At 39.2% G+C, this 57,671-nt stretch carries 48 protein-coding genes (1 of these 48 running past the window's edge); 19 read left to right on the top strand and 29 right to left on the bottom strand.

Going from position 1 to position 57,671, the window contains the following annotated elements:
* On the top strand, nucleotides 1-327 hold the end of the coding sequence (nadC, locus tag ACE1B6_RS16810) for a carboxylating nicotinate-nucleotide diphosphorylase (RefSeq protein WP_413258404.1). 555 nt of this gene lie to the left of the window's left edge; the window shows 327 of its 882 coding nt (coding positions 556-882); its start codon lies beyond the left edge, outside the window; the stop codon is at nucleotides 325-327.
* A gap of 34 nt (nucleotides 328-361) precedes the next feature.
* Nucleotides 362-2,119, top strand: a complete 1,758-nt coding sequence (gene argS / locus ACE1B6_RS16805) for an arginine--tRNA ligase (RefSeq protein ID WP_413258403.1) — start codon at nucleotides 362-364, stop codon at nucleotides 2,117-2,119.
* Between the two features lie 54 nt (nucleotides 2,120-2,173).
* Here argS and def read toward each other — a convergent pair whose 3' ends face one another.
* Complete coding sequence (gene def, locus ACE1B6_RS16800) at nucleotides 2,174-2,698, bottom strand: peptide deformylase (protein WP_413258402.1); 525 nt, start codon at nucleotides 2,696-2,698, stop codon at nucleotides 2,174-2,176.
* 59 nt (nucleotides 2,699-2,757) lie between these two features.
* Nucleotides 2,758-3,963 carry an HhoA/HhoB/HtrA family serine endopeptidase gene (locus ACE1B6_RS16795; RefSeq protein WP_413258401.1) on the bottom strand — a complete coding sequence of 402 codons (1,206 nt, stop codon included), beginning with the start codon at nucleotides 3,961-3,963 and terminating at the stop codon, nucleotides 2,758-2,760.
* A 136-nt stretch (nucleotides 3,964-4,099) separates the two neighbouring features.
* On the opposite strand from ACE1B6_RS16795, the gene dnaA reads away from it, so the two are divergent.
* Nucleotides 4,100-5,470: a chromosomal replication initiator protein DnaA gene (dnaA, locus tag ACE1B6_RS16790; RefSeq protein WP_413258400.1), complete on the top strand. Its 1,371-nt coding sequence runs from the start codon at nucleotides 4,100-4,102 to the stop codon at nucleotides 5,468-5,470.
* Between the two features lie 350 nt (nucleotides 5,471-5,820).
* Nucleotides 5,821-5,946, top strand: coding sequence for a hypothetical protein (locus ACE1B6_RS16785; RefSeq protein ID WP_413258399.1), 126 nt, complete (start codon nucleotides 5,821-5,823; stop codon nucleotides 5,944-5,946).
* On the opposite strand, the gene ACE1B6_RS16780 is transcribed toward ACE1B6_RS16785, so the two are convergent.
* The 4 genes from ACE1B6_RS16780 to ACE1B6_RS16765 all read right to left on the bottom strand — a co-directional run bounded on the left by ACE1B6_RS16780 (nucleotide 5,921) and on the right by ACE1B6_RS16765 (nucleotide 11,304).
* A complete protein-coding gene (locus tag ACE1B6_RS16780) occupies nucleotides 5,921-9,178 on the bottom strand; it encodes a CHAT domain-containing protein (protein WP_413258398.1) in 3,258 nt (1,085 codons plus the stop codon). The genes ACE1B6_RS16785 and ACE1B6_RS16780 overlap by 26 nt on opposite strands.
* 208 nt (nucleotides 9,179-9,386) lie before the next feature.
* Nucleotides 9,387-9,773: a type II toxin-antitoxin system death-on-curing family toxin gene (locus tag ACE1B6_RS16775; RefSeq protein ID WP_413258397.1), complete on the bottom strand. Its 387-nt coding sequence runs from the start codon at nucleotides 9,771-9,773 to the stop codon at nucleotides 9,387-9,389.
* On the bottom strand, nucleotides 9,770-9,994 hold the full coding sequence (locus ACE1B6_RS16770) for a hypothetical protein (RefSeq protein WP_413258396.1): 225 nt from the start codon (nucleotides 9,992-9,994) through the stop codon (nucleotides 9,770-9,772). Before ACE1B6_RS16770 ends, ACE1B6_RS16775 begins: the two co-directional genes overlap by 4 nt.
* A gap of 116 nt (nucleotides 9,995-10,110) precedes the next feature.
* Entirely contained in the window at nucleotides 10,111-11,304 is a 1,194-nt protein-coding gene (locus ACE1B6_RS16765; protein ID WP_413258395.1) for a caspase family protein, read from the bottom strand.
* A gap of 403 nt (nucleotides 11,305-11,707) precedes the next feature.
* Between ACE1B6_RS16765 and dnaN the strand changes: the two genes are divergently transcribed.
* The 4 genes from dnaN (at nucleotide 11,708) to sppA (ending at nucleotide 16,618) form a co-directional block, all read left to right on the top strand.
* A complete protein-coding gene (gene dnaN, locus ACE1B6_RS16760) occupies nucleotides 11,708-12,874 on the top strand; it encodes a DNA polymerase III subunit beta (protein ID WP_413258394.1) in 1,167 nt (388 codons plus the stop codon).
* Between the two features lie 203 nt (nucleotides 12,875-13,077).
* Nucleotides 13,078-13,614: a bifunctional pyr operon transcriptional regulator/uracil phosphoribosyltransferase PyrR gene (gene pyrR, locus ACE1B6_RS16755; protein WP_413258393.1), complete on the top strand. Its 537-nt coding sequence runs from the start codon at nucleotides 13,078-13,080 to the stop codon at nucleotides 13,612-13,614.
* Between the two features lie 80 nt (nucleotides 13,615-13,694).
* Nucleotides 13,695-14,723: a type 2 isopentenyl-diphosphate Delta-isomerase gene (gene fni / locus ACE1B6_RS16750; protein WP_413258392.1), complete on the top strand. Its 1,029-nt coding sequence runs from the start codon at nucleotides 13,695-13,697 to the stop codon at nucleotides 14,721-14,723.
* 62 nt (nucleotides 14,724-14,785) lie between these two features.
* Nucleotides 14,786-16,618 carry a signal peptide peptidase SppA gene (sppA, locus tag ACE1B6_RS16745; protein ID WP_413258406.1) on the top strand — a complete coding sequence of 611 codons (1,833 nt, stop codon included), beginning with the start codon at nucleotides 14,786-14,788 and terminating at the stop codon, nucleotides 16,616-16,618.
* 53 nt (nucleotides 16,619-16,671) lie between these two features.
* On the opposite strand, the gene ACE1B6_RS16740 is transcribed toward sppA, so the two are convergent.
* Entirely contained in the window at nucleotides 16,672-17,364 is a 693-nt protein-coding gene (locus ACE1B6_RS16740; protein WP_413258391.1) for a helix-turn-helix transcriptional regulator, read from the bottom strand.
* A 108-nt stretch (nucleotides 17,365-17,472) separates the two neighbouring features.
* Between ACE1B6_RS16740 and ACE1B6_RS16735 the strand changes: the two genes are divergently transcribed.
* Complete coding sequence (locus tag ACE1B6_RS16735; RefSeq protein WP_413258390.1) at nucleotides 17,473-17,736, top strand: hypothetical protein; 264 nt, start codon at nucleotides 17,473-17,475, stop codon at nucleotides 17,734-17,736.
* Nucleotides 17,737-17,738: 2 nt separating this feature from the next.
* On the opposite strand, the gene ACE1B6_RS16730 is transcribed toward ACE1B6_RS16735, so the two are convergent.
* On the bottom strand, nucleotides 17,739-18,362 hold the full coding sequence (locus tag ACE1B6_RS16730) for a GDYXXLXY domain-containing protein (protein WP_413258389.1): 624 nt from the start codon (nucleotides 18,360-18,362) through the stop codon (nucleotides 17,739-17,741).
* A 51-nt stretch (nucleotides 18,363-18,413) separates the two neighbouring features.
* The gene (locus ACE1B6_RS16725; RefSeq protein WP_413258388.1) at nucleotides 18,414-19,790 is read right to left on the bottom strand and encodes a DUF2157 domain-containing protein; all 1,377 of its coding nucleotides are present in this window, start codon (nucleotides 19,788-19,790) and stop codon (nucleotides 18,414-18,416) included.
* 207 nt (nucleotides 19,791-19,997) lie between these two features.
* On the opposite strand from ACE1B6_RS16725, the gene ACE1B6_RS16720 reads away from it, so the two are divergent.
* Complete coding sequence (locus tag ACE1B6_RS16720; protein WP_413258387.1) at nucleotides 19,998-20,963, top strand: RsmB/NOP family class I SAM-dependent RNA methyltransferase; 966 nt, start codon at nucleotides 19,998-20,000, stop codon at nucleotides 20,961-20,963.
* Here the strand turns inward: ACE1B6_RS16720 and ACE1B6_RS16715 are convergent, their stop codons facing one another.
* On the bottom strand, nucleotides 20,964-22,592 hold the full coding sequence (locus tag ACE1B6_RS16715; RefSeq protein WP_413258386.1) for a mechanosensitive ion channel family protein: 1,629 nt from the start codon (nucleotides 22,590-22,592) through the stop codon (nucleotides 20,964-20,966).
* A 566-nt stretch (nucleotides 22,593-23,158) separates the two neighbouring features.
* Here ACE1B6_RS16715 and ACE1B6_RS16710 point away from each other — a divergent pair.
* From ACE1B6_RS16710 to ACE1B6_RS16695, 4 genes are all read left to right on the top strand, one after another.
* Nucleotides 23,159-24,358, top strand: a complete 1,200-nt coding sequence (locus ACE1B6_RS16710) for a DUF2252 domain-containing protein (protein WP_413258385.1) — start codon at nucleotides 23,159-23,161, stop codon at nucleotides 24,356-24,358.
* 80 nt (nucleotides 24,359-24,438) lie between these two features.
* Nucleotides 24,439-24,684 (top strand): HNH endonuclease, encoded by a 246-nt coding sequence (locus ACE1B6_RS16705; RefSeq protein WP_413258384.1) that lies wholly within the window; start codon nucleotides 24,439-24,441, stop codon nucleotides 24,682-24,684.
* Nucleotides 24,685-24,806: 122 nt separating this feature from the next.
* Nucleotides 24,807-25,682, top strand: a complete 876-nt coding sequence (phnD, locus tag ACE1B6_RS16700; RefSeq protein ID WP_413258383.1) for a phosphate/phosphite/phosphonate ABC transporter substrate-binding protein — start codon at nucleotides 24,807-24,809, stop codon at nucleotides 25,680-25,682.
* Between the two features lie 237 nt (nucleotides 25,683-25,919).
* A complete protein-coding gene (locus ACE1B6_RS16695; protein ID WP_413258382.1) occupies nucleotides 25,920-27,821 on the top strand; it encodes a sensor histidine kinase in 1,902 nt (633 codons plus the stop codon).
* Here ACE1B6_RS16695 and ACE1B6_RS16690 read toward each other — a convergent pair.
* From ACE1B6_RS16690 to ACE1B6_RS16660, 7 genes are all read right to left on the bottom strand, one after another.
* Entirely contained in the window at nucleotides 27,784-29,691 is a 1,908-nt protein-coding gene (locus ACE1B6_RS16690) for a sensor histidine kinase (protein WP_413258381.1), read from the bottom strand. The two genes, ACE1B6_RS16695 and ACE1B6_RS16690, sit on opposite strands and share 38 nt — an antisense overlap.
* Before the next feature lie 60 nt (nucleotides 29,692-29,751).
* Nucleotides 29,752-31,998, bottom strand: coding sequence for an EAL domain-containing protein (locus tag ACE1B6_RS16685; RefSeq protein ID WP_413258380.1), 2,247 nt, complete (start codon nucleotides 31,996-31,998; stop codon nucleotides 29,752-29,754).
* Between the two features lie 493 nt (nucleotides 31,999-32,491).
* Entirely contained in the window at nucleotides 32,492-34,120 is a 1,629-nt protein-coding gene (locus ACE1B6_RS16680) for an MFS transporter (RefSeq protein WP_413258379.1), read from the bottom strand.
* Between the two features lie 160 nt (nucleotides 34,121-34,280).
* Nucleotides 34,281-34,643 (bottom strand): phage holin family protein, encoded by a 363-nt coding sequence (locus ACE1B6_RS16675; protein ID WP_413258378.1) that lies wholly within the window; start codon nucleotides 34,641-34,643, stop codon nucleotides 34,281-34,283.
* A 73-nt stretch (nucleotides 34,644-34,716) separates the two neighbouring features.
* Nucleotides 34,717-35,241, bottom strand: coding sequence for a hypothetical protein (locus ACE1B6_RS16670; RefSeq protein WP_413258377.1), 525 nt, complete (start codon nucleotides 35,239-35,241; stop codon nucleotides 34,717-34,719).
* A 244-nt stretch (nucleotides 35,242-35,485) separates the two neighbouring features.
* Nucleotides 35,486-37,549 (bottom strand): CHASE domain-containing protein, encoded by a 2,064-nt coding sequence (locus ACE1B6_RS16665; RefSeq protein ID WP_413258376.1) that lies wholly within the window; start codon nucleotides 37,547-37,549, stop codon nucleotides 35,486-35,488.
* Between the two features lie 276 nt (nucleotides 37,550-37,825).
* Nucleotides 37,826-38,806 (bottom strand): aldo/keto reductase, encoded by a 981-nt coding sequence (locus ACE1B6_RS16660; RefSeq protein ID WP_413258375.1) that lies wholly within the window; start codon nucleotides 38,804-38,806, stop codon nucleotides 37,826-37,828.
* Between the two features lie 126 nt (nucleotides 38,807-38,932).
* Here ACE1B6_RS16660 and ACE1B6_RS16655 point away from each other — a divergent pair, with 126 nt between their 5' ends.
* Both ACE1B6_RS16655 and ACE1B6_RS16650 read left to right on the top strand, forming a co-directional pair.
* Entirely contained in the window at nucleotides 38,933-39,535 is a 603-nt protein-coding gene (locus tag ACE1B6_RS16655) for a 2OG-Fe(II) oxygenase (protein WP_413258374.1), read from the top strand.
* A gap of 91 nt (nucleotides 39,536-39,626) precedes the next feature.
* Complete coding sequence (locus ACE1B6_RS16650; protein ID WP_413258373.1) at nucleotides 39,627-40,136, top strand: hypothetical protein; 510 nt, start codon at nucleotides 39,627-39,629, stop codon at nucleotides 40,134-40,136.
* A 58-nt stretch (nucleotides 40,137-40,194) separates the two neighbouring features.
* Here ACE1B6_RS16650 and ACE1B6_RS16645 read toward each other — a convergent pair whose 3' ends face one another.
* From ACE1B6_RS16645 to ACE1B6_RS16590, 12 genes are all read right to left on the bottom strand, one after another.
* On the bottom strand, nucleotides 40,195-40,548 hold the full coding sequence (locus ACE1B6_RS16645; protein ID WP_413258372.1) for a hypothetical protein: 354 nt from the start codon (nucleotides 40,546-40,548) through the stop codon (nucleotides 40,195-40,197).
* A complete protein-coding gene (locus ACE1B6_RS16640; protein WP_413258371.1) occupies nucleotides 40,548-41,066 on the bottom strand; it encodes an N-acetyltransferase in 519 nt (172 codons plus the stop codon). The genes ACE1B6_RS16645 and ACE1B6_RS16640 overlap by 1 nt, the downstream gene beginning before the upstream one ends.
* The gene (locus ACE1B6_RS16635; protein ID WP_413258370.1) at nucleotides 41,041-41,346 is read right to left on the bottom strand and encodes a type II toxin-antitoxin system TacA family antitoxin; all 306 of its coding nucleotides are present in this window, start codon (nucleotides 41,344-41,346) and stop codon (nucleotides 41,041-41,043) included. The genes ACE1B6_RS16640 and ACE1B6_RS16635 overlap by 26 nt, the downstream gene beginning before the upstream one ends.
* A gap of 25 nt (nucleotides 41,347-41,371) precedes the next feature.
* Entirely contained in the window at nucleotides 41,372-42,079 is a 708-nt protein-coding gene (locus ACE1B6_RS16630) for an HAD family hydrolase (RefSeq protein WP_413258369.1), read from the bottom strand.
* 48 nt (nucleotides 42,080-42,127) lie between these two features.
* On the bottom strand, nucleotides 42,128-42,403 hold the full coding sequence (locus tag ACE1B6_RS16625) for a hypothetical protein (RefSeq protein ID WP_413258368.1): 276 nt from the start codon (nucleotides 42,401-42,403) through the stop codon (nucleotides 42,128-42,130).
* A 93-nt stretch (nucleotides 42,404-42,496) separates the two neighbouring features.
* Nucleotides 42,497-42,946 (bottom strand): response regulator, encoded by a 450-nt coding sequence (locus ACE1B6_RS16620; RefSeq protein WP_413258367.1) that lies wholly within the window; start codon nucleotides 42,944-42,946, stop codon nucleotides 42,497-42,499.
* A gap of 38 nt (nucleotides 42,947-42,984) precedes the next feature.
* On the bottom strand, nucleotides 42,985-45,267 hold the full coding sequence (locus tag ACE1B6_RS16615; RefSeq protein WP_413258366.1) for an ATP-binding protein: 2,283 nt from the start codon (nucleotides 45,265-45,267) through the stop codon (nucleotides 42,985-42,987).
* A 24-nt stretch (nucleotides 45,268-45,291) separates the two neighbouring features.
* Nucleotides 45,292-47,820 (bottom strand): ATP-binding protein, encoded by a 2,529-nt coding sequence (locus ACE1B6_RS16610; RefSeq protein WP_413258365.1) that lies wholly within the window; start codon nucleotides 47,818-47,820, stop codon nucleotides 45,292-45,294.
* Between the two features lie 126 nt (nucleotides 47,821-47,946).
* Nucleotides 47,947-49,542 carry a photosynthetic/respiratory NAD(P)H-quinone oxidoreductase subunit D1 gene (gene ndhD1 / locus ACE1B6_RS16605; protein ID WP_413258364.1) on the bottom strand — a complete coding sequence of 532 codons (1,596 nt, stop codon included), beginning with the start codon at nucleotides 49,540-49,542 and terminating at the stop codon, nucleotides 47,947-47,949.
* Nucleotides 49,543-49,910: 368 nt separating this feature from the next.
* The gene (locus ACE1B6_RS16600) at nucleotides 49,911-51,998 is read right to left on the bottom strand and encodes an NAD(P)H-quinone oxidoreductase subunit 5 (RefSeq protein ID WP_413258363.1); all 2,088 of its coding nucleotides are present in this window, start codon (nucleotides 51,996-51,998) and stop codon (nucleotides 49,911-49,913) included.
* Nucleotides 51,999-52,318: 320 nt separating this feature from the next.
* Nucleotides 52,319-52,699 (bottom strand): thioredoxin family protein, encoded by a 381-nt coding sequence (locus ACE1B6_RS16595; RefSeq protein ID WP_413258362.1) that lies wholly within the window; start codon nucleotides 52,697-52,699, stop codon nucleotides 52,319-52,321.
* 304 nt (nucleotides 52,700-53,003) lie between these two features.
* Nucleotides 53,004-53,765 (bottom strand): NnrU family protein, encoded by a 762-nt coding sequence (locus tag ACE1B6_RS16590; RefSeq protein ID WP_459563044.1) that lies wholly within the window; start codon nucleotides 53,763-53,765, stop codon nucleotides 53,004-53,006.
* A 157-nt stretch (nucleotides 53,766-53,922) separates the two neighbouring features.
* Here ACE1B6_RS16590 and ACE1B6_RS16585 point away from each other — a divergent pair, with 157 nt between their 5' ends.
* Genes ACE1B6_RS16585 through ACE1B6_RS16575 form a run of 3 tightly spaced genes read left to right on the top strand, consistent with a single transcriptional unit; the run spans nucleotide 53,923 to nucleotide 57,479 of the window.
* Nucleotides 53,923-54,948, top strand: a complete 1,026-nt coding sequence (locus ACE1B6_RS16585) for a LysR family transcriptional regulator (RefSeq protein ID WP_413258361.1) — start codon at nucleotides 53,923-53,925, stop codon at nucleotides 54,946-54,948.
* A gap of 45 nt (nucleotides 54,949-54,993) precedes the next feature.
* On the top strand, nucleotides 54,994-56,397 hold the full coding sequence (locus ACE1B6_RS16580) for a protein kinase domain-containing protein (protein WP_413258360.1): 1,404 nt from the start codon (nucleotides 54,994-54,996) through the stop codon (nucleotides 56,395-56,397).
* A 38-nt stretch (nucleotides 56,398-56,435) separates the two neighbouring features.
* A complete protein-coding gene (locus ACE1B6_RS16575; protein ID WP_413258359.1) occupies nucleotides 56,436-57,479 on the top strand; it encodes a PstS family phosphate ABC transporter substrate-binding protein in 1,044 nt (347 codons plus the stop codon).
* The last annotated feature ends 192 nt before the right edge of the window (nucleotides 57,480-57,671 follow it).

The following is a 57,671-nucleotide window of genomic DNA, read 5'->3' as shown; positions in this document are numbered from 1 at the left end:
GCGATCGCCCGGATTCGAGCGCAAATGCCCTATCCTTTAACAATAGAAGTGGAAACGGAAAATATTAATCAAGTCAAAGAAGCTTTAGAATATGGTGCGGATATTATTATGTTGGATAATATGCCGCTAGAAGTGATGCGGCAAGCGGTAGAGATTATCCGTCAATTTAATGAGCGGATCAAAATTGAAGCATCGGGCAATATTACTTTGGAAACTATCCGTGCAGTAGCCGAAACTGGGATAGACTATATCTCCACCAGCGCACCGATTACTCGTTCTACTTGGTTAGATGTGAGTATGAAGCTGGACATGAATACCATGAATTAAAAGACAAGCTGCTTATTTTGTAGCCAAGATTCCCATGAATTCTACTATTGAACAACTAAAAACCAAGTTTCAACAAGCTTTAATTGCGGCTTTTGGCACGGATTTTGCTGAAGTAGATCCGATGTTAGTACCTGCTAGCAATCCAAAGTTTGGTGATTATCAATCTAATGCTGCTTTGGGACTTTCCAAGCAGTTGAAACAAGCACCAAGGGCGATCGCAGAAAAAATAATCCAACATCTTAAAATAGAAGATATCTGCCTGACTCCAGAAATAGCTGGGCCTGGTTTTATTAACTTGACAATTAAACCGGAATATTTAGAAGCGCAAGTAAATTCTATTCAAACAGATCCTCGTGTAGGAATTTCCCCAAGCAAAAATCCTCAGCGAGTAGTTGTTGATTTTTCTAGCCCTAATATTGCCAAAGAAATGCACGTTGGGCATTTGCGTTCGACGATTATTGGTGATTGTATTGCCCGGATTTTAGAATTTAAAGGGGAAGATGTTCTCCGACTCAATCATGTGGGAGATTGGGGAACTCAATTTGGAATGTTGATTGCCTATTTGAGAGAAGTTTGCCCGGAAGCATTGACTACTGCTAATGCAGTTGATTTAGGGAATTTAGTCGAATTTTACCGTAAGGCTAAAAAGCGGTTTGATGAAGATGAAACATTCCAAGAAACGGCGAGAGAAGAAGTTGTAAAACTGCAATCTGGTGCGGAAGATTCGCGTCGCGCATGGCAGTTACTTTGCGAACAATCTCGGCGGGAATTTCAAGTAATTTACAATTTGCTGGATGTGAAAGTAACGGAAAGGGGAGAGTCTTTTTATAATCCCTTGTTACCAGATGTTGTTGAGGATTTGGCAAAGACAGGATTACTGGAAGAAGATGCTGGTGCTCAGTGTGTTTTCCTAGAAGGATTTAGTAACAAAGAAGGTCAACCTTTGCCTTTGATTGTGCAAAAATCTGGGGGAGGTTATAACTATGCAACTACTGATTTAGCGGCGCTGCGTTATCGGATTTTTCAGGATCGTGCTGAAAGGATTATTTATGTTACTGATGCAGGACAAGCGAATCATTTTGCACAGGTTTTTCAAGTGGCAAAACGGGCTGGTTGGATTCCTGATAATGTAGAATTAGTTCATGTTCCTTTTGGGTTGGTATTGGGTGAAGATAACAAGAAGCTAAAAACTCGTTCTGGGGAAACTGTAAGGTTAAAAGATTTGTTGGATGAGGCGATCGATCGCGCCCGTGCCGATTTAGAATCTAGACTAAAAGATGAAAATCGCCAAGAGTCTGAAGAGTTTATTGCTAATGTTGCTCAAGTAATTGGTATTAGTGCAGTTAAATATGCTGACTTAAGCCAAAATCGGAATAGCAATTATGTCTTCAGTTTCGATAAAATGCTTTCTCTTCAAGGGAATACCGCACCTTATTTACTTTATGCTTATGCGCGGATTCGTAGCATTGGACGTAAAGGTAATATAGACTTTGAGCAACTGCAAAAAGATGCTAAAGTGTTATTACAAGAAGATGAGGAGTTAGTATTAGCAAAACATTTGCTACAACTTAGCGAAGTTCTCAAAAATATCGAGCAAGATTTGTTACCTAATCGCCTTTGTGAGTACTTGTATGAACTGAGTAAAAAGTTTAACAAGTTTTATGAAGAATGTGATGTTTTGAAAGCAGAAGAACCGCAAAGAAGTTCTCGGTTAATTCTTTGCGATATTACTGCTAGAACTCTCAAATTGGGATTGTCTTTGTTGGGAATTCAAGTTTTGGAAAGGATGTAGTTAGAGCAGAAATAAATTAGTTGGTGCGTTAACGCAGTGTAACGCACCCTACGGTTAGACAATGATTTTTTGGTATTCTTGTTCGGTGATGATATCTTTGGTGGTTTCTAGCCGATCTAAAAATACCATTCCTTCTAAATGATCGTATTCATGTTGAAAAATTCTGGCGACAAAATCGGTTAATTCTTGTTTTTCTAATTTGCCATCTCTGGTGGTATATTCAACTTCTATTGTCTGATATCTGGGGACTAAACCGCGAATTCCGGGAACGCTTAAACAACCTTCCCAATCTTTTACTACCTCTGTTGAATGTCCGATAATGCGGGGATTAATCATTGGTGTGTGGGACATTGAGGGGGCGTTGGGATACCTGAGAGTGGGACGAGACGCAACAATAAATAAGCGATACGATCGCGCTACTTGGGGTGCAGCTATCCCAACACCATTTTCGGCAACAGCAGTAGCAATTAAATCATCAATTAGTTTTTGAATTCGTTCGTCCTGAACATCGTGGATAGGTTGGGCTTGTTGGCGTAAGATGGGATTACCAAGTTGGGAGATTTGCAAAATTTCAGACATGGTGATTCCAGATTTGGGATTAATGAAAACTGCAATTAATATAGTAACTAACTACTAGTTTAAGGTTCTTCATTCATTGTTGCGGTAGTGGGGAGAGTACCCAGTTGAACTTGTAAATTTTCGGTTTTGTTGTCGCGTTGGACTTGGATGGGTAAACGATCGCCAACCTTGTATTTCTCAATTTCGTCCTGTACTTGGTCGGATTTGGTGACGGTGCGATCGCCAACTTTTTGAATTATATCTCCAGGTTTAATTCCTGCCCTAGTTGCGGGAGAATTACGTACAGTGCGAACAACTAAAACTCCGCGATCGGCAGTAATATTAATTCTGCCATTGCTAGCAACTTCTAATCTTTTTTTAATTTCGGGAGTTAGATTTACCATTTGTACACCAATGAAAGGATGTTCAACTTTCCCTTTGGTAATTAATTGTTGGGCAATTTGTTGGGCTCGATTAATTGGAATGGCAAAACCTAATCCTTGAGCACCACCAATAATTGCTGTATTAATACCAACTACTTCACCACGAGAATTTAACAAAGGCCCGCCAGAATTACCAGGATTAATTGCGGCATCTGTTTGAATAAAACCAATGCGTTTGTCGGGAACACCTACTTGAGAACTGCTTCTGTCAGTAGCACTAATTACGCCTACAGTAACAGTTTTATCTAAACCTAGAGGATTGCCAATTGCGATCGCCCATTCTCCAGGTTGTAAATTTTCCGAATTACCCAAAGGAACTGTAGGCAAATTATCAGCATTAATTTTGACTACTGCAATATCAGTTACTTTGTCTTGTCCCAAAACTTTACCTGTAAAACTACGACCATCACTAAGCGTTACCTTAACTGTATCCGCACCATCAATCACATGAGCATTAGTAAGAACTTGTCCTTCAGCATTAATTAAAAAACCCGATCCAGTTCCTTGTTCCACTCTGCGGGAAGGTGGAGGTGCGCCAAAAAATCGGCGAGAAAATGGATCTCCGTATCCTTCAGCCATGTCTCTTCTGACTCTGCGGGAAGAATCGATTCTTACTACTGCTGGGCCAACTTTATCCACTGCTTCTACTACAAAGTTAGAAGTTCTGGGATTTGTTTGGGAAACTGGAAGGGGAGTATTTTGATTTTCACTGTCTGGTGAATCACCCTCACTTTTTAAAGCGGAAGGCTGAGAACAGCCTGATAAAAATGCTATCCCTGCTGCTACTACTAGTAACATTCGCTGAATAGTTGGTTTTTTTCCCGAAAAATTGACCGATATCATGATTTTGTCAAATTAAGCATCTAATCCTATCTTGCACGAACAATGATTAACGTTGCTTGGTTTAGATCTGCGACTGTAGAGTTGCTAAGCTGATGGGATAATTGATTTTTGCCTGTTAGCACTAGGGGAAAAGCTTGTGGATGTTGGTCTTGAGAGTCTCTGGAGTCAAGTATTGGAACGGTTGCAGGTACAATTAAGCCGCCCCACTTTTGAAACTTGGATTAAAACTGCGTCGCCGGAACAGTTGGAAAATAACTGTTTGGTGATTCGCACACCTAATCCATTTGCCCGGAATTGGCTTCAGAAGTACTATATCAAGACGATCGCAGATGTGGTACAAGACATTTTAGGTCATAGGGTAGAAATTTACCTCACTATTGACCAAGGTGAGGAAACTTCTTCTAACGCTGATACCCAAATTTTTTGGCCCCTACCTGACGAGGCGAAAACTTCCGAAAATCTGGAGAGACATCGACTAAAACCAAGTACACTTAACCCTAAGCACGTTTTTTCCCGGTTCGTAGTTGGGCCAAATAATCGCATGGCGCACGCTGCATCTTTAGCCGTTGCGGAATCTCCGGGAAGAGAGTTTAATCCTTTATTTCTTTGTGGTGGAGTTGGGTTAGGAAAAACTCATTTAATGCAAGCAATTGGTCATTATCGGTTAGAAATTGCGCCTGATTCTAAAATATTTTATGTTTCTACTGAGCAATTTACTAATGATTTAATTGCAGCGATTCGTAAGGATAGTATGCAGAGTTTTCGGGAACATTATCGGGCGGCTGATGTAATTTTGGTGGATGATATTCAATTTATTGAAGGTAAGGAATACACGCAAGAAGAGTTTTTTCATACTTTTAATACTTTACACGAAGCTGGTAAACAGGTGGTTCTAGCGTCCGATCGCCCCCCAAATCAAATTCCCCGTTTACAAGAACGCCTTTGTTCCCGCTTTTCTATGGGCTTAATTGCTGATATCCAACCGCCAGATTTAGAAACGAGAATGGCAATTTTGCAAAAAAAAGCCGAATATGAAAATATGCGATTGCCTCGTGATGTAATTGAATATATTGCAACTAATTTCACTTCTAATATTCGGGAATTAGAAGGTGCTTTAATTCGGGCTGTGGCTTATATGTCAATTTCTGGATTGTCGATGACGGTGGAAAATATTGCGCCAATTTTAAATCCACCAACTGAGAAAGTAATGGTAACTCCAGAAGCAGTTTTGTTGGTAATTGCTGATGCTTTTAATGTGTCTATTGATGATTTGAAAGGTAATTCTCGCAGAAGGGAAATTAGCGTAGCCAGACAAATTGGAATGTATTTGATGCGCCAACATACTGAATTGAGTTTACCTAGAATTGGTGAAGAATTTGGCGGGAAAGATCATACAACGGTGATGTATAGTTGTGACAAAATTGCTCAATTGCGAGACAGCGATCCGAGTATGGCACAGAGTTTGCGGCAGTTGAGCGATCGCATAAACTTAGCAAGTCGGGGATAAAACTTATATCAAAATATCGAAATATTGAAATATCGAAATTTTGTAGGGGCGAAGCATTCGGGCGACAATTTATGAAACTCAACCAAAATATAACAATCCGAATGCTTCGCCCTGCCCCACAGATAAGCTATATCTACAATTTCCCACCAAGACAGGGCGAAGCATTTGGACAAAAAATCTTTTGTGGGTTGCATAAATTATCGCCCAAATGCTTCGCCCCTACAGTAATTTACCAAGAATTTATTACCGCCAATCTTCGTGTACTGTAAACGCTACCCAAAAATAAAGCGATCGCACAACCCAAAAATTCCAGCTAAACTGAGGGCAGGATTGTTCAACTATCTCTAGTCATGACCGCTGCCAAAGACTTAGAAATCCTAAATGACGATCTCGAAGATGATGACCTAGAGGATGTTATATTTCCTCCAGGTGACTTGCTCAGTGATTCGCTCACCGCCAATCTCCCTGCACAGTAAAAGCCGCCCAATAATAAGGCGATCGCCTATCCTGAGAATTCCACATTTCCAATTGTGCTTCTCGCAAAGCCTGAACCGGATTTTTTCCCCCTTGCAAAATCTTCTGATAAAACTTCGCCATTAACTCCGAAGTCGCCGCATCATTCACACTCCACAAACTCACAATTACACGCCTTGACCCAGCATACATAAAGCCTCTTGTCAAGCCCACCAAACCTTCACCTTTCACATTTTCACCCAATCCGGTTTCGCAAGCACTTAAAACTACTAATTCCGCAGGTAAATTCAGGTTAAAAATATCATGGAGGCGCAAAAAACCATCTTGAGATTTGCCATTTTGGTCGTAAAGAGACAGCACAATTCCTGATAATTCAGGATTGACAGGATCGAGTAAACCGTGAGTCGCAAAGTGGATAATTTGATATTGGGATAAATCGGGATTAGTTGCTATTTGACGAGAAGCATCAAAATCAAAAGCTTGCAGACGTTGCGTTTGTGGAACAAAGGCGAGAATTTTATCAGCTTCAGTGCGAGTAAATTGCAAACGGTCAAATATTCTCCCACCTCCATCTTCCCCTAAACCTAAGTTACGGGCGGCGCGATTCAAACTAAGCTCGGATAATGTATTGTTAGTTGGTGTGGGTGGATTGCCTGTAATCCGAGAATCTGTGCGATTGAAAACCGGATCGGCAATCACGGCGACAGTTTTGGCGACAGGTGTACGATTTTGCAGTTGGCGACGTTGAATGGCAACAGTTGAGGCAGAAGGAAGGGTAACAATTTCGTTTTGAACTAACAGTGGATTGGTGGGAGAATTGGGGAGAGGTAATGCGGCAAAGGGAACAAATTGTAATGCTCCATCTCCTACAATTAGTAAGCGTTTATTACCCAATTGATTAGCGACAGGGGCGAGGAGTATTTTACTCAGTGGCAGTCCAGTATCGAGAGTTGCGGTATTATTTTTAGTCACTGATTCGCGGAAAGTTTTTACAGCAGCTTCGATTTCACTTTGTTTGGGAAGTACGTAACTGGTAATGCTGTTTTTGGTGACAGCCCAAAGATAACTGCGGTTTTTACCAAGGGAATATTGTAAAAGTAAAGTATCGTCATCGAGTACCTGTTGTTGAATCTGTTGCAGATTCAAAGGTTGGGGATATTTCAGGTCAGCGTAGCGGGGACTATTGGTGCGAATTTGGGCTTGTAATTGTTTGAATTGGTCGAGAAGATTATTGATTTTTTGTTTAATTTCATTTAATTCTTGTTCGTTATATTGACCGCTTTGTAGTTGATATCTACGATTTTCTAAAGCGTTGAGTTGTTGTTGTAAATTGCGTTCTTCTTCTAACAGTTTGGGGTCAACACCAGTACGAATGTTAGCGGTAGCTTCGGTGAGGAGTTCGAGGAGACTTCGGGCACGGGCGCGTTCGCTAATGTACAATGCTTGACCATCATATCCTTGGTTGGGGTTTTGTTGGTGCAGTTGCATTAATAGGTCGATGTAGAACTGGTAATAACCCTGAACGGTGGCAAAGTAGGATTGACGAAGTTCTTGAGAACCGATTTTGGTACGGAGGTCTTCGACAATGGTAATGGCGGCTTCGATGTCTGTTAGGGCTTCGGTGAGGTTGCCTTGACTGCGTTTGAGGGAGGCAAAATTGTAGAGAGTAGTGGCTTCCGTCCTTCTATCCCCCACTGCCCGTAATATGGGTAAAGTTCGGTTGTAGTAGTCTAGGGCTTTCTGCTTTTCTCCCAGTAAGTAGTAGACACTGCCAATATTGTTGAGAGTAGTGGCTTCCCCTGAGCGATCGCCCACTGCCCGATATAGGGGTAAAGCTTGGTTTAAGTAGTTTAGGGCTTGCTGCTGTTCTCCTAGAGACTGGTACATACTGCCAATATTATTGAGAATAGTGGCTTCCCCATTCCTATCCCCCACTGCCCGATATAGAGGTAAAGCTTGGTTGTAGTAGTCAAGGGCTTTCTGCTTTTCTCCCAGTGAGTCGTACAAATAGCCAATATTGCTGAGAGTAGTGGCTTCTCCCCCTCTGTTCCCCACTGCCCGATATAGAGGTAAAGCTTGGTTGTAGCCGTCCAGTGCTTTCTGCTTTTCTCCCAGTGAGTCGTATACTAAGCCAATATTATTGAGAGTAGTGGCTTCACCCTCGCGATCGCCTACCGCCCGTGATAGGGGTAAAGCTTGGTTGTAGTAGTCAAGGGCTTTCTGCTTTTCTCCCAGTGAGTTGTACACCAAGCCAATATTGCTGAGAGTAGTGGCTTCCCCTGAGCGATCGCCCACTGCCCGATATAGGGGTAAAGCTTGGTTGTAGTAATCCAGTGCTTTCTGCTTTTCTCCCAGGTCGTTGTACAGACCGCCAATATTGTTGAGAGTAGTGGCTTCTCCCCCTCTGTTCCCCACTGCCCGATATAGAGGTATAGCTTGGTTATAGCCGTCCAGTGCTTTCTGCTTTTCTCCCAGTGAGTTGTACACTAAGCCAATATTGTTGAGAGTAGTGGCTTCCCCCCGGCGATCGCCCACCACCCGGAATAGGGGTAAAGCTTGGTTGTAGTAGTCCAAGGCTTGCTGCTTTTCTCCCAATGAGTCGTACAAATAGCCAATATTGTTGAGAGTTCCGGCTTCCCCATTCCTATCCCCCACTGCCCGATATAGAGGTAAAGCTTGGTTGTAGTAGTCCAGGGCTTTCTGCTTTTCTCCCAGTGAGTCGTACACTAAGCCAATATTGTTGAGAGTAGTGGCTTTTCCCCCTCTGTTCCCCACTGCCCGATATAGAGGTAAAGCTTGGTTGTAGTAGTCTAGGGCTTTCTGCTTTTCTCCCAGGTCACTATTAATTCTGCCCATACCCATTAGCATTAAGGCTTCCTTTCCTTTATCCCCAGCCGCGCGATATAGTTGGCGGGCGGCTTCCCACTTTTCCAAAGCTGCCCTTAATGATTCTGCTGTTCCTTGCTCATATAGTTGCAAGCCTTCTTGAGCAAGTCTATCCGCTTCTGAGTTGCTGCTATTTTGGGCGATGATGGTGTTTTGATCGGTTAAGAAACCGGGTTTCTTGAGTTTAGTAGTTTGGTCATTAGATATGCCCAGAAGAAACCCAATTTCTGAGGTTTTGGAAGTGGCTATTACCGACTCCGATAACAACGCCCCAAGGATAATTCCTGATACTGAAACGCCCTTGATAAAAGCAAAAACCAATTTGTTTTGACTTGTTTTTCTGTTCATTGTTTTACCAATTTCCTTGATTTGCATTCACATCATCCTGCTAATAACTTAAGTTGTTAGTTACAGCTTTGATCCCCCCTAACCCCCCTTAATAAGGGGGGAACCGGAATTCAAAGTCCCCTTAATAAGGAGGGAACCGGAATTCAAAGTCCCCCTTATTAAGGGGGATTTAGGGGGATCAAAAACGCCTATACTCATAACCAGCAACTTACATTAATCCAGAATTTTTCCTTAACCATTGGGCTAAAGATTCTTGATTTTCTTCGTCAGTTGCCAACCGTTCCATTATTTGCACGACCTCCTTTTCAGGAACATCTAGTAAATAGCCATTCATCAACAAAAAAGTTGCCATTACTGCAAAAGCTGTGCGTTTATTACCATCAACAAATGGATGGTTTTTCGCCAAACCATAACCATAAGCAGCAGCCAAATCAAATAAATCAGGTTCACCGTAAGCTAATAAATGTTTTGGTCTGGCTAAACTCGCAGCCAGTAAATTTTCATCCCTGATTCCTAAACTGCCACCATGCTGCTGAATTTGATCTTGTTGAATGACTCGAACAATTTCTTCAGAAATCCATAGCGGTTCATTCACTGGGCTAATTCTCGTAACGCATTTTTATACTTCTCACTAATCACTTGATAAGCTGCCATTGCTTTGTCAAATTCAGACTGTTCAATGGTTGCCGAATTATCAGGTTGAGTTTTCTGTGCTTCTTGTGTGAGATTCTGTAAAAATACCAAAGCTTCTGCCAACAGTTCATCTGGTAATTCTCTGGCTAACTTAACGATTTCTTGACGCATTTCTTGAGTCATAACATTTAGAAACAAAAACTACTATGAGACATTTCCAGAAATTAAAGGTACGTTACCACCGATTCCTTGTAGAGACGTTGTATACAACCTCTCTACAATATGTTATCGATGCCAATTTAACTCATCAAACGCAAAGGCGTTCCTTCTGTTACTGCTTTCTCTATCTTTGCCTGTGCAACTACTCCATTGCGAGACAAAACTTTCACTTGTCCTGTCCCCGTAACCGCAGTAAAAACCGTTCCCACATTTACCTTTCGCAAATCAACTCCTCCTAACCACAAATTGGCAGTATCCCCACTCACTCGCATCACCACCGCCTGTGCTGTCGAATTAGGAGAATTAATAAAATACAAAGGTTGCTGTTGATAGCTAGTCCCCGGTTTTACTTCATAACGAGGCATCTGATTAAAATGTTTCGGTATTTCTGGGAGAATCTTCTGAAATACTTGTTCAATGTTACTATCTGACTGCCAAAGATAATGGGTGAGTAAATAACTAAAAATTCCCGATATAAAGCCATTAATATTTAATTCCCTTGCCAGTTGATCCGGTGCAGTCGCAGCTACCACAACACCTTTAGCAACACCTGTGCGATAGCCTCTAACAAATTCTTCTGGTGACATTTTTAATCGTGATAACCACTGTTGTTGGAAGGTTTTTTCATCAGGAGAAACTAACACCTTTTTGCCACCATCGCGAGAACGTACCCGCGACTCTCTGGTAGCGCCACCTGCAAAACAACTATCTAAAACAACGGTGACATTTTCCGTTTTGAGGGCAGACATCAGCAAAAATAAAGTATGCCCCATAATGTCTTGCACTGTTCCCCCAAATTCGGGATATCCAGCAGGTAATTTACCATCAACTGGCACAAAAGTTCCGTTCAATCCTTGTTGATTTTGCTCAACAACAATGGGGTTAGGATCGAAGATGCGCGAACCATGTCCAGAATAGTGATAAACTACCACATCTCCGGGTTTAGCTTGTTTAATTAAATGTTCTTCAAAGGCGGTTAAAATTCCTTGTCTTGTGGCTTTGGTATCAGTTAAAACGAGAATATCTTTGGGATTAAATTTAAAACGATGAATTAGTAGATTTCGTTGCAATTCTACATCGTTGAGGCATCCTTCTAAAGGTTGGGAGGAATATTCATTAATGCCAACTAGTAATGCTAGTTTACGCGGGGTAGTTTGAGCTAGGACTTGCCCATAACGGTGCGCTTGCTGTTGGAATAATAACTGATTAATCCCCAGGGCTGCTAATGCTGAACTAGCTGATTGTAAGAGATGACGACGAGTAATGCGAGTCATATTTCGATGCTGGGTAGGTTTTGAGATCAATTTTATTCCTGGGCTTTCAAAATATAAGGTTAAACTTGCTCGTATTTTATTCTGGAGAAAATTGGGGAAAAAGTCGGGATGTTGCGGGGAAAGCTGTTGAGTATAAATACTCTGTGGAAAACTTGGGGGTTTTTTCCACAAGTTTTCCACAGAATGATAAATCTGAAAAACAGAGATGACAGCTATTTTCAGAGTTTTTCCACATTTTCCACAGGTTTGGTAATTAAATCGTTAATAAAGTATATAAAAATACAAAAATTTTTATAGGTAGGTTTGCTCAATGACCAGAAGCGGCAACGATCGCCTGAAAATGATAGGATCTCCTTCTGAGCAAAGTTTGCCAGAGTTACTGCACTTGAAGATTTGAACGGCAATGAAATTCATTTGTTCTCAAAATGACCTGAATACCCACCTTTCCTTAGTCAGTCGTGCAGTTCCCTCGCGCCCGACACATCCTGTACTGGCAAATGTTTTGTTGACAGCAGACAAGGAAACGCAGCGAGTTAGCTTGACTGGATTTGATTTGACTTTGGGGATTAAAACTAGTTTTGCGGCGGAAGTTACGGAAGATGGGATTATTACGCTACCAGCTAAGTTGCTAAATGATATTGTTTCCCGTTTACCGGATGGAGAGATTACCGTAAGTGATGATGAAACAGTTGCGATCGCAACTCTAACCTGTGCTTCTGGAAGTTATCAAGTTCGCGGAATGAGTGCAGAAGAATTTCCCGAATTACCTTCTATTGAAGATGCCCAAACTGTTAATCTATCAGGGGAAACTTTAATCGAAGGTTTACATGGTACTCTCTTTGCTACTAGTGCTGATGAAACTAAACAAGTATTAACCGGAGTTCATTTAACTTTTGGTAATGAAGGTTTAGAATTTGCAGCTACTGATGGTCATAGGTTAGCAATGGTTGAGACTTTTAATCAACTGGAACCAGCAGCAGATATAGATGATGAAGATTTAGATTTAAATGCTACTGTTCCCGCTAGGGCTTTGGGAGAATTAGAAAGAATTTTACGGATGAAACAATCAGGAAATGCTGAAACTCCTGAACAACTTGTTTCTCTGCATTTTGGTCAAGGTCAAGTGGTTTTTGAATGGTTAGATCAACGTATTACTTCTCGTTTACTTGAGGGACAATATCCCGCTTATCGTCAGTTGTTACCTCAAGGTTTTAATAAGTCTTTGACTGTGGAAAGAAAGCAGTTTTTAAGTGTTTTGGAGCGGATTTCGGTTTTGACAGATCCGAAAAATCAAATCGTGAAAGCTACTTTAGATGCTGATAATCAAAAGATGACTTTATCTATTGAAGCTAAGGATGTAGGTAGTGGTCGGGAAACTATTGCAATTCAGTTTTCTGGGGATAATATGGAGATTGCTTTTAATGTGAAATATTTGATGGAAAGTTTGCGGAATATTAGTACTCAGGAGGTGCAAATGCAGTTAAATAATGCTACTAGTCCGGTGGTTTTACAGCCGTTGGGTGGTGCGAAGGCTACTCATTTGATTATGCCTGTGCAGTTGCGGAATTAAGTGAAATTAGAGGTTTCTAAAACCTCTAATTTCATAGTAGTCTTTTTTAATTTAGGACAAAGATTTTTTTTACCGCGAAGACGCGAAGAAAGAAGAAAGAAGAAAGAGGAGAAGAGGTTTTTATATTTATTTTTTTGAACCGCAGAGACGCAGAGAACACAGAGGAAGAGAGGAGATTTTTACAACTTAAATAGGAGTGTTAGATGAGTGGTAAGGTGATTGAAATTCTTTCGGCGGAAGAGGTAAGACGTACTGTTAACCGCATGACTTCTCAGGTGGTGGAAAGGTGTCTTGATTTGTCTAAGTTGGCTTTGTTGGGGATTCATACTAGGGGTGTGCCTTTGGCACATTTAATGGCTAGGCAAATTAATTTGTTGGAACAAATAGAAGTGCCTGTTGGTGCTTTGGATATTACTTTTTATCGGGACGATTTGGATCGCATTGGGATGCGAGCTCCTTTGAAATCTGATATTTCTTTTGATGTTTCGGGGAAGACGATCGTCCTCGTAGATGATGTAATTTATAAGGGGCGAACTGTTCGGGCTGCACTAAATGCGGTGATTGAATATGGTAGACCAGAATCGATTCTTTTGGCGGTGTTGGTAGATAGGGGACATCGGGAGTTACCTATTCAACCTGATTTTACGGGGAAACAATTGCCGACCGCTAAAGATGAACAGGTAAAGGTTTATTTGCAAGATTTTGATGGTAAGGATGGGGTGGAATTAATTAAACCTTAAAGTCTGGGTGGGAAATTTACCGGAAATAAGAATTATAATAAATTTAACTGCTGTCTCATAACAATTAAATTAACTTATTTATGGCAGAAACTCAGGCGCGGAAAGCAGACCATTTGCGAATCTGTCTCGAAGAAGCTGTACAATTTCAACAAACTACTAATGGTCTGGAAAAATATAAGTTTAATCATTGTTGTTTACCGGAAATTAATCGAGATGAAATTGATTTAACTACTAGTTTTCTCGGTAAAAACTTGGCTGCGCCACTGCTAATTTCTTCGATGACAGGGGGTACGGAATTTGCTGGAGAAATTAATCAGCGGTTAGCGAAGATAGCACAACATTATAATATTGCAATGGGTGTTGGTTCCCAAAGGGTGGCGGTGGAAGATCCGCAGGTGGGGAAAACTTTTGCGGTGCGATCGCACGCCCCCAACGCTCTCTTATTCGCTAACTTAGGCGCTGTTCAATTAAACTATAAATATGGCATCGATCAATGTGAAAAAGTTATTGATTTATTAGCAGCAGATGCCTTAATTTTACATTTGAATCCGTTGCAAGAATGCGTTCAAACGAAAGGCGATACTAACTTTCGGGGATTGTTAGATAAAATCGCCAAATTATGTGAAAAGTTGCCCGTACCTGTGATCGCTAAAGAAGTTGGTAATGGCATCTCTGGGGAAATGGCGCAAAAGTTAATTGATGCGGGTGTGGCGGGAATTGATGTGGCTGGCGCAGGTGGTACTTCTTGGGCGAAGGTGGAAAGCGAAAGAGCTCAAGATGCGATGCAGCGACGTTTGGGACAAACTTTTACTGATTGGGGTATTCCTACGGCAGAATGTCTTGTTAGCGTCCGGGATGTTGCGCCTGATGTGCCTTTAATTGCTTCTGGGGGCTTGCGGAATGGCTTGGAGGTGGCGAAGGCGATCGCACTCGGCGCAGATGTCGCAGGTTTAGCAATGCCGTTTTTACAAGCTGCGGCTGTCTCGGAAGCAGCATTACACGAATTGGTGCAGGTGTTAATTGCAGAGATTACCACAGTTTTGTTTTGCACGGGTAACGCCACTCTCAAAGATCTGAAACACTCAAAGGCTTTAAAAAGATTAGGATAGTGATTAGTAGTTGGCAAAACAGCTGACAACTCACAACTAACAAGTAACAATTGATGGCTAAAATGCGTGATTTTTTCAAATACACCTTTGCCAGTTTTCTCGGTGTTTTGATTTTCTTTGGTTTGGGTACAGGAAGTTTAATTTTCTTGCTAATTTCGGCAGCAATGAAAGATACTGGGCCACAAGTTAAAGATAAATCAGTTTTAGTTTTTGACTTAGCGACTAAAATTACTGATACTAACCCTGGTTCAGGTACAGGTGAATTGTTACAAAAAGCTGTCTCAGGAGAAAAGGAAAATTCGGTTACTCTCCGCACAGTTTTGGAAACAATTAATAGGGCAGCAGCAGATAAGCGAATTGTGGCTATTTATCTCGATGGTAGCGGAGAATCGGAAGGCGGAGTTTCTGGTTTTGCTACTCTTAAAGAAGTGAGAAAAGCTCTACAGCGTTTCAAAGCTACTGGGAAAAAAATTATTGCTTATGATGTAGATTGGGATGAACCTACTTATTATTTAGGTTCGGTAGCAAACACTGTCATAGTTAACCCAATGGGTGCTGTAGAGATTAACGGTTTGCGTTCAGAAACCATGTTTCTTAGCGGTGCTTTAGAAAAATATGGTGTTGGCGTACAGGTGCTTCGAGTTGGTAAATATAAGTCAGCGATAGAACCACTTATTCTGAAACAGTTTAGTACAGAAAATCGCCAACAAACACAAAGATTATTAAATGATATTTGGGGAGATTTCCGCAGTACAGTTGGTACAAGTCGCCAGTTAAGTCCGCAACAAATTCAGACGATCGCAGACAGTAAAGGTTTGCTGATGGCGAATGAAGCACAAAAAGGTCGCTTGGTAGATAAAGTCGCTTATTTCGACGAGGTAGTAACTGACTTAAAAAAACTAACTGATAGTGATGAAGAGGATAAAACTTTTCGCCAAATTAGCTTGGGTACTTATGCGCGAGTTCCCGATCGCGAAGTTGGTCAAGAACGTTCATCAAGAAATAAAATTGCGATTGTTTATGCGGAAGGGGAAATTGTTAATGGTGAAGGTAGTTTAAGGCAGGTGGGAGGCGATCGCATTGCTAACCAACTCCGTCAACTCCGCCAAAATAAAGATGTCAAAGCTGTAATTTTACGGGTAAATAGTCCTGGCGGTAGTGCAACTGCTTCTGAGATTATTCAAAGAGAAGTAAAACTGACTCGTAAAGTTAAACCAGTAATAGTTTCAATGGGAAATTATGCTGCTTCTGGTGGTTATTGGATTTCCACTTATGCTAACCGAATTTTTGCGGAACCAAACACAATTACTGGTTCTATTGGTGTATTCGGAATTTTACCAAATTTGCAAAAATTAGCTAACAGTAATGGGATTAATTGGGATGTAGTAAAAACTGGGCGTTTTGCTGATTTGCAAACGGTTTCTCGCCCAAGAAGCCCAGAGGAATTAGCAATTTACCAAAACTCTGTTAATCACGTTTACTATAAGTTTGTTGGTAAAGTTGCCGACTCTCGGAAGCTAACACCTCAAAGAGTTCAAGAAATTGCTCAAGGGCGAGTTTGGTCAGGTTTGGCAGCAAAAGAAGTTGGGTTAGTTGATGACATTGGCGGCATCAATGAAGCGGTTAAATATGCGGCTAAAGAAGCTAAATTAGGTGATGATTGGGAGTTAAAACAATTTAGTAGAAGTGGTTCGTTAGAAGAACGAATTTTGAAAAATTTGTTTAGCTATGTGCCAAATGTTTCTAGCGAAGAACAACCTGTAAATACGGTAATGAAATTTGGCCCTTTTAGGGAAACTTTTCAACATTTAACGACGGAATTGGAAATGTTAACTAACCTCAACGATCCACTTAATGTTTATGCGCGATTGCCTTATAATTTGCGGATTGACTAGTTAGGCTTGTTACCCAGATCCCCGACTTCTTGAAGAAGTCGGGGATTTTCAATCTATATTTTTTTAATTAAATAGGCACAACGTCGATCGCCTGCCAAAATATGTTCTACTCTTTGAATAGAAACTTTTGGCCCTAATAAGGTGCGAAAAACTTCTAATTCGGAACGGCATAATAACTGACAACTACTAGCTGCCGATCGCACTGGGCAATGATTTTCTACTAATAATAAGGCATCATCAGGTTGAGAAATTACTTCTGCCATGTAGCCTTCTTGTGCTCTTAAATTGGCGATCGCTTTTACCTTTTCTGACCAATCTTTCCCATTAGCAATCTCAGCACTTCTAGCAGTGTAAGCTTGAATTTGCCGCCCAGTACGTTCTGCTAAAAGTTTTTCTAATCCCGAACTGCCGAAAACTGTTTCTACTCCCCGCAATAAATCAACCATTAAATCACCGTGACTATCGGGGAACTGGCTGATAGAGTGTTCCGTCAAATGCCAAAGCTTGACGGGACGACCTTGGGGGCGACGTTCTTCGTAGTATGTCACCAATTTTTCGGCGCGAAGTACTTGTAAATGTTGGCGAACAGCCATTGGCGATACGCCTAACTGTTTGGCAATGGTAGTGGCAGTTTGCGCCCCTTGCATTTTTAAGAAGTAGAGGATTTGATCTTTGGATTTTTGTCTTTCCTCCATGTTCTCAACGGGAGATTTATCAGCTTTGCTTATATTAAAATGGTTTTTCACGGTAGTAGGCTTAGATTTACTAATCAAACAAAGAAAACATTTGTCGGTTTTATGGGCAGAATATATTAAGCCGGACTAGACAAGTAGTTTGAAAAATTACATCTTTCTATGGACATAAAAAAACCTCGCCCAAAAGATAGAAAAATTAACCGATTCTTCCTCTATATTGTGACGTGCAGTACAGTAGGTGTGGTGCTAGGAGGTACAGCTAGCTGGGCGGAAAGTAATCGTTGTTGGTTAGCGGAATCTCCGAGCAAACAGTGCATTACTCAAAGTCCGATCTTGTCAACTATCCAAGGTATGAGTACTGGGTTAATTGCGGGGCTGGGTGCGGGGCTGGGTGCGACTTTACAAATGAAGCGCGAGGAGTGATTTTAGAAACGGTATTTGCGATCGCGCACCCACAAACTCACGGGGACTGAATTACCTTGGGAGTCTACTTTTACTTCCACGACGAAGGGTAAAGGTTTTCCTTGCGATCGCTCAACACCCGTTTGCGCCTGACTAATATCTTTATTGAACTGTTCTCGCTGATTTTCGGGGAAATAATAACTTTCCAGTCCATAAGTAACTGTACCGTAACGTAATCGACCTTTCAGAGCAACTTGGTTTTTTGGCAAATCTACAGGACGAGAAGTGCTGACTGCAATAGGTTTCCAAGGTTTAGGACGATCGGAAGAAGTTTGCTCTTTGGGTGCTTCCAGAATTACATATAAGTTTAAAGAGTTTCTTTTTTCCCGATCTAACTCTTTCCAACCTGGTAACTTTTCTAAAGTTTGTTGTCGAGAAATATCATAACTAAGAGTTTGAGAATAACCTCGTAATAAATCATAAGGATCGACTGGTATTGTTTGCAAAATGGCAGTTTTTCCGGTTAAATGAACTAAAATAGCTTGAGCAGGAATGGCGACAATTAAAGCTGTTTGAAAAGCTAAAGGTAGCCAAAATCTCCAAGAACGAATAGTAGGGGAAGTTTCTGAATTATTATTAGTATTCATCTGTGTTCATCTGTGTTTATCTGTGGATATCTGTGGTAAAAAATCCGAAGTTTATTGTTCAGGATTAAAGTTTCTGAGATAACGTTCAAACCAGAGTCCGGCGGCGATAATACCAACACCGCAAAGGAATAAAACAAAGGCTTTAAATAATAGATTGGTGTCATATTCTAACATTCTGCTAGCAATTTGTAAGGTCAGCAATATGATGCCACTCCAAAATCCGCGTCTTTCGCCTGTTGCTAATGCTTCTCGAATTAAACCTGCGGCGAGAATAAAGAGCACAGCGTTGAAAATGAAGACAGCAAATTCGGGAATGGGAGTAAGATTGAGATGAAATAAAAGTGTAATTGCGCCGATCGCGATCGATCCAGCCACAACAGCAGTAGTGCGATCGATCTGTCGTCCTAAATTTAGCCATTCCCAAATTGTGATTAACCCAAGAAATCCTACATTTATTAGCAAGAGAGGATTGCTTGAACTAAAATTTCCAGATATATTCGGCTGTGTTGTACTCCACATAAACCGGAAAGAAAAGAGGTAATATAAAACTGTCAAAAAAAGTAAAGCTAAATTTCTTGCTATTACTTGAAAAGGTTTGGTTTGGGAGTGACCAGTTAAATTGAACCGCCAAAAATTATCATCGTATCCCCATAATAATGCTGGGGGCATAACAAAAGCAATTGTAGTAATTAACGATCCTAAAAATCTACCGGGAAGCTGGATTTGAGTTAAGGTTACTTCTAGGGAAGTGATGACTGCGATCGCACCTATACCGAATAGCCAACGCGATCGACACCAATAAGCTAACGGAATAAACATCAAACTTGCCAATAAAGGCATATTTTGTAAAACTAACTTTAACCAAGAAAAATCGTCTATTTCCGAAAGTTCAATAACTCCCCACCAATAGCCAATTGCGATCAATAAAGTTGAGAGTATTCCTAACAAAGTTAAACGCAAACTATAAGCCATTGCTAACACACCAATTCCCCAAACTATGTATAATCCAGCAGGGGAACCACTTTGATGAAACATTTGCGCCATTAGTGCCATATTTGCGCCTAATATTAGCGCCCCTAAAAATAATAATCCTCGACCCAAACGATTTTGCCATTGCTCAGTAGGATATCGCCATAAATAAAACCCAGAAATATTCACTCCGATAAATACACTCAACAATAAGAAAACCCGAAATTCCCTTGACAAATATTGCCAATTTGCGGCAACAAAAGTAATAACAGCTAATCCTAAAAGCAGACTTCCTAGCCCAATTATAATTACAATAAAACGATTACGGGCAGAAGTTTCTAACGTATTAAATTGATAGCGTTGGGATAATAGTTCGTATTGCGATCGATCGATTAACCCCTCAGCTTGCCATTTTTCAACCTCTTGACGTAACTGGTGGCGAAATTTATCTGAAACCATGTAACCATCCTAAATAATTACAAAACTCCTCCATCTCTTTCCTCTGCGTCCTCTGCGCCTCTGCGGTTCCAAAAAATGTCATCTTTCCCACTAAAAGAAGATTTTGATAGATACCTCACAGTTTAAAATGTAAATAGCATAGACTTAGTTTAACTAGCTAATCTGTGTTTTTGACTGAAATATGACAGTTTATATAACCGTCCCTTTATGGAAAAACCATCTAATTTACTAATTAAACTGAGTCGTCGTTTATTTACAGACACCAATTCCCAGGAAGAATTTATTACAGCATTAACTCAGCCTCAACCATTTCACCCTAGCATTCTTTGGTGTCGAAAAAAATCGGATGAATTGCCTTTTTCGGTGGAAAGTTCGACAGTTTGGCAACCTGATTTTATTGATAGATTAGCTTTAGATGCGAAACCAGGTCAACATTTTTTACACAATGAAGGTTATTATTACTGTTTAGATTTTTCTTCGGTGTTTGCTGCCTCTATTTTATTAACTATTCCCTCTCCGGTAAAAGTAGTTTTTGATATGTGTGCTGCACCGGGAGGGAAGGGAATTTTTGCTTGGCGACTTTTCCAACCAGAATTATTAATTAGTAATGAGGTAGTTGGTAAACGGTTGGGAATGTTAATTTCTAATTTAAAAAGATGTCAAATTCAGCCGTCTGTTGTGGTGAATAGAGATCCGAGTGTTTTAGCGGAAAACTTTGCTCAAACTAGCGATTTAGTGATTGTGGATGCGCCTTGTACTGGGCAATCTTTGCTAGCCAAAGGCGAAAAGGCGGTGGGATGTTTTCACCCTGCTAATATTAATCAGTGTGCGAATAGGCAGAAGCGAATTATTGCTAATTCGGCGAAAATTGTGGCACCGCAGGGATATTTAGCTTATATGACTTGTACCTATTCGCTGGAAGAAAATGAGGAGGTTTGTCAATGGTTGATGAAGAAGTTTCCTCAGTTTCAGGCGGTGGAAGTTGAGCATTTACGGAATTATCGATCGCACTTAACCCACCTCCCCTGTTACCGCATTTTCCCGCAAGATAAATTAGGCGCTGGGGCATTTACAGCATTGTTTAGAAATATAGAAACCGGAACCAAAAATCAGCTTGATTCCGAAATTTTAGAAAATTTTGCTGTAATTAAACTTCCGGTTGAAAAGGTTTAATTAATGACTATTTTGACTACTAATACCGAAAGTTGGAGGAGTATAATCATCAGGTAAATAATCAGCTGGCATAGTTGAATAGTTACCATCACGAATAGCGGTATAAGCGGGAGAGAGAATTTCAATTCCGGCTTGATTGCAGTAGTCTTGAATATTTTGATGCAAGTCAGAATAAATTTCTGGCATTAATTCCGGGTGGTCTGTAAAAGCGTTAATTTCATAGCTGATATGGAAATCATTTAAACTTGTTTGTAATACAAATGGACGCGGTTCTGCCATTATATATTTTGTGTTTCCAGCTGCTTTAATTAACACTTCATGTACTTTCCGCCAAGGTAGATCATATCCTAAAGTAATGGTTGTATATAATACTAAACCCTGATGTGATTCCCGCTGAACAACACTGAAGTTTTTTACATCACTACCGAGAATTTTCGCGTTAGGCATGGTAATTACTTCTTTTTTAGGATTAATGATTCGGGTAACAAAAAGAGACTTTTCAATTACTGAACCTTTGATGTCTCCAATAGCAACAAAATCGCCAATTTGAAAAGAACGAGTATAAATTAAAATGATTCCAGCGACAGCATTGGCTACAGCGGATGAAGAACCCAAGGTGAATAATGCACCTAAAAATAGAGAAACTCCTTGAAATGCTGGTGAACCAAATCCGGGTAAAAATGGGCTGGCAACTACTAGGGCGATCGCTACAATTAAAAATGTAACTAAACGATTAGTAGGCTGTATCCACTCTGTATAAAACCAGGGATAGGCATCATCTCTCCCTAATTCGGAAATTACCAATTTGACGAATTCAATTACATAAAAAGTTATCAGGACAATAATGCCAATAGTCAGCAAGTTTGGCAGGTATTTGCTAAAGCCTTCTACTAGTTGATCGATTTGAATAGCAATATCTTTGAGAATGCTATCACCTAAAGGTTTGGTTACGGGAAATTGACTTAAAACGAAAGGTAAATAAACATAAAGGCTGAGCAAAATTACTGCTAATCTTCCTAAACGAACAAATCCGCTCAACAAGTAACTCATAGCATTGGAACCGAAAACCTGAACATTCTTAATTCTTAATTCCAGTGCATCTGCTTTGCGGGCAACTTTAATTTCAGTTAGTAATTTAGTGACTATTTTCTGTGTAAATCTGAAGAAAATTAGCAATGCAGCAGTGCTAATAACTGCTAAAATTGCCCCCTTCACTAAATTTTCAGCCTTGCGTTCTTCCCGGTATTTAACTATCGAAGCTCGAATAAATTTAGTTGCTTCTTGAGCGAGGGTTTCCCGACTTTTATTATAAACAACTGCATCTTCTTTGATAATCGTAAATAAAACCTTATCTCCGGCTTTTACTAAGAAGTCGTTTCCCCGTTTCTCTGGTTGAATAGCTTCTGGTAAAATAGTAGAATCATTGGCAACTGTTACCAATCTTTTTTTAATAATAGCTGCCCTTTCTTCAGCCGTAGCAATCCCAGGAATTCCTTGTTTAACTCGGAAAATTTCTTGACCATCCAAAACTACAGGAAAACCGTCTACTGGATTTCCGTTAGTATTTTGTTGTTGGGCATAAACTGGTATCGTAACAATTAAAAGTAGAGTTGTTACGAATAGAATCAACCAAGTTTTGCACTTCTGGGAGAGGGAGAAAAGAGGAGAGTCTTTATCAGGTTTCATTTCTGTCTTAGAGGGGGATTCTTTTATTTTACTTCCTATACAAGCTGTGAGATGTAAAGATTTTTAGCGATCGCTAAAATTAAACCAAAAAACAACCAGTAAAGGCGTGAGTTTTGGGCAGAGGTTTGGGAATACTGAAAGGAGAAGTAAGAAATTTCTCAATAAGTTACCATGACTCAATTATTGCCACAGTGTCAAAACTTACCAGAACAAGTTGAACTAATATTACAATTGTTGCATCAGGAAGCATCTTTGCGATTGTAGGATACACCTCCGTACAAGTTTCTTTGACTTGCATATTACAGTTTCCTGACTGAAGGGATTTATATAGAAGAATCCGAAAATATAGGTTTATTTGTCAGCAATGAACCGAAGTTTTTGCTATGTTTAAAAATTTGATATTAGACAATTAATACAAGTTAAATAAAGGTTAAGAAATGTGTTTTTAGATTTTATTTATCCAAGCATATTGATATATTAATGAGGTTTGCATTTTGTATTACAGAAAAATGAACAGAAACATAGTTGAAAGAATAGTTGCTTTTAATCAGGGTCGTAATCCAGAGTTATTGCAAAGAAAATATCAGTTAATGCAGCAAGATCCGTTTGTTTTCTTCCGGGGAACCTGCCATTTATTTTATGAAGATTGGCCCAAAGATTCGCCTTTAAACGAAGCACCAGCTACTTGGAACTGTGGGGATTTACACTTACAAAATTTTGGCAGTTACAAAGGTGATAATCGCTTAGTTTACTTTGATATTAATGATTTTGATGAAGGAATACTTGCTCCTTGTACTTGGGATATAACTCGTTTAGTCACTAGCATTTTAGTCGGTGCTAGCACCATTGGGGTACAAGAATCAGAAGCAATGGCAATTTGCTATGAATATTTAGACAGCTATACTAATACTTTAGCTAAAGGTCAAGCTCGAACTGTGGAAAAAGAGACAGCACAGGGCATGGTAAAAGAACATTTAGAAAATTTAGCCTCCAGAAAACGGAAAGATTTTTTAGATAGTAGGACACAAGTAAAAAATGGTAAGCGCCGCTTCAATGTCGATGGAAAACGCTTTCGTGAATGTCCCAAAGAAAAGCAAGAAAAAATCAAAGATTTAATTGATAAATGGTCTTCTAAACGAGAAGATAAAAGCTTTTTTGAAGTAGTGGATATTGCTGAAAGGATAGCTGGAACTGGTAGCTTAGGAGTAGCACGTTATGGGATTTTAGTAGAAGGAAAAGGTTCTCCTAACGATAACTATATTTTGGATCTCAAGCAAGCCAGTCCATCTGCTTTACAACCTTATACTAATTTGCTTCAACCTAAGTGGGATAATGAAGCGCAAAGAATAGTAAATATCGAACAAAGGATGCAAGGAACACCACCTGCTTTGTTATCAGAAATTGATTTTGCAGGTTGTTATTTTATCTTACGGGAATTACAACCCAGCCAAGATAAAATTGATTTGGCGGAATGGAATGGTAAGCTGAGTCGTTTAGCAAAAGTCCTGAAAACAATGGGACAAATTACAGCTTGGGCTCAGTTACGGAGCACTGGAAGACAAGGTTCTACAATTACGGATGATTTAATGGCTTTTGCTAGTGAAAATCCTTTGAATTGGCGCAATGCTGTGTTGGATTATACTAGAAGTTACTCTCAGCAAGTTAAAGAAGATTATGCTGCTTTGTGCAACAGTAATTTAGGTAAGTAATGTTTGCAGTTTGTTGTAAGTGCTTTAGCACTGTAGAACTAAAGTGCTTACAACGGACGTTTATTTTAATAGTGGGTAAGATGAGTAAAACGCCGCGAATTCCGATTCCTTTAGAAGTTAGAAAATATGTTTTTCAACGGGATAAGTATCAATGTCAAAGTTGTGGCAAAACTAGTGCGGAAACTGAGTTAAATATCGATCATATTATTCCTCTGGCTAGTGGTGGATCTAATGATATCAGTAATTTACAAACTTTGTGTTGTAATTGTAACCAGCGAAAAAAACATCATTTTGATCCTCGCTTTCGCCGTCGTTTTAGCAATTAGAAAGTTAACTTAATCTTAACGTACATTTATGCGATCGCTTTTCCGTAAAATCTCGGTTTCAATTAAGTTTCAAAAGGGATAAGGTTTTAAAGAATCAGCCCTAAAGTTGAAAAATTAGCAGTATGAAACGACGGGATTTTGTATGGTTTTCCTGGTTATTCCTCGCTAGTTGTACAGCAGCAACAAATAACGGCAATAGTACAAAAGTCACCTCAGAAACGCTAAGATTTACAGTAACGGAGACGCAAAACTTAGAAGAATTACAGCGAGATTATGGAACTTTGCGAATTGCATTAGAGGAAATATTACAGACAAAAGTTGAGTTTGTTCCTGTAGGCAGTTATACAGCAGCAGCAGCAGCTTTACAGTTAGATCAAGTAGATTTTGTACTCACTGGTCCTTCAGAATATGTAGTAATGCGTGCCAGAACAAACGCAGTTCCCGTAATTGCACTTACCAGACCAAATTATCACACTGTTATTTCTGTTTCTGCTAATAGTGGAATCAATTCAGTAGGAGAGTTAAAAGGCAAAAAAGTTGCGATGTGGGAGGTAGGTTCAACGAGTGGACATTTAGGCCCTACAAAAATGTTAATGGATGCGGGATTAGATCCTAAATCTGATGTAAAAATTCTCTTGTTAAAAGGCGATGGACTTCCGGCTTTAAGAAAAGGTAATGTTGATGCTTGGGGAGGTTCTGCGGTGAAGTATGAAAAGTTTCTCCAAGACGAAAATTTATCACAAAAGGATTTACCTTTAATTGCCAAAGGGCCACTTCTTCCAGATGATTTATTTGTTGCTAATAGTAAGTTTGATGCTAAGTTCATCAAAGATATTAGTGACAAGTTGTTAGCTAATCAAGATAAATTGTTGAACAGTCTTTTGTCAGTTGAAGAGGGGAAATATCAAGGTTCTCGGTTAATTACAACGGCTGATTCTAATTATGATATGATCCGTGAGGTTTATCAAGCGATCGGACAAGGTAGTTTTGTCCAATGACCAAAGTCTAGGAAAGCGGTATAATAATCTTATAATTTTAAATCTCGATTAACTATTGCTTAACTTTTAATTAAAATGATTCAGAGAATTTAATTTAGTTAACTAATTGTTGAAATAATCTTAAAGTCTCTGTGGGATGGTAGAAAAGCGCCACTATTAGGGCAATATAGAGATGTAAAGGTTGTAAATAACTGAAGCTGCTATATCCAACTCTCTCAGAACTAAAATATTTCGCAAATGACATTTGAAAAACCGATAACTATCTCAGAGGATGGGGAAAAAAGCCAAGTTATTTTTCCCTGGCATTTAGTTAAACAAAAAAATCATACTGATATTTTATCTCTCATGTGGATCAAGCGTTTTACCTCTCGTTTAAGTATTGGTAAAAAGATTAGTTATGGTTACGCTTTGGTGATTGGTATGGCGGTTTGTGGTACAACTGTTGGGTTATTAATTGGAGATTATTACCAAAAACAAGCACAAAAACAACTAGCGATCGCAGATCGGCAACAATATTTAATTAGTGAGTTAGAGAATGGGGTGAGTCAAATTCGATCGCATCCCCAAAGACTAGTTAGTGTCTTAGGAGAGTCAATTTGGTTTGATTATGAATCAGCAAAGTTTTTTGGCTCCATTAATCGAGTGAAAGCGACATTATCGGAGTTCGAGAATTTTAGAAATACTAACCAAAATAAGTTAGCAATCAGCAGTAGGGAATTACAAAAAATTTTGCAGGATTACCAATCAAACACGGAAGCATATAAAAAATTAGTTCAACAACTCTGGCAACAAATTGATCCAGCTAACTTAAAAGTAGCAGAAATTCCCCAAGCACGACAAGAATTATTAACCTTCATTGCTGGGGAATCAACGAATAAAGTTAATGTAAAATTCGATCGTCTTGGCGAGAGTTTAACTCGGGTTAAGGAGGCAAGCCACGCTCAACAAATCGCAGCAAATCAAAGGTTAATTCAAGCGGAAATTTGGCGGCTACTGATTATTATCGGAAGTATGTTGCTTTCGGTGGCGATCGCGATCGTTCTGGGATATTATACTAGTCGTCAAATTGCCAATCCTGTAGAAACTCTTAATCAAGTAGCACAGCGAGTTATCCAACAGTCAAATTTTCAACTAGTGGCTCCCGTAGCTACTGAAGATGAAATTGGCTCGCTAGCTACCTCAATCAATCAGTTAGTTAAATGGGTGGGAGAATACACTCATGAATTAGAACTAGCTCGTCACACATTAGAACAAAGAGTAGAAGAACGTACAGAAGAACTTCAACAAACATTATATGAACTAAAACATACCCAATCGCAATTAATTCAAAGTGAAAAAATGTCGAGTTTGGGACAGTTAGTTGCTGGCGTTGCTCATGAAATAAATAATCCGGTTAACTTTATTTACGGTAATATTCAATATGCCAATACTTATGCTCAAGAACTACTAGAATTGATTCAGCTATATCAGCAAGAGTATCCCCAGCCAACTGTGGTAATTCAAGATCAAATTGCCGCAATTGATTTACAGTTTTTAATGGAAGATTTTCCGAAAGTATTGTCCTCTATGAAAATGGGTACTGAGCGAATTCGGCAAATTATCCTATCTTTACGTAATTTCTCGCGTTTGGATGAAGCCGAAGTTAAAGCAGTCGATATTCATGAAGGAATCGAAAACACATTATTAATTTTAAATAACCGCCTCAAGCGAGATATTGAAGTGGTAAAAAATTATGGTAATTTGCCTTTAATTGAATGTTATCCAGCACAGCTAAATCAAGTTTTTATGAATATTATTGCTAATGCAATTGATGCTTTAGAAGAGGTAAAAAATTCGCGATCGCTAGGCAACAATAATTTTTTAGCTCAAATCGTAATTCAAAGCAAAAAGGTAAACAACTCTGCTATTGAAATTAGTATAAAAGATAACGGTTCGGGAATTCCACCAGAGATTAAAAGCAAACTATTCGATCCCTTTTTTACAACTAAACCAATGGGAAAAGGTACTGGGTTAGGGTTGTCTATTTGCTATCAAATATTACAAAAGCACAAGGGAACAATAGAAGTTATTTCTGCACCAGGAGCCGGGACAGAATTCCTGATTACCTTACCTGAGAAATTAAGCTCTGTTGAACCTTGATTGGTAAACTAATAACAAATTCGGTTCCCCTTTCCAACTCGGAAATAACTTCTAGTTTTCCTTGGTGTTTTTGCACGACGTTATAACAAACGAATAACCCTAAGCCAGAACCTTTCCCGATCGCTTTTGTAGTAAAAAAAGGATCAAAAATCTTGTCTTTTATTTCTGCCGCAATTCCGTTGCCATTATCCCCGATTCGGATTTGAATCAAATTATCAGCTACTTGTTGAGTTTTAATTGTGATCTCAGGTAAAAAGTTATTTTCCCTTGCTGCTTTTAAGCTTTTGGCTTCTTTCAAAGCATCAATTGCGTTAGAAATAATATGCAATATAACCTGGTTTATTTGAGCAGGAAAACATTCAATAAAAGGCAAATTATTATACTCTCTATTTATTTTTACTTCTCGTTTCAAATGATGACTAAGAACCACAAGAGTACTTTCAATGCCTTCATGAATATCAACTAGTTTCATTTCGGCTTCATCTAAACGAGAAAAGTTTCGTAGTGATATAATTATACTCCTGATGCGCTCTGTACCGAATTTCATAGAATCTAGTATTTTCGGTAAATCTTCGGCAATAAAGTCGAGATCCATATCCATAATTTTTTGCTCAATATCAGGAATAGGCGGTCTATAGGATTTCTGATAAAGTTTAATTAACGCCAGGAATTCTTGAACATAATCGCTAATATGTTGAATATTGCCGTAAATAAAGTTAGTCGGGTTATTAATTTCATGAGCAATCCCAGCCACTAAATTACCTAAACTAATCATTTTTTCGTTTTGGATCAGTTGCGCTTGAGTTTGTTTCAATTCTTTCACTGTTTGCTCAAGTTCTTGGGTACGTTCTGCAACTTTTTCTTCTAATGTTTGACGAGCAGTCTCTAATTCTTGAGTGTATTCTCCCACCCATTGCACTAACTTATTCATCGAACTTGCTAATGAGCCAACTTCATCTTCGCTAAGAACTGGAGCTACTAGTTTAAAGTTTGCTTGTTGAGTAACTCTTAGTGCTACTTGATGTACCCATTCTAGAGGACGAACAATCTGACGGCTACTGTGAAATCCTAGTAATGTAGCAATTCCTACTGAAATAATGATGCTGGCTAGAATTATTAACAACCGTAGTATGCTAACTGTATTAACTTGGTTACTGACTTCGATCTCTTGAAGATTTGCAACAGTTTTTAGGTCAGATAAAATGCTAATAAGTTGCTCGAAATTAGCGTTAAGTTTACTGGCTGTACTTTCGGGTTTTAAGTTAAAAAATAATGATTGAGATAGCGGAGTATTTGCGGCTTTTAAGTTTAGTTTATTTTTTGGTTGCCAGTGCAGTTGCTCTTGATTATATAGTTGTTTACTTTCTTTGTATTCATTCAGCAAAGCTTGTAAATTTGTCTGGTTTATAAGTGAATTACCAGAATAGTTATTTTGAAAATATTTTAATTGCAAAAATAATCGATCGACTTGTGCAAAAGATTGCGATATTTTTTCTGGAATATGAGTTAATGCTTGATAGTTATCCCCATTAATTAGGAGTTGTTGATGATACAAGTAAAGTTTAATTACAGCATTTTCTAAATCAGCTAAAATTTTGGTTTCTTGCTGAGACAAGGTTAACCTATTTAGAGTTTGTTGTTTATAATAGTCACCTGCGATCGTCCCAACAGATGTTCCTAAAATAGCTATCCCAATAACTAGAGAATAACCATATTTAATTTTTGCTTCTACACTTAAGCGACGGTTAAAAGGTTTTTTGCATTGGTAGCTAATCAGGGAAATAAGTTTTAATAGATCCCAAATACTTTGTCTAGATATCAAATAAATTTTAATAGTTTCCAACAAAAATTTAGAGTCTTGAAATAACATAAGTACCTGCTATTTTAGTTGGTTTAGTGTTCGTCAATTAGCGATCGAGCGAGGATGAATTTATAATGGTACTGAACTGAAAGTTAAAGGTAAGGGTTTACTAATTCCGTAACCTTGAGCATAATTTACTCCCAGTGCTTTCACTTTTTCTAAAATATTGTCATTCTCGACAAATTCAGCTATTGTTTGCAGTCCCATCAGTTGTCCAATATGATTAATAGCTTCTACCATTGCACCTGCTACGCGATCTTTTTCAATGTCTTTGACGAATTCTCCATCTATTTTTAAGTAATCTACTGGCAGATTTTTGAGATAAGCAAATGAAGACATCCCACTACCAAAATCGTCTAAGGCAAAACGGCAACCAAATTGTTTTAATGAATGGATAAATTGGGTAGCTTTACTCAGGTTGATGATAGCTACAGTTTCGGTAATTTCAAAACATATTGTTTCCGGTGGAATGCGATGTAAAATAAACTGTTGATGCAGAAAATCAATAAACTGCTCGTCATTGATACTAGCTCCTGAAAGATTGATAGCGTATAAACAGTTATATTTACTAGTGCTTGATTGGTATAAATGTGGATTCTTGCGGTAAAAAATACTTTGATTAGCAAAGAGTGTACTAATCACCCAGCGATCGATTTTCGGCATTAAGTTGTATCTTTCAGCTGCGGGAATAAAAGCCATTGGTGATACTAATTGACCTTCTTCATCAATTAAACGCAAGAGAACTTCGTAATGTTGGAAGTTATCGTTAAAGGAATTAATTGGTACAATACCTTGACAGTAGAGGCGAAAACGATTTTCTTCAAATGCTTTATTAATCCGCGATACCCACTGCATTTGACCATGCTGTTGTAGCAATTCGCTATCATTTGCTTGGTAGACTTGAATGCGATCGCGTCCTCGATTTTTTGCTGTATAACAAGCAGCATCAGCAGCACTCATTAAAGTAGCTACAGTTTGGCTAGTATCATCAATAGCAGTTAACCCAATACTAATACCAACGCTAAAATTTTTGTCTTCCCAGAGAAAACGGAACTTTTGAATAGTTTCATGTAATGCTTTAGCGACAAGTGTTCCTTGATTTAAAGGACATTGACGTAATAATAAACCAAATTCATCTCCGCCTAAACGCGCCAGTGTGTCTGCAATACGGATTTTAGATTGCAATAATGCAGTAATTTGACGCAGTAATTCATCGCCAGCAACATGACCGCAAGTATCGTTAACTATTTTGAATTGATCGAGATCTAAATAACAAAGTGTGTGCTGTTGATTTTCTAATTTTGCAGTCAATAATGCCTCTTCTAACTGTCGTTCAAATTCATAACGGTTAACTAGTCCTGTTAAAGTATCATGACTTGCTTGCCAAGATAACAAATGTGTCAGTTGCCGTTCGGAAGTAACATCGTGGAATACCAAAATCGCACCGATAGTTTCTCCATTTAGTGTCCGAATTGGCGCTGCTGAGTTGGCAATTGCAAACTCATCTCCACCACGAGCAATTAGAATAGTATGGTTGGCTAAACCGATAGTACAACCTGATTCTAAAACTGTTTCTACCGGATTTTTTACTGGATTACGAGAGCTTTCATTGATAATGTTAAATACTTCAATTAATAACTTTCCTTGAGCTTCCTCAAGCAGCCAACCTGTGAGTCTTTCGGCAACGGGATTAAGAAACTCAATTTTGCCTAAAGCATCAGTTGTAATTACGGCATCTCCGATAGAACATAAGGTAACTTGCGCTTTATCTTTTTCTTCTACAAGTGCTTTTTGAGTTGATTCTAAAGCTAACATTGTTAATTGATGGATTTGCAGTTGCGCTAATAGTAGCTGCTGCATATCCAATAATTTGTAAACGGCGCGATCTGTTTGCTGAAGTTTAACTACTATTGGCTCATAAAGAGTTTCTTTTGGTCGCTTTAAAGCTTTTTTAGCTGCTGTTACGATCGAAGTTTCTTGAGGAATAATTAAAGCTTGGGTGTGAAGATATTTGTAGAAAATATGTATGGGTTTTTTGAAAAATAACTCTACGCTGTAAGGACGGCTCATATACTCGAAAAAGCGCGATCGAGAGATTACTCCAACAAATTCATTGTCCTTGGCAATCACTACACCCGGCAATAAAGTATTATTTGTTAAAATTTTGGCTACTTTATGTGTTGAACATTCAGGACTAACCGCTATCCGATAAAGAGTTAAATCTTGCAATGTAGAGCCAATATTTAGCTTTTCCCGGTTTAGTTCAGGTAGAAATAGTAGCTGTGACTTTAAAGGCAAAATGTTGGGTAAATTCATAATTCTCCGACAACCTCTAACTTATAGATAGATGACAAGACAGTAAATATTTATTTACGAAAAAAGTAAGATGAAATATTGAAGTAAACAGCCAGAGAAGATGTTGTATCTATGTATATCTCTGATGCCATATAACCTAGCATATTTTTTGTACGGGTTCTAAAGGTAACAGCAAACTTCACTTTTTTTCACTAAAAAATTAACTTTTTTATAACTTATAAACTTTATTTTAAGAAAATTAAAAATTTAAATTTAGAATTTTAATTGTCAGAAAACCCCTTCTTAATTTAGGCTTAATCTTGATAGATATCTGTATTGTAAGTCACAAAGAATTCGAGTTTTTTAGCAAACCGCTAAAATGCCAGTCGATCGCCTTAAACCGACTATTAAGCTTGATTCAGCTAATGATAACTAGGATACTAAAGGAGAAGACAAGGTAATAAAATATCGATCGGTAGTTACACTTAAGCTGAAATTCTCTTGACAAATAACCTTACACCTCTCTAGCTGTTTGAAAACGCTTGGGGACAAAGAACGCCAAGATTAAACAAATGATACTGAAAATGAGAGCGATCGCCACAGAGGTTCGCATTGCTTCCACAACAGAAGAGTTAATAATAGGATTCAGAGAAGGTTGAACTGCCGCAGGTAGCTGAGAAAAAAACTCTCTTCTTTCGTCAGTACTATAAGTTTGAATCACCTTTTCCAATACTTGAATTGCGCGACTTCTTTCTGCGGAACTAATAGTTTTGCCTAATTCTATTACTACTTTATCAACAATATTAGCAGAAGCAGTAACAATTAAAACCGAACCCAAAATTCCTCGTCCTAAAGCACTACCCAAATTTTGCAAAGGATTATAAACACCTGTAGCTTCTGCTAATTCTTCACGTCGCACAGTAGAAAATGTAGTCACACCAATTTGTGCTAAAAATAAACCTGAACCCGCACCCATAACTACTAATGCTGGTAAAATATCCAAGGGTTTCATTTGCAGATCGATCGCACTATAAAGTTGCCAAATTCCCACAGCAAACATTGTCAATCCTGCATAAATAATCTGTTTGTGATTAATCCTTCTTACTAACTTAAAAGTTGCATAGACAACTGCAAACAAAGTAGCTAAGGAAAAAGGTAAAACCGCTAAAGCAGTTTGGAAAGGATTTAAATTCAAAACCGCAGGCAAAAATTGATAAAGATTAAACTGAATCCCAGTAGTAATTAATGTATGTATACTTGCCGTAAATAAGCAGATTAAAAACGGTTGGTAACGGAGCAACCCCACCCGCAATAGAGAAGCTTTTCCTTGGTTTGCTTCTTGTCTTTGCCAAGCTGTAAATATACCCAAACAAACGATCCCTGTAGCAATTAATAAAGGAACAATTGAAAGAGAAAACGGCGGAATTACCAAATCTAAAATCTTAAACTCTTGCTTAGCAAACCACCAACCATATTCACCCGCCAAACTCACGCCTAGCAGAGTTAAACCAAACCCTAAAAATGATAATAATCCTCCCACCCAGTCTAACGGTTCGGTTTGAGCTTGTACAGTTCGGGGAACTTTTCGCACTAAAAAAGCAATTAGAGGTATGATTAGTAATTGAGGCATTAATGACCAACGCCATCCGTAATTAGAAGCAATTAAACCTCCTAAAACTGCCCCAGTTAATCCGCCAATAATTGAAGCTACGATTAACGCTAGTTGGCTGTACATTTCTGTTTTTTCACTATGAATTATGCCAATTAATTCTCGTGGTGAACTAATTAGTGGAGTCGCACCTAGTCCACAAATTAAGGAATAAGATATTACAAACATTCCAATACTGGGGCTTAGAGAAGTAGCGATCGTCCCCATACCAAACAATACTAAACCTGACAGGAAAACAGGTTTTCTCCCAAATTGCTTAATTAAATTCTCACAAGTAGGAGCAAAGGAGGCTTTAACTAGTGCTAATAACACTAATGCTGCTTGTACATAGCCCATACTCGAATCTAAATCGCGCACAATTCGTGGCATAATTGCCGGAATAACGCTAACATTAAACGCCACGGTAAAGAGAGTTAAGCACAGTCCTATAGAAGGACTCCACTTGGAAAAGGACGATCGATCTTCTTGAATCATAATCAATGTAAACTTGCCAGTAGAATCAAGCTGTCATTAGTCATTTATTTAATGACTAATCACTGTTAACCAATTATTTTATTTCCAAAAAACTGATAGAGGGAACAGTTAAATTTCTGCTTTGTTGTTTCCTGTTCCCTGTCAAGAAATTTCTGTCTGATTAGACAGCAACTATACCGACTGAGCGCAAAATAAACCAAAGAATTGAGTTAACAATGCTTAATGCGATCGCGCCAATAATCGCACTACCAATTCCCCAACGCAAGCGAAATCCTTCAACTAACCAAGCAGCTAAACCAAAAACAATGATACTGCCGATTAAAGGAATCAAACCTAAACTAAGAATGGCATTTGCGGTTCTAAACCAAGTTGGGAATAGACCCCAAATTCCGCTGAATGCCCCAATAATTGCGCCCGCAATTAAAGCAATCCAGGGATTATCTACTTCAACGCCAGTGGGTAGCTTCGAGATAATTAATAAACTAACCGCAAGCACTACTACCGAAATCAAAAATCCAATCATTAAGCACTCCTTGCTATGAGCAATAAGAATCAATGATGCTAAACATTATTGACAATTTTGGTAACACTTATATCTATACCTTAATTGTCAACGTTTCTTCCAACTTTTTCAGCATGGACATTTCTTCATTACTGATGCCCACGCCGAAAAAACCTCTTTCTCGAACTGCTTCTGCGACTCGGCGAGCGATCGAAAGTATCCAGCTTTTGAATTCCGATGCTTGCATCGATGTTACTTTAGCTGCTAGAATCTTTGCTACTTCATTAAAGTAGTTCAAAGATTGCTGACGACCTTCGGAAGCACTATTCAAATTCTGAAGGTATAATAGCAATTCTGTTTGTTTCTGCAACAATAATGCTTCACCTTCTAAAGATCGCTTAGTGTCAGCTTGATTTAAAGAAGCCACCAATGATTTCACTAAATCATTTGTAATATCTTCCCGTTGCTGTTCTGCAAGCATAATTTCCATACCCACTCGGATTTCTTTAAGAAAAGAAACCGGATCAGTTTTATCAGCCAAAGTCAAAGCTGCTATTGCTTGCCAAGGTGCTTGCATCAGCGTTGACCACTCACTTTCAGTAAAATATTGTTGTGTCATTTTTGAACACCTCAAACTAAAGACTTTGTATTTTGGACAACTAAGGAAAACTAGTTTTAATTATCTCCAAAGTAAAAAACTATCATATCGCCTACCGCTAAGCAATGTCTAGTAAATTTTAGTAGTCTAAGTTTCCCAGGTAAGTATAAGCAAAAAGTATCAGAAAAAAGTAAGGAAAAGATAGAAAAGAAATATTGAGTAAGTTGGTTTTTACAGTCCCAGTCAATATTTACCAAACTCAAAATCAATTAGAAAAATTTTCTTTGCTTGACAAATTACTATTTCGACGTATAGGAAGTTCCAGGGAAAACTCTGTGCCTTCCGCAAATTGAGAACAACAGTTTAAAATTCCACCATGTTTTTTTGTAATAATCTGATAACTAATATAAAGCCCTAAACCAGTACCTTTACCAACAGGTTTAGTAGTAAAAAAGGGATCGAATAATTTTTGCTGCACTTCTTCAGTCATTCCAATTCCATTATCGGTAATCCGAATTAACACCCGGTTGGACGATAATAACTCTGTTTGAATATGAATTGTTGGCAAAGATTTAACTTTGAGTTTTGTAGAAATTTTTTCTTTTTGTTCATTAATTATTTGCCGACTAGGAGCATAATCACCAGAAAATTTACTACTATCATTTATGGCATCTATGGCATTATTCAGTAAATTCATAAATACTTGATTGAGTTGTCCAGCATAGCACTCTATTTTGGGTAAATCACCATATTGTTTGATTACCTGAATTGATTCAGGGCGTTCATCAGTTGCTTTTAAACTATGATCTAAAATTAACAGCGTACTGTCAATTCCTTGGTGAATATCTACAGGCTTCATCTCTGATTCATCTAATCGGGAGAAGTTGCGTAATGATAAGACAATTTCTTCAATGCGTTGAGTTCCCGATCGCATAGAAGTAAGCATTTTGGGTAAATCTGACTTAATAAAATTAAGGTCTATCTCTTCAGATTTAGCTTGCACTTCTCGATGAGTATTCAGATTTAATTTTTGGTAAATTTCAATCAATGATAATAAACTTTCAGTATACTCTTCTAAATAAACCAAATTGCCATAAATGAAGCTAACTGGATTATTAATTTCATGAGCGACTCCAGCTACCAGTTGTCCTAAACTGGACATTTTTTCTGTTTGAACTAGTTGAGCTTGTGTTTGTTTTAGTTCTTGCAATGTTTCTTGCAATTCTTCAGCTTGAATGGTGCGATCGTGCATGAGTTGTTCAACTTTTTCCGCACGCTGCGCCGCAATGAACATATAACTAACTAAACTACTAGTGGCAAGTAAACCTAATCCCAAAGCTAACCAAGCTTGCCAATAATTATCAAAGTTAGCATAATTGGGAGTGGGGACAATTACTAATTTCCATTGGCGATCGCCAACTGTAAGTAATCGGGTACAATTTTGCTCAACCTCACAAAATTGGCTAGTTGTTGTATTAGTAGACCATTCATAGCTAGGTTCCGTAAAAACTTGCCCAGTGCTAGATTGGTAAAAGGCTAAAAACCGCCGATTTATAGGTGCAGACTCATCATAAATAAAAAAGTCAAGATGACGAGTATTAGCGCCTTTGAGCGAAAACTGAATCAAATCTGCGATCGCAAACATCCCCACAGCTAAACCTTGCATACTTTCGCGTCGCTGATTAACAGAACTTTCTAAATTTTCCTGATAAACAGGTACAAAAGCCGCTAATCCCCATTGGTCGTTTTTCAAATTAAGCCGTTGCGTAATGGCAACTTTTCCTGAATTAATTGCTTTTTCCAGAGTTGTTTTCATCTCCGGTTCTGTACTTAAATCTAACCCAACTTTGTTCCGATTTAGCGACAAAGGTTCTATATAAGTTACCGGAAAGTACTCCGCTTTTAATTGCACTGTACTTGACTCACCTGGTAACAATTGTTCTTGAATTTGGAAATTCGCAAATCCTTCTCTAGCAATAATTCTTTCATAACTAGTTCGTTGTGAATTAGAAATTCTACTTACCCAACCTAATGCTAAAGTCTCAGGATAGCGAACTAAAAAAGATTGAGTAAATTTGCGAAATTCTTCTCTTTCAATCTTTTGAGAAGCTTTAAAAAAGCCAGCAATACTTTCTAGAGGTTGAAGTTTAGTTTCAACACCTTGCTCCAAAGCATTTGCTATACTCTGAGTTTGTTCGTGAAGCTGAGATTCTAGGTAGTCTTCATCTGCACCTCGTACAGTGACAAATGCAGTTAAAGACAACACTATGCCCACTAGCAGTGTTAACTTAATAGGTAAGTGACGACTTAACCAAGTTAGTTGCGGCATTATGTAGGTCTTCTCAAATTGTCAAGGACTACTGATTTTTAATTTGAAAAGCACCCTCTATCAATATACACTAACTAAATTTGTCCTCAGCATGATAAACTGCTAATTTTAAATATTAGATTAACAAATAATTATTATTGCTATACGGAATTCAGATGTGAGATTGGTTATAGTTAATACAAACTAGTGCTGTGCGATCGCTTTTCCCACACAGCAGCTACAATTATGCAAAACGTTATTAATATATCAGTTTCGTTGCTAACGAATTAACTCAACTTACTTAGTTTGAAAAATATTTTGTACCATTTTTTTATCAGTACTAGCAGCAGCTTTGTCCAATTCTGCAACTTCATTAACGTCAAGTTGCCAACCCAAAGACCCTAGATTATCCTTTGCTTGTTCCACAGACTTTGCCCCCGGAATCGGAATAGTTCCTTTACAAATACACCAATTAATTGCTACTTGTGACATCGTTTTATTTTTAGTTTCAGCAATCTCTCTTAAACAACCTAAAAGCGATTTAATTCCTGGTAATATTTGGCGAAAAGCTAAACCACGAACTCCTTTAGGCAAACTGGTTTTTTCGGAGTATTTTCCAGTCAACAAACCCAAAGCCAAAGGACTATAAGCAATCAACTTAATTCCCAATTCATCGCAAACATCTTTCAAGCCCAATTCAGTAACAGGATAAGTAGATAACAAAGAGTATTGCACTTGTAAACTAGTAATTGGAATACCTCTTTCCGCAAATCTCTGATGTACCTTCTTCAGCCTTTTAGAGCCATAATTAGATAAGCCAATTCCTTTAACTAATCCTTGTTCATAAAGGTCAGCTAAACCATCTAAAAGCGCCCATTCTTGCCAAGGTAAATAATTAGCCGTAGACCAGTGCATTTGCACCAAATCTACATTTCTTCCTAAACGTTTTGCCGAAGCTTTACCAGCATTAACCATTGATTGACGAGTTAATCTCCAAGGATAAGCAGCTAACTTAGTAGCAATACAAATATTTTCTTGATTGATCCCAGAATATGCTTGAGAGAACTTGCCTAAAAGTGTCTCACTGCGACCATTTAATTTTCCAGTTCCGTAAGAATCTCCCGTATCAAATAAAGTTACACCACTACCAACACAAAGGTTAAAAACTTCTTGCAATTGTTGATCCATGCTAGGATCGTATCCCCAAAGTAGGCGATTTCCCCAAGCCCAAGTTCCACAGCCCATAATTGGAAGAGAGAGTTTTTGATTAGTTTGCATATTGATTCGACATTGCACTTATTTAAAGTTTAACTGCGATCGCACCTGTCGCTACTATATAATAAACTGTTGTGAACTCAATTCGGAAAATCTACTTTTATAACCATGTAATTTCAGTAAATACCCGTGAATTACTATCAACAACATCCTAACGCTTTCTCTCTCAATTACCTCAATGACTTACGAGGAGAAATTCTCGCTTGTCCTTATTTTGCCGTCAACAACCTCAACCGCGACTTCGTTGGTACTAAAGGGTTTTCAGTGGTATTTCATCGCTCAGAAATTCCTGAAGTTGAGCGCAAATTCCCTTTTTTTAAACCATATTTAGACCGAGCATTAGAGCCTTTCTGTAATGCTTTTTATCTAAATCCGTTACTACTTCAGGAAGGTTCGCGTGTCGATCCACATATCGATCGCTCTCTCCGTTCCTACTGCAAAACCATTGAACCGCCAATGTGTGTCAGCGTACTTTACGTGCAAGTACCAGAAAATTTGCAAGGAGGGGAATTAGTTCTAAGAAATCATAAACAACAGGTCGGACAAATTAAACCCCAAGTTAACACATTGGTTTATTTTCAAGGAGACTTAACCCATTCAGTAAATGCGGTAAAAACTCCTGGAACTCGGTTAAGTTTGGTTTGCGAACAGTATAGTTTGAGTGAAAAAGAATTGCGAGATATTCCTGAATTTATAGTAGAATCAAGAGCAATGAAGGTGAAAAAGAGGTAAGCTAAGAAAACCAAAAGATCGGCAATTTAAAATTAGCTTTAATTGAAAAAATAACTTCATTAAACTGGGAAACACTGTTGCTACAAGACTTATGAACTCTTTACGATTACTAACTTTTCTCATGACTCTGTTTGGGTTTTTGCCCAATTTCGTGATCGCCCCAAAAGTAAATTCATCCCCAGACTTAAACTCTACCAAATCAGGAGCGATTTTAGCTGTTGAACCTGCAACTGAGGAAGCATTTTATAATGCAAAAGTGCGCCTACTGGAACAAATCACCCAAGGTTGCCAAGAAACCAAAAAAACCCAAGGTAACATGACTTACCAAATTTGTACTATTAATGGTGAACCTGTGCAAGCTTCAGAAGTGCTGACAGAATTTGGGGATGGTTTAGGATTTTGGTTTGAGAATAAACAAGTAAGAGCAATTCGCTTTTTTCATAATGGCGATCTGGCGATCTTTGATGAAAATGGGCGATTAGAAGCTAGGTTTTATGATGGTAATAAAATGGAAACTAATTTTACCGCAGTGGAGAGAAAAGAATTAGAAGCAACAGCTAAAACTGGGTATCGCCGGATTTTTGAAGTGTTTAAAATTTAGTAATTGTGTGGGGGCGATCGCTCGATCGCTTGAATTATTTCTATTTATTAAAAGCAACTTAGCGAGAATCTTCATCTACCTGAGTGGGAACATCAAAAAAATTAAGGCGATTGAGAAAAGTAATAGTAGCTATAGCTAAAATTGCTCCCAAACTAACACCAATAGCAATCAGAATTAAGGTGAAACGTTTGACACTTTTTTTCGCTGCTTTTAAATCTGTACTTTGGCTAGTAGTTGGTTCTACTTCTTGATTAGTAGGTGGTGTACTGTTACTTATATCACCTAAGCCGTTAGATTCATCTGAGTTGGAGTTATTAAATGGATGCTGGTTCATAGTTTTGTTTTGTGCGATCGCTCTCCCCAATCTTACAGTAAAACTATTCACGCTTCCTATAGTAGAACTGAGAATCATTAAATGTTAAAAACCTGACAAAGTTCGGCAACAGATTTCATCGGTAGATAAAGTTTCATTGGCTCTTGTTTGAACGGTTGAAAACTATATTTTTGATAGAACTTTGCGGCTCTCTCATTTAGAGCTTCTGCTATTACTGCTAAAGAAGCCACTTGTTCAGTTGCCAAGAGTGCTTTTTTCAAGGCATCGATGAGAATTAACTCACCTAAATGTTGATTTTGCTGAGTGCGATCGACAGCCAAACAACCAAGCAAAGTAGCAGGAAGCAACGGATAACGAGGCAAATTTTTAGCGAAAGATTCGCTCAGTTCTGTTAATGCGATCGTGTAGGAAGAAAGAGTGTAATAAGCAATAACATCTGTATTCGGAGAATCAACTAAAACAAACACCATTGCCACTCTCTTTTTGAGATCCTGAGAAGCTTGTTTACGGATGTAATTATCAAGGGTTTCTTCCCCGCAAGAGAAATTTGAGCGATTATGTTTGCGGCTATCAAGTAGTTCGATCGTTAGTGCCATTTTCTATTACTTGTTTATAACGCAAAGCCGCTGTTTTCAATGCTTCATTAGGCGACGGAGGATTGAGCAAAGCATTTACAAAAGCCTCGCTATCTTCCAAGTTAAGCTTGAGAGTTTGGTGCTGTTCAATCACTTTAGAAGCTGCTGCTTGAACGCTGGCGATGACAAAATCTGTCAAGGTAAGTCCTTCTAAATCAGCCGCTTTTTGCCAAATAGCTTTGATTTCTGGGCTGACACGCGCTTCTAATCTGGCTGATTGCGATCGGCTGGCTCTTGGCATGGCGAACTAATGGTAATAGTTTTCTTTATTGTACGGCAGAATGCCGTATTTGATTGGGATGGTGGGAAGCCATTTTAGCCAAGGGAGATCGATCGTACTGTCGCAGCAAATCAGCTGGATCGTTGTAAATTGCGATCGCACCAGACAATTCCTCATCACTAAAACCACCAGTGCGAAAAGCAATCACTCCTACACCCGTTTTTCCAGCTGATTCAATATCATAGGGTGTATCAGCCAACATTACCGTTTTATCAGCATCTAAATCAGCTTTCTGCAAAGCAACTTGTACAATATCAGGTGCAGGTTTTGAATTTTCCGCATCGCTAGAAGTTGTATGTTCGGAAATTAAATCTTCTACACGGGCAATTTTTAATAAAACATCCATTTCTTCCGAAGTAGATGAACTGGCAATAATTAAACGTAAGCCAGCATCTTTCATTTCTTGCACCAATTCTCGCGAACCATTTGTGGCAACTATCTCAGAAGAAAACTTATTAATAATCAGTTCCTTACGGCGATTAGAAATTTGTTTGCCAACTCCTTCATCAGCATTAAGTTCTGGCACAATTTTAGGAATTAATTTATCGCCACCCATACCCATTAAAGGGCGCACTTCTGCAAATTTTATTTCATATCCATAATCAGCAAATGCTTCTACCCAAGCTTGTGCATGAGCATCATTACTGAAAATAAGAGTGCCGTCTACATCTATAATTACACCCTCTAACGGCATAATTCTCTCCTTTAATTTAATGGTTAAATTCAGTTTACCAAATGCTAGTTAATCAGAAGGTTCTTCGATTTGAGCCGGAGCTTCAAAGAAGTTATAGCGACTGAGAAAAGTAATAACACCTATAGCTAAAATCACTCCCAAAGTTACACCAACAACAACTAACTTTAAGGTAAAACGTTTCACACTTTTTTTCGCTGATTTTACATCTTTACCTTCAGTAGTTGTTGGCTCTACTTCTTGACTAGTAGATTGGGGATTGTTAGTTAAGTTGCTCAAGTTATTAGGATCTTGAGGCTCGGAATTATTAAATGGATGCTGGTTCATAATTTTATTTTGAGTAAGATTAGAGCAAACATCATCTGTCTAGAGGCGCATCACAGATAAGTTTAATTGAAAGAAAGAGCATAATATCCATTTCTAAATTAAACTTGGTAAAGTATTAGCTTCAAACCAATACTCAATTAAAAGTTGAATAGTCCGCATCAATTTGTTAAGATTAATCGGTTTAATAATATAGCTGTTAACTCCTTGCTGATAACAACTTTCCACATCTTTAGGGTTAGAAGATGTAGTAAAGATAACCACAGGAATCATATTGAGGTCGGTATCTTGTTTAATTTGAGCTAATACATCTCGTCCATCCATACCTGGTAAATTCAAATCTAGTAAAATTATTGACGGACGAGGCGCTTGCTCTGGGTCTGTATACTCACCTCTGTGATAAAGAAAATCTAAGGCTTCATCCCCGTCTGAGCAACGGTAAATCGCTTGACTTACTGATAATTTGCGTACTATACGTTCAAACGCGAAAAAATCTTCATCGCTATCTTCAACAATTAAAAAATTTTGGTTTGTTGTGGCATTCATAAGTTGAGATCGATTTTAACTTTTAGCGAGCGATCGGCTTACCTTGGCAAAGTAAAGTAAAAAGTACTGCCTTCACCAAAGATAGATTCTACCCAAATTTTACCTCCATGTCGCTCAACTATTTTTTTGGCAATAGTTAAACCTGCGCCTGTCCCACCACCGTACTTCTTTGGTCCATGTAGACGCTTGAAAATCCGAAAGATATTTTCGAGGTGATATTCACGAATTCCGATGCCATTGTCGCGCACATAAAAAACCATTTCCTTTTCTGATAAGTATTTCTCACTATAATCATCTCGCTCCGTGATATCTAAAAAGCCAACTTCGATCGATTTTTCAGTGCGATCGTTATATTTAATCGCATTACTAAAAAGATTACTAAAAACTTCGCTCATTTGAATGCGATCGCATCTAACCTTTGGTAGATATCGAGGTATGCGAATCTCTATATTGGACATTGGCAAGCTCAAACGCAACACATCAATTACATTTTTTACTAAATCATTCAAATCCGTTTCTTGCCAAGCTAATTCTATTCTTCCCAGTCGCGAGAAATGTAGCAAAGAATCGATCAAATCTTCCATCCGCTGTGTCAAACGGACTAAAGTTTCTAATTTAGAAATGCCATCTTCATTTAAAACCGCAGCATAATCTTCAATTAAGAAACTTGCATAATTATGAATTCCTCGCAATGGTTCTTTTAAATCATGAGAGGCAATATAAGCAAAAGCATCTAATTCATTATTGCTCCTTTCTAACTCGACATTAATCTTCGCCAATTCATCAGCACGGCGTAAAACAATTCCCACAATAGCACTACGCAATTCTAAAACTACTTCAATTTCGCAAGGTTTCCAAGGCAAAGATTTACCCTTTACTGTTTCTTGCCAAAGAGCGAAAGATTTTCGGGGAGAAAGATGCAATTCCTCATCTTCTGTTACTTCTACAGGTTTGTTAGGATTACCACCCCAGTTGACAGTTTGAATTACTTCAGGACGAAACCACAAGATATAATTCCGATTCACTTTCGAGATTGCTAAAGCAATTACTCCGCTAACAATTTGCTGATACTTTTCAGCTTCTGGATATTCTTTAGACAACTTATTAGTATAAAATAAGTTGCCTTCTATTTTGGTTTCAATCCATTCCAGTAAGTTTTCTAAATCTGTAATTTCAGGCGTTTGACCAATCAGTTGATACTGATTATTTTCACAAATTGCAACTCCTTGAGAACTAGTTATAGCTAACAAATCTGCTTCTGACTTAGTTAAACTTTTTCCCAGATCGTTAGTTTGGGGAATTGATTCTACAAATCTACCTAAAATCGCTTTTAATTGCATTTTGTAATCTAAATCTTCGTTAGCTTCTTTTGCTATCAATTCCCCAGATACAACCTGACCTAAAAATTCGCAAGCAGTTCGGATTTGGTAACTGAGATGTTTGGTGGATGAGTGATGACAAGCAATTAAGCCCCAAAGCTTTTTGTTTTTAATTAATGAAATTGACATTGAGGCAATAACGCCCATATTATGAAGGTATTGGATATGAATTGGTGATACGCTGCGAAGAATAGTGAGGCTTAAATCTGTAGGGGAATTAGTCAGGGGATTTAGCAGAGGAATTAAAGGAACAGGTTGATAGTTAGCATTGGGAATTAACCGCAACCAATTGGAAGTGTAAAGTTGTTTGGCTTGTTTGGGAATGTCGGAGGCAGGATAGTGTAAACCTAGAAAAGGTGTGGAATTTTCTCCGGTAGCTTCAGCAATTACGGTTCCTGCGCCTGCTTCGTCAAGTTGATAGACCATTACCCGATCGAACCCGGTAATTTTCTGCACTTCCGTAACAACAATATTACACATTTCTGATAATCTTGATGTATTTTGTAATTTGCTAATTGTTCCCCGAACTAAATGATAAAATCCAAAAAAACTAGGATTTTCTTTACTTTTCGTTGGTTCTAATTCCAAAAACAAAACGCTATCAAAACGGTGAACTATTCCATCAAAAATGAAAAATTTACTTTTCTTCTTAAAGGTTAATTTCAAGGGGTTGATGTGTTCAAAATCTGATTCTAGGCATTTCTTTATCGCCTCCATTTGCTTTGGTATGAGTAAGTCTTCTAAGTAAGTGTTTAATAATTTTTCTGGTTGTTTACCAATAAATTCTCTGGTATTTCCACTGACTTGAATTATTTTTAATTCTGGTTCTTTTAAAACCAATAGAAAACCATGAGGTTGAATGGAACCAGGAATGTGTATTGGTTCGCGATCGCAATTAGTTAGATCAACTATTTTGGAAGTAATTACCGGATTATTAGTCATTTTTTAATTAAGATTATTTGACAGTTAATTTTCACTTTTTAACAGTGGCAGACTAACAGTAAAAGTCGCACCTTTTCCCTCTCCCGGACTAGTCGCAGTTATCTTTCCATTGTGTAATTCGACTAAATGATAAACGATCGCTAATCCTAAACCCACACCATCTTTAGAAGAAGAGGAATTACTATTGCTATCTTCTTGTCGGTAATACTCAAAAACATGAGGTAAAAAATCCGCAGTAATTCCTTTACCTGTATCAGTAACTCGAATTTGTGCATAACCATTTTCGGAAATACTTGAGCTTTTTTTTGCCAACTTGGTAACAACTGAAAGTTCCACTTCCACCCTGCCACCATGAGGAGTAAATTTAATGGCATTAGTCAATAAATTAGTGATAATTTGCTGCAACCGATTAATATCACCAATAATTTGGACATTCCTATCTGCAATTTTAGATTCTAATTTAACACCTTTATCTTCTGCTAAAAGTTGCAAGCTACTAATAGTTACCTCAATAATATTAGTCACATTAACTGGGTTTAAACTGATCTGTAAATTGCCCCGAATCATCCGTGAAACATCTAACAAATCATCAATTATTTTGTTTTGAACTTGAGCATTACGTTCAATTGTTTCTAATGCAGTTTCCACTATAGCCGCATCAAACTTTCGAGTTCTTAATAAGTTCGACCAACCCATAATAGTAGTTAGCGGAGCACGTAATTCATGAGATACGATCGCCAAAAATCTATCTTTACTTCGATTAGCAATTTCTGCCTCTTCACGAGCCTTCTCTGCTTCTAATAACAGCTGTTTTCGTTCTTCTTCTAACTGCTTTTGCTCGCTAATATCTACAATGAAAGCCACACCGCGATTCCTAGATCCCGGCAAATAAGCACCCGCTAACAGGACTGGCAGACGTTTACCATTTTTGCAGATGTATTCTTTCATGAATGGTGTACAGCAACCTGTTTTTTGTAACTCCTGAAATTTTTCTTCATCTATCTCTTGATATTCCGGCGGAGTAATATCTTGGTAATGAAATTCTCCCGCTATAAATTCTTCTTTACTGTAGCCAATCATCCGGCAGAAAGTTTCGTTACTATTCAATAATTTTCCCGTATTATCCCATAAGATAATTCCAATTATATTCGATTCAAACACACCGCGAAACAATGATTCACTTTGCCGCAAAGCTGCTTCTGTCCGCTGACGTTCGATTAATTCATTAGACATTTGTTGATAAAGTTCTGATTGCTTAATTGCAATCCCAACCTGTGTAGCTAATTGCTGAAGTAAACTAATTTCTGAAAAATGCCACTCTCGGGTTCCTGTACAATGATGAGCAATTAATAATCCCCATAATTTATCATCTTGCAAAATTGGTACTACTAAATTTGCTCTTACCTGAAATTGATTGAGTAATTCGCGATAACAAGGATTAATTTCTTTGTCTAAAATATTACTTTTACTGGTGACTAATCCCTGGTGATAAATTTCCAAATAAGTTTCCATAAAACAGGGGTCATATATACTGGTATGAAGGATAGAATTCCAGCCAGAACCAACAGATTCTGTAACTACAACACCACTACCATCGGTTTGGAAGCGGAAAATGAGTACGCGATCGGTTTGCAAGAATTTTCTTACTTCCGTTACAGTAGTATTAAGTATTTGTTCTAAATCCAATGATTGCCGAATTTGCTGAGCAATTTGATTAACTATTCTTTCCCTTTCTATTTGCTGTCGTCTAGCAATTTCTGCTTCTTGACGGGCGGTAACATCCCGCCAACATACCACCATCCCATCACCTAATTTACTAATTCTGATATCGAAGAATTTTGTTAAATATTCACTACCAAAAACATCGGAATAAATTTGCGACTCTCTAACTAACGGGTTCCCTGTTTCCACCACTTGACAATATTCGGCAAATAATTGGCTTTGATACTTATTTGGGAATACTTCGCAGAGAAATCTACCGATATCTTTGGGTGACATTTGATTACTTGCTAAAGCAGCTGCATTCAAGTAATCAATCCGAAAATCTATTATTTGCCCTGATTCATTCCTGATTGCTGAGTAAATGCCAAAGCAATCTAACATATTTTCTACAGAGGTGTGAAAACGCTCTTCACTTGCCTGTAACTGGCGACGTAATTCCGTATTTTCGATCGCTCCATTAATTGCTAATCTTAAACTATCAGGTGTAATATGTCGTTTAATTAAATAATCTTCCGCACCGCTTTTAATTGCCTTAGCTGCTACCGCTTCATTACCCTGCCCAGTAATCATAATTACAGGCGGAGATTTATCGCCTACCTGCATTTTTAACTGCATTAAAAACTGCAACCCATCTAAATCAGGCAGTAAAAAATCTAACAAAATCCCATCTACTGTTATTGTGCGACATAAAGCCAGAGCATCTTCTGCTAATTCTTCTTCTAAAATGATGTAACTATTCTGTTGATCGGCTTGTAAATATCTGCGATAAGTTTCCCGATCGTGTGCCGTATCATCAACAATTAAAATTGTACGTTGCTGTTTAAGGGACATGGCTAAATATTAAACGTTAAAATTTTATTGCCTTAAAAGAAAAAAATTTGATATTAATAGCGATTATCTTATCAAACAAAAAAGCCCCTGCAAAGGGGCGGTACATACTTAGAAATCACTTTTGATTTACTTACCAATTTTTGGTGCAGAAGTAATTTTCTGAAGTGCCATTGGTAAAGGATTTGTGGGTTGAGGATTGTCAACTAATGTTGGCACTGCTGCCCGCAAACGTGCTGTTAATTGTTGCGTACTGGCATCGTACATTTGAGTGAGAATTTTGGGATAGAAACCAATCCCAATAATGGGAACCAACAATGAAGAAATAATAAATACTTCTCTCGGTTCCGCATCAACTAAAGCTTCGTGTTCTACTAACTCTTTATTTTCCGGCCCGTAGAAGATTTCCCGCAACATCGACAACAGATAAATAGGTGTCAAAATTACCCCTACTGCTGCTAAGAAGACAATAATCACCTTAAAAGTCGGGTTATAAGCATCGCTAGTTGCAAAGCCAACAAACACCATTAACTCCGCCACAAAACCACTCATTCCCGGCAATGCCAAAGAAGCCAAAGCACAAGCAGTCCACATGGAGAACATCTTCCGCATTTTCTGACCAACACCACCCATTTCATCTAACATCAAGGTGTGTGTTCGATCGTAAGTCGCCCCTACCAAGAAGAACAAACTCGCCCCAATTAAACCATGAGAAACCATTTGCAACATTGCTCCACTCAAACCCAAATCGGTAAAGGAAGCAATCCCAATTGTCACAAAACCCATGTGAGAAATTGAAGAGTAAGCAATCTTCCGTTTCAAGTTTCTTTGGGCAAAAGAAGTCAAAGCAGCGTAGATAATATTTACCACGCCCAAAACTACCAACACTGGGGCAAATACCGCATGGGCATCAGGTAATATTTGAGCATTCATCCGAATTAAGGCATAACCGCCCATTTTCAGGAGAATCCCAGCGAGTAGCATATGTACTGGTGCCGTAGCTTCGCCGTGGGCATCTGGCAGCCAAGTGTGGAAAGGAATAATCGGCAGTTTGACGGCGTAAGCAATGAAGAAAGCCGCATACATCCACAATTGGAAGTTGATAGCGAAGTCTTTAGCGGCGAGAGTACGCATATCGAAAGAAACGGTATCGCCGTAAAACGCCATCGCCAAAGCTGCGATTAAGATAAATAGCGAACCGCCAGCCGTGTAAAGAATGAACTTGGTAGCGGCATAGAGACGCTTTTTCCCGCCCCAGATTGCCAGTAGTAAGTAAACTGGAATCAATTCCAATTCCCACACTAAGAAAAACAGCAACATATCTTGGACGGCGAACACAGCTATTTGTCCACCGTACATTGCCAGCATTAAGAAGTAAAACAGCTTTGGTTTCCAAGTTACAGGCCAAGCTGCTAAAGTTGCCAGCGTTGTCATGAAGCCAGTCAGTAAGATGAGAGGCATCGAGAGTCCATCTGCGCCCACTGACCAATTTAAATCAATTTGGGGAACCCAAGCATAGCTTTCAAACAGTTGTAAGCCAGGTTCATTTAAGTCGTACCCAGTGTAGAAAGCGTAGGAAATCAGGGCAAAATCGAGCAGCCCGATAATTAAGGCATACCAACGTACTGTTTTCCCTTCTTTATCAGGGATGAAGGGGATTAGTAGGGATGCTGCGATCGGAAACAGTATGATCGTTGTCAGCCAAGGAAAATTAGCTGTATTCATTGCGAGTCAATATTATTGAGCTATCAAGTCAGTTAAACAGTGATTTTGATTGGACTAAGGATGATAGGCAAGATGCCCATCCTACATCGCCCATATCATTTTCCGCATTAACTTAGCAATTTTGCCTATTTCTTTGGTTTTAATTCCAGACTTTAGGGGTTGGGGACTGGGGACTGGGGACTGGGGACTGGGGACTGGGGACTGGGGACTGGGGACTGGGGACTGGGGACTGGGGACTGGGTACTGGGTACTGGGTACTGGGTACTGGGTACTGGGTACTGGGGAGATGGGGTAGTTTAGAGTTTTCCTCGCCTCTGCCCCTCTGCCCCCCTGCCCCCCTGCCCCTCTGCCCCCCTGCCCCTCTGCCCCTAAGTGACGCTGAAGGCGATGACACCGACTAAGACAGCGGCGAAAACGATGAGGGCGTAGAATTGTGCCCTTCCGGTTTCAAAGTATTTCAGACCTTCGCCGGAAAGTAAGGTGACTAAACCTGTTAAGTTGACTGCGCCATCTACTACTTTTAGGTCTACTTCCATCACTGCCCTAGCTAGGCGACGGCTACCTTGAACGAAGAGGACATCATAAACTTCGTCAAAGTACCATTTGTTTTTGGAAATTTTGTAGAGTGAGGGAATTTTAGCTGCGATCGCACTTGGGTCAATTTTACCTGCCAAATACATCAGCGAAGCCAAAACAATCCCAACTAGAGAAATTGCCACAGAACTACCTGCCATAATCAGGAATTCTGTAAAACCTTCTTGTGCCGCTTCTGCGGGTACTTCCGCAACTAACTCACTCGCTGGATGGATGAATTCTTCAAAGTAATTGTGGAATGGTGTTCCTACTAAACCAACAAACACCGAAGGAATTGCCAATAACATTAATGGCAAGGTCATGGTAATTGGTGACTCATGAGGTTCATGGCTATGACCATGACCTTCATGTGCTTCATGGTCATCATGACCTCCAGCTTCCACAAGAGTCAATTCTTGAGGATTCATCGCCCCAGGGCCAAAAACTAAACCTTGGCTTTGGAGAACTTCCGCCTTAATCGTGTTCTTCACCTCTGCACTATGACCGCGGAATTTACCTTCAAAAGTGCTGAAGTACATCCGAAACATATAAAAGGCAGTGATTCCGGCAGTAATCCAGCCAATTACCCACAAAGTCGGATTAGCCGCAAAAGTAGAACCTAAAATCTCATCTTTTGACCAAAATCCGGCAAAAGGAGGAATCCCGGAAATTGCCAAAGTGCCAATCAAAAATGTAATCGCGGTAATGGGCATAAACTTCCGCAAACCGCCCATTAGTCGCATATCTTGAGCATAAGCTGGGTCGTGACCAACTACTCCTTCCATGCCATGAATCACCGATCCAGAGCAGAGGAACAGCATCGCTTTAAAATAAGCGTGAGTCATGAGGTGAAAGAGTCCAGCACTGTAAGCACCCACTCCCATCGCCATCACCATGTACCCTAGCTGAGACATGGTGGAATAAGCCAAGCCTTTTTTGATGTCATTTTGAGTAATTGCGGTTGTTGCCCCGATGAAGGCGGTTACAGCCCCTGTCCAGGCAATGACATTCATTGCCACAGGGATGCCTTCAAAAACGGGATACATTCTGGCAATTAGGAATACCCCCGCTGCCACCATTGTCGCAGCGTGAATTAATGCGGAAATTGGGGTTGGGCCTTCCATTGCGTCTGGTAGCCAAACGTGCAGGGGTACTTGGGCAGATTTTGCCACTGGACCCATAAACACGAAAATAGCGAGCAATGCAGCTAAACCAGCGGCTAATTGTCCAGATTCTACTGCGGCTTGCAGGCGTGTGCCTGTTTCGACGAAATCAAAGCTGCTGGTTGCCCAATATAAACCGAGTATGCCTAACAATAAGCCAAAGTCGCCGACTCGGTTAACGACGAAGGCTTTTTGACAAGCGTCTGCTGCTGGTTTGCGATCGTACCAAAAACCAATCAGCAGGTAGGAACACATTCCGACGAGTTCCCAGAAGATATATACCTGAATCAGGTTGGAGCTTACTACCAAACCTAACATCGAGGAGCTAAACAAGCTGAGGTAAGCATAGAAGCGAACATACCCCGGATCGTGTGCCATGTAGCCGTCGGTGTAGACCATGACGAGGAAGGCTATTGTGGTCACAATCACTAGCATTACTGCTGTTAGGTGGTCGATCGTATAACCCATCGACAGGTGAAAATTTCCCGCCGATGCCCACTCTAGAGTCTGAGTGTAGGTTGGATGACCAGTAAATTGACTCCAGAGTAAAGCAAAGGAGAGAGTCATTGCGGCTCCCAGCAGGGAGACGATAAACACCGCGTTTAGCTGTCGCAGTTGGTTGGTAAATTTGCTAAATGAAATCAGCCCGATGCCGACTATCATCGCCCCCAACAGTGGCAGGACGGGTATTAGCCAAGCATACTGATATATCAGTTCCATCACTGATGCCTACTTTAAATTATTTAACTTTTTGCTCAAACTGTGAACAATTGTGACACACAGTTGATCGGTTCATCTCACAATAAAATAACCAACACCGATAAATCCGGGTTGGCTTAAGGAAAAATTCAGACAATTGGTAGCCCGGTTCACAAAAAACCTTTCTTGGGAAATAGGCCGTATGGTACATCCTGTTGCGGAAATCACAGAAAGCAGAGGTGAAAATTTGTCCCTAACTTTCTTCTAAGTTTTCCACTTAAGCTGGTAACTATTCGGTTACTTGATCTAGCTGTACTGAATACTTTAAGCAAGAGATCTCCTCATGAATTAGTAGGACATCCGAGAGGTTCTAGCAATTGATAGTTACTAGATTCTGTATAGCTTTGCAAAATCAATTCTAATGCTGTATCCAGGTCGTCTCTCCCCCGAAAATGCTCAAAGCGATAGAGAATTTGACCTGCTTCAAACAACATTAGGGTAGGCAGAGTTCTTAGTCGATAGGTGTTCGCTAATTTGAAATTTTGATCAGCGTTGATGTCTACTAATTTAAACTTGCCTGCCGATTCTATCTGAAAGCGAGTCAACTGGGGGTTAATCAGACGACACAAACCGCACCAAGGAGCCCAAAAATGAACCAGTACTGGTGTGGGAGATTCTAAAACTTCTGGTGTAAACGTCCGCTCGTTAACTGACAGTACCATGACCCTCAAGATGATAACTTATAGATTTTTTTTATCTGTCTTGGGATCATGCTACATCGATTCGGGATCGTCTGACTCAGAAGTTTTGATAAGCAATTTAAGGATTGGGGATCGGTATATCTGATTCAAGTGCCAGGAAACTAAGGGCTGGGCTAAATTTATGTGTTTTGAGTTATGAGTTTTCAGTTAAGAAATTTACTTGTTTGGGGACTGGGGACTGGGGACTGGGGACTGGGGACTGGGGACTGGGGTTAGGGAAAAACTCCCTCTGCCCCTCTGCCCCTCTGCCCCTCTGCCTCCTTCCTTACCAGGCGACTCTAGCGGTGGCGTTAATTAACAGCGGATGGGCCCACCAAAGGAGGAGGATGAAGGCGGCGACTCCTAGATAGGCGGGGCGGAGAAATTCTTGCCATTTGAGGGTTTGTTTTTTTTGGACGATCGCTAAAAATGGCACGATCGAGGTTCTTTCTTTAACAGCGGTGAAGGCTGCGCCGTAACGGGCTAGTAGTCGGCGATCCCCATGCCAGACTCCAAAACAATGGTGTAGAATCAAACCGATTGACGTAACTAGGGTAAAAGTGGTACCAATCCAGATGGTGTGAGCTATGCACCAGATTATCTGTCCGACCATCTGGGGATGTCTGGTGATCCGAATGATGCCTGTTTCGTAGAGGTGTACTTCTGGTTTTTGAATGGCGGCAATTTCCAGTAGGTTAAAGGTTGCAGGGTAGAGAAAGAGGAAAGATACCGCAGATAAAACCCAAACTAAGGGTTTGATTCCCGGTATTCCTTGAACCTGCCACATCTGTAGTCCGTCATATCTATGGTTGAAGAAGTAGATGATTAACACGCTGGCTAGGGGCAAGCTGACTAGGGCAAATAATATGCGGTACATTCTAGGGCCAATTAATTTTTCTCCCCAAGGACGCAATGCTGCTAATCCACTGTGAGCGATCGCAAAACTTAACAACAATCCCAGGATGATTCCGTGACTGGGAGTAAACCAGGTAAATAACATTACAAAGTTTGAAGAAATATCAATCGAGTTAATTACAGTACAAACCATGTCAGAAATTACTTTTAGAAGACTTTTTCTTGGGCAGTATTACTTCATATTTGTGCCTAAGATCTCTAAACTGTATTAGTAATTAAGCGTTTGAGTCAAACCCAAATTTACCGGGTTTGTCGTCTTCTGGCTCCTTTTCACATTCAGGTTTAGCCGTATGACCGACCTTCCTTTTACTTTAGATCAGTTGCGTATTCTCAAAGCGATCGCCGCTGAGGGAAGTTTCAAACGCGCCGCAGATAGTCTGTATGTCTCCCAACCTGCCGTGAGTTTACAGGTGCAAAACTTGGAAAGGCAACTGGATGTACCTTTGTTCGATCGCGGTGGGCGCAGGGCACAATTAACCGAAGCAGGACATCTCTTGCTCAGCTACGGCGAAAGAATTCTCTCTCTTTGCGAAGAAACTTGTCGTGCAATTGAGGATTTGCAGAATCTTCAGGGTGGTACTCTGATTGTGGGAGCCAGCCAAACTACTGGAACCTACCTGTTACCTCGAATGATCGGAATGTTTCGCCAAAGGTATGCAGATGTTTCGGTACAATTGCACGTTCACTCGACGAGGCGCACTGCTTGGAGTGTGGCTAATGGACAAGTTGACTTGGCAATTATTGGCGGCGAAATTCCCTCAGAGTTACATGAGTCTTTACAAATTCAACCTTATGTGGAGGATGAGTTGGCGTTAATTATTCCCGTGATTCATCCTTTCGCAAAGTTGGAAATGATTCACAAAGAAGATTTGTACAAGCTCAATTTTATTGCTCTCGATTCTCAATCGACAATTCGTAAGGTAATCGATCAAGTACTGACTCGTTGCGGGATTGATACTCGCAGGTTGAAAATTGAAATGGAACTTAATTCCATTGAGGCAATTAAAAATGCTGTACAGTCGGGGTTAGGTGCGGCTTTTGTTTCAATTTCGGCGATCGAAAAAGAGTTACAAATGGGAATTATCCATCGATCCAAAATTGATGAAGTAGTGGTAAAACGAATGCTGTCGGTAATTTTTAATCCTCATCGTTACCGTTCTAAAGCAGCAGAAGCTTTTAGTCAGGAAATTTTACCTTTGTTTGCTATGCCTGGTTGGAGCAAGGAAATAGTAGAATCGACTACTAATATGGCTAATTCTCACAAAAACCCGATAGTTTCCGAAACTGGTAAAACTGTTCCGGCTAATGGTACTTAGTTTTTGTTTACGGTTGCCGAAAGCTACAATAAACCATGCACTTTTATGGAACTTTACTGCACCCGTCCAGGTTGTTCTCGTCCTCGGAATAGTTTCGCGGAACTTGATGATTTAATAGTTCTGAAACGAGTGTCCCAAAAGTATTGCACTACTTGTGGGATGCCGTTGATCTTAAGAGATCGTTATTTACCTGGAAAATTGTTGGGAAAAGGAGGTTTTGGGATAGCGGTTTTAGCACGCGATCGCGATACCCCAACTATGCGTAGTTGTGTGGTAAAAGTGTTTCGCCCTGCGGGAAACTTAACTCCTAAACAACTCCAAATTGCTCAAAATTTATTTGCCAGGGAAGCGGAAGTTTTAGAACAATTGGGAAATCAACATCCGCAAATTCCAGATTTATACGCTTATTTTGAGTTAACCATTCAAAATCGAAATTCTGGAGAAGAAGACCGATTTTTTTACTTGGTACAAGAGTTTATCAACGGTCAAACTTTAGAAGAGGAACTGAAACAAAAGGGTAACTTTTCTGAAAATGAAGTGGAAGACATTTTGCAGGAAATTCTCCCAGTTTTGCAGTTTGTACATGAAAAAGGCACGATTCACCGCGATATTAAGCCTTCTAATATCATGCGCGATCGCCAAGGATGTTTGTATTTGTTAGATTTCGGCGCAGTTAAACAAGTAACCAATGTACCTAATTCTGAAAGCTCTCAAAAATCAACAGGAATTTATTCTTCAGGATTTGCTCCTCCAGAACAAATAACTGGTACTCAAGTTTACCCAGCGACAGATTTATACGCTCTTGCTGTCACTTGTTTAACTTTACTTACTGCTAGATATCCAGAGGAATTATATGATTCTTACAACAATCAATGGCAGTGGCGAAATTATGTGCAGGTGAACGATCGCTTGGCTAATATTTTAGACCGAATGCTTTTACCTGCACCCTATCAACGCTTTGCTTCAGCAGCGGAAGTCCTCGCTGAACTTAATAGTAAATCTGCTGCTACACCGATTCAAAATCAACCAACAAAACTCACAATTCAACCACTGCCAAATCCCACTGTTTCTCAACAGGCATCCCCTTTAGCGGCATCGTTACCTCGAAAAAAATTTCGGTTGTGGGAAGTGCTAGCAGGAGCAGCATTTACTGGTTTTGAAGGAGGTTTGCTGTTGATAGCTTTACGTTTTTTACCTGTTTCAGCAGGTGTTAGTATGGGTTTATGGGGAATGATTTTGGCTGGGTTAATTTTTGCTCAAAATCGCCGAGTTATTGAAAAGTTTGATTTATTAATTATTTCTGTAATTACCTTAGCTTTGGTTTGGTTCCTGTTGCGTAGTCAACCTGTAGGACTTATAATTGGAGTGCCAATTTTAGTGGGGTTGCTGGCGATCGCTATTACTACTTTATTTCAGTTAATTTACAAAGTGATTTCCCGGTTTTTTTAAGTGTTAATAGTTGGCAATTTATAATTAAATAGTTTCCTATGTCACAAAAAAACGAAACAGTAACTTTAATCTTTGCCTTATTAATCACTTTAGGATTGCTTGGTGCAATTGCTTGGTGGTTGACTCAAAGTTTCGGTTTTAATATTAACAATTTTAATCAACAAAAACCGGATAGTTCCCCTGTTCAAAACTCAAATTTAAGTAATGACTTTGCCCAAGTGAAAAATGTACCTTCTGGATTATTTAACTATGGAGGTAGTACTTCTTGGGCACCAATTCGATTATTAGTAGACTCGGCAATTCAAGTGGCGCGACCGGAATTTCGACTGCGCTATGTTGACCCGATCGGTAGTCCCCCCGGTTCCAGCATTGGAATTAAAATGTTACTCAATGGTCAAATAGCTTTTTCTCAATCTTCTCGACCCCTATCTGACAAAGAATATGAGCAAGCACAACAACGCGGTTTTCGCTTGCAACAAATTACTGTTGCTATTGATGGTTTAGCGGTAGCTGTTAACCCAAACTTGAATATTTCAGGATTAACTGTTGACCAATTAAGATCTATTTACACTGGCAAAATTACTAATTGGCAAGAATTAGGTGGCCCAAATTTGGCAATTAAACCCTTTTCTCGCCCCAAAGGTTCTGGTGGAACAGTAGATATGTTTTTAGAAGAAATTATTAAGCGGGAAGATTTTCCTACCAATGTGGAACTGATTAGCACGACAACTCAAGCGTTACGAAAAGTGGCTAATACTCCGGGAGGAATTTATTACGCTTCTGCACCAGAGGTAGTGCCGCAGTGTACTGTTAAATCAATACCTATAGGTCGCAAACAAGGCGAGTTTATCGCACCTTATCAAGAACCTTTTGTACCTTTGTCTAAGTGTCCCGATCGACGTAATCAGTTAAACCAACAAGCATTTCAGCAAGGTAGCTATCCGTTAACGCGCAGTTTGTTTGTAATTGTGAAACAAAATGGTCAAAGAGAACAGCAAGCTGGCGAAGCTTATGCAAATTTTTTGCTGACTAGTTACGGTCAGGATCTCATAAAGAAAGCTGGTTTTGTGCCTGTCCGTTAAGTGAAACTCGTCTGAGAAACTTAACGATCGAATATAAAGATGATTTGTATAGATAGCTAAAGCAATCAATCAAGTACAAAAACTAATTGGCGATCAGGATACTTGATTCAAATATTAAGAGCGCAAAGTTTAATTAACAACAGCATTTTATTGCAGCACTTAGGGTTACAATTGCTACCATTAGTCAAAGAT

This window comes from Floridaenema fluviatile BLCC-F154, assembly GCF_041929135.1.
Taxonomy (GTDB): domain Bacteria; phylum Cyanobacteriota; class Cyanobacteriia; order Cyanobacteriales; family Aerosakkonemataceae; genus Floridanema; species Floridanema fluviatile.
The sequence above is the reverse complement of the archived record's forward strand: the minus strand, read 5'-3'. Positions and strand labels throughout refer to the sequence as shown.

What these genes read in the sequence shown, in the direction of transcription:
- ACE1B6_RS16660 (WP_413258375.1), bottom strand. Translation starts at nt 38,806, where the DNA reads ATGCAAACTAATCAAAAACTCTCTCTTCCAATTATGGGCTGTGGAACT.
- ACE1B6_RS16720 (WP_413258387.1), top strand. Translation starts at nt 19,998, where the DNA reads ATGGAAAAACCATCTAATTTACTAATTAAACTGAGTCGTCGTTTATTT.
- ACE1B6_RS16640 (WP_413258371.1), bottom strand. Translation starts at nt 41,066, where the DNA reads ATGGCACTAACGATCGAACTACTTGATAGCCGCAAACATAATCGCTCA.
- ACE1B6_RS16695 (WP_413258382.1), top strand. Translation starts at nt 25,920, where the DNA reads ATGACATTTGAAAAACCGATAACTATCTCAGAGGATGGGGAAAAAAGC.
- ACE1B6_RS16625 (WP_413258368.1), bottom strand. Translation starts at nt 42,403, where the DNA reads ATGAACCAGCATCCATTTAATAATTCCGAGCCTCAAGATCCTAATAAC.
- dnaN (WP_413258394.1), top strand. Translation starts at nt 11,708, where the DNA reads ATGAAATTCATTTGTTCTCAAAATGACCTGAATACCCACCTTTCCTTA.
- ACE1B6_RS16590 (WP_459563044.1), bottom strand. Translation starts at nt 53,765, where the DNA reads ATGGTTTGTACTGTAATTAACTCGATTGATATTTCTTCAAACTTTGTA.
- ACE1B6_RS16705 (WP_413258384.1), top strand. Translation starts at nt 24,439, where the DNA reads ATGAGTAAAACGCCGCGAATTCCGATTCCTTTAGAAGTTAGAAAATAT.
- ACE1B6_RS16575 (WP_413258359.1), top strand. Translation starts at nt 56,436, where the DNA reads ATGTCACAAAAAAACGAAACAGTAACTTTAATCTTTGCCTTATTAATC.
- ACE1B6_RS16670 (WP_413258377.1), bottom strand. Translation starts at nt 35,241, where the DNA reads ATGACACAACAATATTTTACTGAAAGTGAGTGGTCAACGCTGATGCAA.
- ACE1B6_RS16680 (WP_413258379.1), bottom strand. Translation starts at nt 34,120, where the DNA reads ATGATTCAAGAAGATCGATCGTCCTTTTCCAAGTGGAGTCCTTCTATA.
- sppA (WP_413258406.1), top strand. Translation starts at nt 14,786, where the DNA reads ATGCGTGATTTTTTCAAATACACCTTTGCCAGTTTTCTCGGTGTTTTG.
- ACE1B6_RS16735 (WP_413258390.1), top strand. Translation starts at nt 17,473, where the DNA reads ATGGACATAAAAAAACCTCGCCCAAAAGATAGAAAAATTAACCGATTC.
- ACE1B6_RS16690 (WP_413258381.1), bottom strand. Translation starts at nt 29,691, where the DNA reads ATGTTATTTCAAGACTCTAAATTTTTGTTGGAAACTATTAAAATTTAT.
- ACE1B6_RS16795 (WP_413258401.1), bottom strand. Translation starts at nt 3,963, where the DNA reads ATGATATCGGTCAATTTTTCGGGAAAAAAACCAACTATTCAGCGAATG.
- fni (WP_413258392.1), top strand. Translation starts at nt 13,695, where the DNA reads ATGGCAGAAACTCAGGCGCGGAAAGCAGACCATTTGCGAATCTGTCTC.
- ndhD1 (WP_413258364.1), bottom strand. Translation starts at nt 49,542, where the DNA reads ATGAATACAGCTAATTTTCCTTGGCTGACAACGATCATACTGTTTCCG.
- def (WP_413258402.1), bottom strand. Translation starts at nt 2,698, where the DNA reads ATGTCTGAAATTTTGCAAATCTCCCAACTTGGTAATCCCATCTTACGC.
- ACE1B6_RS16685 (WP_413258380.1), bottom strand. Translation starts at nt 31,998, where the DNA reads ATGAATTTACCCAACATTTTGCCTTTAAAGTCACAGCTACTATTTCTA.
- ACE1B6_RS16610 (WP_413258365.1), bottom strand. Translation starts at nt 47,820, where the DNA reads ATGTCCCTTAAACAGCAACGTACAATTTTAATTGTTGATGATACGGCA.
- ACE1B6_RS16635 (WP_413258370.1), bottom strand. Translation starts at nt 41,346, where the DNA reads ATGCCAAGAGCCAGCCGATCGCAATCAGCCAGATTAGAAGCGCGTGTC.
- ACE1B6_RS16595 (WP_413258362.1), bottom strand. Translation starts at nt 52,699, where the DNA reads ATGGTACTGTCAGTTAACGAGCGGACGTTTACACCAGAAGTTTTAGAA.
- ACE1B6_RS16620 (WP_413258367.1), bottom strand. Translation starts at nt 42,946, where the DNA reads ATGAATGCCACAACAAACCAAAATTTTTTAATTGTTGAAGATAGCGAT.
- ACE1B6_RS16770 (WP_413258396.1), bottom strand. Translation starts at nt 9,994, where the DNA reads ATGACTCAAGAAATGCGTCAAGAAATCGTTAAGTTAGCCAGAGAATTA.
- ACE1B6_RS16650 (WP_413258373.1), top strand. Translation starts at nt 39,627, where the DNA reads ATGAACTCTTTACGATTACTAACTTTTCTCATGACTCTGTTTGGGTTT.
- argS (WP_413258403.1), top strand. Translation starts at nt 362, where the DNA reads ATGAATTCTACTATTGAACAACTAAAAACCAAGTTTCAACAAGCTTTA.
- ACE1B6_RS16780 (WP_413258398.1), bottom strand. Translation starts at nt 9,178, where the DNA reads ATGAACAGAAAAACAAGTCAAAACAAATTGGTTTTTGCTTTTATCAAG.
- ACE1B6_RS16710 (WP_413258385.1), top strand. Translation starts at nt 23,159, where the DNA reads ATGAACAGAAACATAGTTGAAAGAATAGTTGCTTTTAATCAGGGTCGT.
- ACE1B6_RS16675 (WP_413258378.1), bottom strand. Translation starts at nt 34,643, where the DNA reads ATGATTGGATTTTTGATTTCGGTAGTAGTGCTTGCGGTTAGTTTATTA.
- ACE1B6_RS16765 (WP_413258395.1), bottom strand. Translation starts at nt 11,304, where the DNA reads ATGACTCGCATTACTCGTCGTCATCTCTTACAATCAGCTAGTTCAGCA.
- phnD (WP_413258383.1), top strand. Translation starts at nt 24,807, where the DNA reads ATGAAACGACGGGATTTTGTATGGTTTTCCTGGTTATTCCTCGCTAGT.
- ACE1B6_RS16585 (WP_413258361.1), top strand. Translation starts at nt 53,923, where the DNA reads ATGACCGACCTTCCTTTTACTTTAGATCAGTTGCGTATTCTCAAAGCG.
- ACE1B6_RS16630 (WP_413258369.1), bottom strand. Translation starts at nt 42,079, where the DNA reads ATGCCGTTAGAGGGTGTAATTATAGATGTAGACGGCACTCTTATTTTC.
- ACE1B6_RS16645 (WP_413258372.1), bottom strand. Translation starts at nt 40,548, where the DNA reads ATGATTCTCAGTTCTACTATAGGAAGCGTGAATAGTTTTACTGTAAGA.
- ACE1B6_RS16730 (WP_413258389.1), bottom strand. Translation starts at nt 18,362, where the DNA reads ATGAATACTAATAATAATTCAGAAACTTCCCCTACTATTCGTTCTTGG.
- ACE1B6_RS16665 (WP_413258376.1), bottom strand. Translation starts at nt 37,549, where the DNA reads ATGCCGCAACTAACTTGGTTAAGTCGTCACTTACCTATTAAGTTAACA.
- ACE1B6_RS16580 (WP_413258360.1), top strand. Translation starts at nt 54,994, where the DNA reads ATGGAACTTTACTGCACCCGTCCAGGTTGTTCTCGTCCTCGGAATAGT.
- ACE1B6_RS16725 (WP_413258388.1), bottom strand. Translation starts at nt 19,790, where the DNA reads ATGGTTTCAGATAAATTTCGCCACCAGTTACGTCAAGAGGTTGAAAAA.
- ACE1B6_RS16615 (WP_413258366.1), bottom strand. Translation starts at nt 45,267, where the DNA reads ATGACTAATAATCCGGTAATTACTTCCAAAATAGTTGATCTAACTAAT.
- pyrR (WP_413258393.1), top strand. Translation starts at nt 13,078, where the DNA reads ATGAGTGGTAAGGTGATTGAAATTCTTTCGGCGGAAGAGGTAAGACGT.
- ACE1B6_RS16785 (WP_413258399.1), top strand. Translation starts at nt 5,821, where the DNA reads ATGACCGCTGCCAAAGACTTAGAAATCCTAAATGACGATCTCGAAGAT.
- ACE1B6_RS16600 (WP_413258363.1), bottom strand. Translation starts at nt 51,998, where the DNA reads ATGGAACTGATATATCAGTATGCTTGGCTAATACCCGTCCTGCCACTG.